Origin of the sequence: Pseudomonas sp. DCB_AW (assembly GCF_026240895.1) — a bacterium.
In the GTDB taxonomy this organism is placed as follows: Bacteria; Pseudomonadota; Gammaproteobacteria; order Pseudomonadales; family Pseudomonadaceae; genus Aquipseudomonas; species Aquipseudomonas kermanshahensis.
Window position 1 is genome coordinate 1 of sequence record NZ_JAPFCE010000036.1, and the last position, 50,732, is coordinate 50,732.

Consider the following 50,732-nt stretch of genomic DNA (forward strand, 5'->3'; position numbering starts at 1 on the left):
GGCAAGCCCGCTCCTACAGGGATTTGCGCGCCCTTCCTGTGGGAGCGGGCTTGCCCGCGAAGAGGCCAGCAAAGCCAACACCCCTTCCATTGCCTACACTGTCCCTGATTGCCTCCGAATACCCAGGAGCCCCCATGGACGACTCAAGCCAAGGCAAGCCCCCCACCTTCTGGCAAATGCTGCACAGCATCCTCGCCGCCGCCTTCGGTGTGCAGAGCGGCAAGAACCGCGCACGCGATTTCACCCACGGCAAAGCCAGCCATTTCATTGCGATGGGTACCGTGTTCACCCTGCTGTTCATTCTGATACTGATCGGCCTGGTGCAATTGGCCATGCACATGACTGCGCGTTGAGCCTATGAAAACGCCTGCGGGAATCCCTCCCGCAGGCGCCTTGGCTGCATCACGGTCTGAATGGCAGTCTACTGGTGGCTGACCCAATACACGGCGGTGACCACCACCAGGACGATCAAGCAAAGAATCGCCCAGGCATCGACACTGCTGTCAGCTTTGCGGACCTTGGTTGAGTTTCCCATTGCATTGCCTCTTGTTGTGGTTATGGGAATGCACTTCACCTCCAGCAGTTAAGACGAGCAATGCCCTTTCCTCAAGCAAGGTCTTTTGTCTGGCGACGGGCGACGCTCAGGCGTTGGCAAGCCCGCATCCCTCGCCAACGCCGCCAAGTGGCAATGCATTCAGTAATCCATCGGTGCGGTCAGAAACGGGTACGTGTAGTCAGCCGGGCGCCCCTCGGCGCTGTAGGGCTGAAAATCGACACCATGATCAGCCTGCTCGAGCAACTTGAGCCAGCGTCGCGCCTTTGCCTGGTCAATCGACTGCAGCGCGGGCACGCTGTGCTCACGCAGGCCATCGCGATTGACCACCAGCCCGCGCGCATCGTCGTGCAGCATGACCATGGCCCAGCCACCCAAGGTGAAGTGCCCACCCATCAACACCCCAAGGCGCCCGTCGACCCGCGCCCGCAACGCCTCGGGCGAACTGTTGACGGCGCTGAACACGGCATCGCGCCCTGGCATGCGCCCAGCCGCCTCGAATGCCTGCATGGCGCCGAAGGCCATCTCATCGTTGGCCGACCACACAAGCGTGGTGTTCGGGTAACGCTGCAGCAGCACACGCGCCTGCTCGAAGGCGCGCTCACGGCTCCAGCCGCCATACACCACCTGGCGCAGGCGCACCTGCGGGAAGTCGGCCAAGGCACGGCGCATGCCCGCTTCGCGCTGTTGCGAGGCCGGCGTGGTTTTGACCCCGGCGAAAGCCACCAGGTCCACCGGCCCGTCAGTGCGCGGGAGCAAGGCAACCATCTGGTGCAGCATCTGGTAACCGGCCTGCTCGTCGTTGGTGGTCAGCGTGCCCAGCACCTGAGGGTACTTCTCGGGCTGCGCCTCGATGCTTTGTGCCTGGCTGGCCGTCAGCCCGTTGTTGACCAGAAACAGCTTGACCCCGGTCCCCTTCGACAGGCGGATGATTTCCGGCGCCACATACTGTTCGTTGACCAGCACCAGGTAGTCCGGCCGCTGCGGGCCCTTGAGCAGCGCCCGTGCTTGGCTCAGGGTTCGCTCGGCATTGCGCTCGCTGTATTCGACCCGCAGCGTCATGCCCAGGTCGTCAGCCGCTGCCTGCATGAAGCGCGCATAGCTGACCCAAAATGTCTCGGTGGACAAGCCTGGGTTAAGGAACACGACGGAAGCAGCCTGCGCATTGGCTGCCAACGGCAGGCTCAGGCACAAGCTTTGGCAAAGCGCCTTGAGCATGCGGTTACACCCCTTGCAACAAACCCGCGAGTATAAACCCACGGCACAGGCGGACGAACAAATGCCAGTCAGTCTCACTTAGTTCGTTTGGTTCTTTTCATATGCAAAAACATCACTTTAGCGCATAAACACACTCTGATATCGTTCCCCAGCTCCGAACCGGAGTGCGCGGCCGTGCGCGCGAATAGCTGCATGCAGCCTGAGACAGGACTTTTATGTACGTATACGACGAGTACGATCAGCGGATCATCGAGGACCGCGTCAAGCAGTTCCGTGATCAGACCCGCCGCTACCTGGCCGGGGAGCTGAGCGAAGAAGAATTCCGCCCTCTGCGCCTGCAGAACGGCCTTTATATCCAACGTTTCGCCCCGATGCTGCGTGTCGCCGTGCCTTATGGCCAGCTGAACGCGCGCCAGGTCCGCACACTGGCCAAGATCGCTCGCGACTACGACAAGGGCTATGCCCACATTTCCACCCGCCAGAACGTGCAGTACAACTGGCCGGCGCTGGAAGACATCCCAGACATCCTCGCCGAGCTGGCCACCGTGCAGATGCACGCGATCCAGACCAGCGGCAACTGCCTGCGCAACACCACCACCGACCAGTTCGCCGGTGTTGCCGCGGATGAAATCATCGACCCGCGCCCTTGGTGCGAGATCGTCCGCCAGTGGACCACCTTCCACCCGGAATTCGCCTACCTGCCGCGCAAGTTCAAGATCGCCATCAACGGCTCGAAAGAAGACCGCGCGGCCATCGAAGTGCACGATATCGGCCTGGAGCCAGTGCGCAACGCAGCGGGCGAGCTGGGCTTCCGTGTGCTGGTTGGCGGCGGCCTGGGGCGTACCCCGGTGGTCGGCGCGTTCATCAACGAGTTCCTGCCTTGGCAGGACCTGATCAGCTACCTCGACGCCATCCTGCGCGTGTACAACCGTTACGGTCGCCGTGACAACAAGTACAAGGCGCGGATCAAGATCCTGGTCAAGGCACTGACGCCTGAAGTGTTCGCCGAAAAGGTCGAGGCCGAAATGGTCCACCTGCGCGGCGGCAACAGCACCCTGACCGAAGATGAAGTACAGCGTGTTTCGCGCCACTTTGTCGACCCGGACTACCTGGCCCTGGACAACGTCGACTACAGCGCCCAAGACGCCGAAGCCCCCGGTTTCGCCCGCTGGCGCTCGCGCAACACCCGCGCCCACAAGCGCCCTGGCTACGTGGCCGTGACCTTGTCGCTCAAGCCCACCGGCGTTGCCCCTGGCGACCTGACCGACAAGCAGCTGGACGCCGTGGCGGACCTCGCCGAGCGCTACAGCTTCGGCTTCCTGCGCACCTCGCACGAGCAGAACATCATCCTCGCCGACGTTGAGCAGCGCCAGCTGCACGCCCTGTGGCTGGAGCTGCGCGAAGGTGGCTTTGCCACGCCGAACATCGGCCTGCTGACCGACATCATCTGCTGCCCGGGCGGTGACTACTGCTCGCTGGCCAACGCCAAGTCGATCCCGATCGCCGAATCCATCCAGCGCCGTTTCGACGACCTGGACTACCTGTTCGACATCGGCGAGATCGACCTGAACATCTCCGGTTGCATGAACGCCTGCGGCCACCACCACGTGGGCCACATCGGCATCCTCGGCGTGGACAAGAAAGGCGAGGAGTTCTACCAGGTGTCCCTCGGCGGCAACGCTGCGCGTGACGCGAGCCTGGGCAAGATCCTCGGCCCATCCTTCGCCCAGGACGCCATGGCCGATGTGATTGAAAAGCTGATCGCCGTGTACGTAGAGCAGCGTACCGAGGAAGAGCGTTTCATCGACACCTACCAGCGTATCGGCATCGACCCCTTCAAGGAACGCGTCTATGCAGCGAATCATTAAAAACAACCAGATCGTCGACGAAACCTGGCACCTGCTGCCCAAGGAAACGTCGTTCGACGAGTTGACCAACTGCGACGACTACATCGTCCCGCTGCAACTGTGGCGCGACCATGCCCACGTGCTCAAGGCCCGCGACGGCGGCCTGGGTATCTGGCTGGACAGCGACGAAGAAGCGGAAGAGATCGGCGAAGACGTGCAGCACTTCCAGGTCATCGCCTTGAACTTCCCGGCTTTCACCGACGGGCGCAGCTACTCCAACGCGCGCCTGCTGCGTGACCGCTACAAGTTCACCGGTGAGCTGCGCGCCATTGGCGACGTGCTGCGCGACCAGCTGTTCTTCATGGCCCGTTGTGGCTTCGATGCGTTTGCCATCCGTGCCGACAAGGACCCGGAAGACGCACTGCAAAGCCTGAAGGACTTCTCGGTGACCTACCAGGCCGCCGCCGACCAGCCGCTGCCGCTGTTCCGCCGCCGCTGATCTTCATCGCCCCCGGCCCGCGCTCTGGCGGGTCAGGGGCGTTGTTACACACCCCTCTTCAACCGCCGCCCGTCAGCCCCTGCGCCCCGGTGGCTTCCTGGTCACGCTCACCTCCCCCGCTTCTGCCGCGCGCGCCCATTCTGCTTGCAGACGCGCCAGCGCATTGCGCACCCGCGCCATGACCGCCTCGCTCAAGTGATTGTGCTCAAGGTTTACGGTCTCCGGATGCGCCTCTATCCAGCCGAGTGCCTCCTCGCTCAATGCCGCGATACGGTTGCCACGCAAGTCCACGACCATGTCGGGATGACGCCGCATCAACGCCAGGGGCACACTGCGCAAGCCGGTCGCCCGTAATGACAGGTAGCGCAGTTGCACGTTGTAGTGCAGCCTCGGCGCCATGCCCAACGGGTTACCTTCCAGGCTCAGGACTTGCAACCGGGAGAACCATTCCAGTCGTAACTCGCTTTGGGCGTCCAACACAATGGCGTTGTTGTTCAGGTACAGCCGGGTCAACCGGCCGAGGCCATTCAAATGCTCCGGCACGCGGGCCAACTGATTGGCACTGAGGTTGAGGATGCTTAGCCGGGCGAGGTTGCCAAGGCTGCGTGGCACATCGTTCAGCAGGTTGCCACCCAGCTGCAGGTTTTCAAGGTTCGGCAGCTGCCCTGCGCGGTCATCCAGCTCAGCGATTTGATTGAAGGAAAGGTCGAGGCTGGCCAGGTGCTCCAATTGCTCGATACCGGCCGGTAGCGTGCCAAACTGATTGCCACTGAGGTCCAGGTCCGTCAGTTGCCTGGCATTGCCCAAGCCGTCCAAGGTCTCGAGCAGATTACCGCCCAGATTCAACCTGCGCAGGCGCGGCAGATGCTCAAGCCCCTCGAAGGCCGAGAGCTGATTGCCTGAAAGGTCGACGTCCTCCAGGTTGGGGAAGCGCCGCAGGAAGTCGCCGCTCAGTGTGGCAATCTGCTGGTTACGCAGCGACAACGCGCGCAGGCGTTCAAACAGGATGCCGGCCGGTAGATCGGGAAGCGAACTGACCGCCAGCCCATCGACGGATGAGCCCAGGGACGGCAGTTCATCTCGGTAATTTGACTGCCAGGCTTCGCGCAACACACCGGCGAGGTAAGACCGCGCAGCATATTCCGGCTCACTCGGCTGCCCTCGCCAGGCCTCGAAGCTGTGTTCAAGCTGCCGCGACAAATGCGCATAGGCAAGGGTACCGAGCCCATGCGGGGGTTCAAGCCGATACCAGGTCCACGGGTTGCCACGCGCAAGGGTGAGCGTGAGTACCTGCTCCTCTTCCCTGCGCTGGGCAACGATTGCATTGACCGGCCCACTTGGCGCATGGTCCTGGCCCGGCTCTGGCACCAGCGCGGCCAAACGCGCACCATACCTGCGGCGTATGGCTGCAAACTGCGCGCTGTATTCGACCCGCACGTGGTCCTGCCAGAACGCCTGCTGCACCAGGAACTGGCTGAGCGCCTCTGGCGTCTCGGCCCGGTGCACGGCAGCCTCGGCCTCGGCCAGGTCGCCCAGCGTTACGGTATCGACGTGCTGAAGGTCCAGGTAGGTCGGTTGGCCATAGAGGCTCAACGGCTCTGCAAGCCCCACCCGGAATGCCAAGCAGATTTCGTCCTGATCAAGTTGGCCTGGCCGCCCTTGCAAGCGTTCGATGTGCCGCGCGGCAAAGCGGTCGACCTGATCGAGCCGAAACAGCTCACGGCCGAGGTTGCGTAACTCACGCTCGACCCGCCGGCCTCGCAGGCCATCGGTGCGCAGCGCGACCTGCAGCCTCACGATCAGCACATCCAGGTCAGCCCGCCCGCGCGGCATGGCGGCCTGCTCGAACACTGCACGCCGCACATGGGTATGGTGAAACATGGCATTGAGCAATTCACCGACACGACGCCGCATACCCTGCGCTTGCCGGGTAAAGTCTTCTGAATGCAGCAGTTCTGCGAGGTACCCAAAGAACGCAGCGCTGTCGGCTTCGGCGCTTAGCGCTTCCCATTGCCCGCGACGACGGGCGGCTTCCGCCTCGCTCAGCCCCTCGAACCACTGTTCATGCTCATTTACCCTTTCCACGACTGGCGCGGGCGGGGCAGCATTCACACGCTCAAGCGCAACCGGTGACAGCGGGTTGCCGTGTAAACGCACGCTGTCGGGGTTGGCCCGCAGCAAGGCGGCCTGCGCCTCACTGACGTCAACGATGCGATTGTGACTGAGATCGACCCATTCAAGGTTCGCCATGTGCGAGGTATCGGGCATGGCTGTCAGCCGGTTTCGCGACAGGTCCAGTTGGTTCAGCCGCGGGAAGCGGGCGAGAAAATCGGCGTTGACCGCCGTCAGCTCAAGGTTGCGCAGTGTCAACGCGGTCACATGATCAAAATTCACCGCCGGCGGAAGGTCGGGCAGGCTGCCCAACCGTGTGCCTTCGAGGACCAGTATGGGGTTGCCACTGGCATCACGAACGCGTCGCTGCCAGGCATGCCGAATGCGCCGTGCCATGCGCGTGCGCCTGATCAACTGGATCGGCCCGGACGATTGCCTGCGCCAGCGCCCTAACGCCTGATCCAGTGCACGCAGCGCTTCGCACAGTTGCAGGTAGTAGTTCCAGGGCGTCAGCCCCTGCTCGCGGGCGGTATTCGTGAAGGCTTCGAGGGCGCTGTCATCGTAATCAGGGAACAGCCGCTGAATACCCCGGCGCAGTGCGCGATTGCTGCTTTCGCCACGCCCACTCAGGGGGTAGCCCAGGCGACCATCGCCCAGCCGCACCGGTGGCCGAAAACCCAGCCCGACCGGCGCCATGCCCAGCAGGGTGGCGGCCTTGTCGCGCTGCTCGCTGGCCCACTTCGACAAGGCATCGGCCAGTGCCTGCGGGGACTCGCTGGCTTCACCCAGCGCCCGACGCTGCCACGGGTCGAGCTGCAGCAACAGCGCCTGGAACAGGCTGTCTTCGGCCTGGGCCGCAGTCAAGGGGCGCCCGTAGGCATCCAAGGCCTGATAGCCCTTGGCAGTTCTGAGCACGCTGCGCACTTCAGTGGCGGCCTGGGCACCCGCCCAGGCGGTGCGCTCGCCGGTCAGCGTGCCGCTGCGCAGCTCTATGCGTACAGCTCGCCAGGGCGCCCGGTCGGCAATCAAGGCCAAGGCCAGTTGCTCGCTGTCGCGATTGAGCGCTGCCGCTTGCAGCAGGCCTGCACAGGCGCGGTCCAGGCGCGCATCTCGCAGGTACCAGCGCGCCTGCTCGGCCCAGGCCAGCGGTACGCGCTGGCGTGCTTGCAGGTGCTCGACCTGCGCCTCGGTAGCGTGCTCGATGATTTCCCGCGCCCCGCTTACCGTGAGCCCGGGAAAGTCACGCTGCAACAGGGCTTCGTCCGCCGTGGGGGGCGCTTGCTGCGCCTGCAGATGACGCTCGAAGCCTTCGTCCCGCAACCAAGGCAACTGGTCATGCAGTTGATGACGCTGCACGGCATCCAGCAGCCGCGCAGGGGGCGGTGCGTGTTCTACATGCAGCCGGCGCAGTCGGTCCTCGTCGAGCCCGGTTGCACGCAACACTTCATGGGCCACCTGGTCATCGAGTTGCGCCAGGTCATGGCCCAGGTCACGCAACAACTGAGCACTCCCCTGCCACTCGTGGGGGCGTTCGAGTTCATGCTGCCAGCCGCCGGCATCATTGCCCTCAAGCAAGGGCGCATAGGCATTGACGCGGACAGGGTGGCGGACGCGCCGTTGCTGCGATTCAGCGTCCAGGTCGGTCAAGTGCCTTGCTACCGGTGTACGCAGGTACTCTCGCCCCTCTGCCACGGTAAGTTGCCCCACAGCGCCTGGCCCCTCGACGGCATAGCCGGGGAGCTCAGGGTCGCACAGTTTCAACCCGTGCTGACTGGCCTGCACGGGGACTAATTCATCGACCACGGCTGCACGGGCCAAGCGATGCGAGGCAGCACCCGCGCCGACATTGGCTGCTGTCATGATCACCGTCTCGGCCACGGCATAGGCATGCTCCAGTGCGCCCTGTCGGTCACCCAACTGCCAATCGGCATACCCCTCGTACACCTCGTCCGCCACCTGCAGCGCTGTGATGCCCAACAACGGCAACGCCAGCACCGGTAAGGCGAAACTCGCCAAGCCCAGTGCGTCGAGGGCAAAGCTCAGGTAGAAGTGCAAACGCCGGTCCCGCTCTTGGGCATCCACAGCGGCGGTGGGCACGGCATGCACTTTGGCGTTGTCCAGCAGGGTATCGATCTGCTGCTTGCGCAAGTGCTCGAACAACGGCAGCTCGATCGCCTCGTGGCGGCCGTCGAGCTGAACAGGGGCATTTTGGCCCGCACGTTTCAACGCGTTGTCCAGGGCTCGCGTGTAGGCTTCTCGGTCTCGCTCACCGATGAACCGCTGGAAGAACTCGACGTACTTCGGCAAGCGGAACTGTTTGCCCAACGTTAGGAACAGCGAGTCCCAGGAGGCGAACCAGGTCAAAGGGCCGTGAGGGTCATCGGGGATCCAGCAGAGCACGCCTTCTTGGCCAGCATGACGGACCTGGAAGGCCACGGCCCCTCGCACCCGCTGGCCAAACACCCTGATCTGCCGCGGTTCGAACCCGGCGATCGCTGACTTGGTCGCGACCATGGCCACCAGCGGCGCACATTGCTCACAGGCATGCGCCACGATCTCTCCATTGACCAGCGACTGTCGCAGAGCGGCCTCCAGGCTTGCGCGAAAGCCCTCCTCCATCAACGCTTCGATTTGCCGGCCAGCCTCCCCGCCTGGGGTCAACCGCCCCCGCAGGTAAGCCTGGTATTGGCCGCCCAGGTCGAGCGAGCGGCACAGCAAGGTGAATGCCTTGGGCGACAGACCGAGAATTTGCCCCTCGCTGTCCAACACCGCACTCCCCTGCATGAGCCCAGTGGCGAGGGTTTCGCCCTCGGTGAAGTTGTGCAGTGCCGACTGCAACAGGCTGTGCTGGTAGACCTGCGTTTTGACCCCATCTGGGATCTGGGCAACGAACGATGGAAAGCGCTGCAAGGTTCTGCGCCGCAGCGTGGCCTGGCGTACATCGAGTGTCAGTGAGTGTTGTTCCTGCAATGCGTGTTGCAGCAACGGCGCGGCAAACGCATCCAATGGCGTGATCCGCGCCAGCAAACCGTGCAGCTCATGCTGCACCTGCTGCTGCCAGCGCTGGCTTTCGTGCAGGGCGTAGAGGGTCTCCAGTGAGGCCGCTGTGAGCCAAGCAGGCAAGCGGCTGGCGATCAGGGCGTTGGTGGAATCGCTGGCAAAGGGTAGATCTGGCATCGCAGGCTCCTTGGGCCGGAGCTGCGATTGCACCAGTGCAGGGCGAGGCGTTTGCGGTAACTATGCAAAGCACCCCGCCCGCAGCGGCGTCAGCCGCGTTGGCTGAGCGTATCAAACTGCGCCCACACAGCCCGCCAACGCGCCAGGCCCTGCTCATCGAGGGGATTGTTGTTCAAGTTGAGCCGGTTAGGGTGTTGCCGAATCCACGCCAATACTCGCTCGCTCAGCTCGACGATCAGGTTGTCGGCAAGGTCCACGTACACCTGTGTATGACGTTCCAGAAACACCAGTGGGATCTCACTCAGGCCGGTCGCGCGAAGCGACAGATGGCGCAAGTGGTCGAGGTTGCGCAGTGGCGGGATCATGCCTATGGGGTTGCCCTTCAAACTGAACGTTCGCAGCTCGCTGAACGCTTCCAGCCGTCGGCCGCCTGCCACGTCGATGACGATCTGGTTGTCCGCCAGGTACAGCTCGGTCAACTGCCGCAGCCGCTCCAAACCCTCGGGTATCGCCTCAAGCTGGTTGCCGCGTAAATTGAGGATTCTCAAGCTGGGCATATTGCCAATCACCGCAGGTACGCTGCGCAACCTGTTCTCGGCCAGGTGCAGTTGCAACAGCCTGGTCAGCCCGCTCAGTGTGCCCGGTAGCTCGCCAAGGCGATTACCTGAAAGATTCAACTGGGTCAGGCCGACCATGCGCTCAATACCCCCTGGCAGCGACGTGAACTGGTTGTTGCTCAGGTTCAGGTACTGCAGCCGGATCAACCGGTGAATCTGCTCCGGAAGCGCTGACAGCAGGTTGTCACTGAGGTCCAGTTGGGTCAGCAGTGTCAGGCCCTGTACACCGTCAAGCGCGGCCAGCTGGTTGCCCCGTAGGTCAATGCGCGTGAGCCGGGTCAGGGTGGCCAACCCGGGCACCTCCGTGAGCGCGTTATCATTCGCGATCAGTTGGGTCAATGACGACAGGTGCTGCACCCCCTCGAGGGCAGTCAACCGGTTGTGCTGCACATCCAGGCTGACCAAGCGACGCAGGTTGCCTAGCCCGGGCAGCGCCATCAGCCTGTTGCCACTCAACTGCAAGCTTCGCAATTGAGGGAAGCGGCCGAGGAAATCTCCCTCCAGCGCGCTCATCCCGACATTGCTCAAGCTCAGGCGATGCAAATGCCCAAAGTGAAGATCTGCCGGGAGTACAGGCAGGTTGCCCACAGGCTCGTTGCGTACAATCAACTCATCGACCCCGCCAGGGCCATAGAAATCGGGCTCCCAGGCCTCGCGAATCATTTGCCCAACGCGCTGACGTCGATGGTAATTTACGGCCGTGGCCTGCCCCCGCCAAGCGCGCAAGCTCACGTCGAGCCGTTCAACCTGCCTGGCCAATTCACTGAAAGCGACCCAAACCGTGCGCCCTGGCCTTTGCGCCAGTTGCAGCGCCAGCCACATCACATCCTGTGCTGGGCGGTGCGGGAACAACTGGTGCAGCCCGGCCCGAATGGACTGGCGAGCGCGCATGCCTGCCGTGGTGAGCACCTGACCGCGCGGTGGGCGCAGAGCATCGCCACCACTCAGTGGGTAGCCCAGGCGACCATCGCCGAAGCGCACAGGCGGACGAGCGACCCCCTCTTTTGGCGCCATGCCAAGCAATGTTGCTGCGCGCTCGCGTTGCTCACCGGCCCACACCGCCAAGGCATGCCCAAGCCTCTCGCCGGTCTGGCCACCCTCACCCAACGCCTGCTTTTGCGCCTCATCGAGGTGCCACCACAGTGCCTGGAACAGGCTGTCATTTTCGCTGGTTGCAGGCAACGCCTGGTAACCCTGGCCACGCCTGATGACGTAACGCACGTCAGCGGCCCCTTCTGCCCCGACGTGGGCGAGCAGGTCCCCGCTCAGGCTGTCGTTGCGCAGCTCGACCCGGACGGTTTGTGCCCATGGCGCCGCCTCGGCGAGCACGCCCAATGCTAACCGCTCGGTGTCGGCGTTCACCGCCGCCGCTTGATAGAAGCCTGCGCAGGCACGGTCCAGGCGGCTGTCACGCAACAGCCAGCGCGCTTCGCTGGCCAAGGCAAGCGGCACGCGCTGGGTGCCGATCATGCGCTCGACCTCTTCAGGGCCGGCACGCTGGGCGATCTCCCGCGCAGCGCGCGGGGTAAGTCCGGGGAAGTCACGCTTCAACAGCTGCTCTGCCGCCTCCAGCGGGCGTTGCAGCCCATTCAGGTGCAGCTCAAACGCATCGCCGTGCAATTCAGGGTACTGCGCATGCAACTGATAGCGCTGCAAGGCATCATGCAGCCGCGCCGGTGCTGGCGCATGCTCAAGGTGCAGGCGCCGCAGGCGCGCCTCATCAAAGCCGGTCGTGTGCATGACACGCTCGGCCGTCAGGGGGTCAAGCGCCGCCCATGCGCTGTTCAAGCGCTGCATCAACTGCGTCGCCCCTTGCCAGTGCTGGGGGGTTTCCAACTGATGGCTCCAACCGCCCTCGCCGTTGCTGTCGAGCCAGGGCGAGTAGGCGCTCGGTCTGCTGGGGTGCTGAATACGCAAGCCCGCGCCTTGCGCATCCTCGGCTATCTGGTAGGTTGCCAGGTGGGTGCGCAGCCGTGTCTGCCCGGCCACGCGGGTACGCTCGCCAACGGCCAACCCCAACTGCGGCACCGCGTAGCCGGGTAGTTCGGCATCGATCAGGCGAACCTCGTCGTGTGCCTTCAACACCGGCACCAGCGCATCAACGTACGCCGAACGCTCGATCAATCGTCCCGCTACGAGCCCAATCGATGCCACGGCAACGCCGGCAATCACGTTTTCGGCAACGCCCCAAAGGTGGTTCAACGCGCCCTCACGGTCACCTAGCTTCCAATCTGCATACCCTTCATAGACTTCGTCAGCGATCTGCAAGGCAGCGATGCCCAACAGCGGCAGGCCAAGAACAGGGACAAACAGGCTGGCCAACCCCAAGAGATCGAACCCTGCGCTGGCATAGTCGCCCATGCGTCGTTCGCGCTCAGCCTGGTCTGCCTCGGCAGTTGGCGTGGCCAGTACACGTGCATCGTCCAGCAGCGTATCGAGGCGGACTTTTCGCAGATGCGGGAACAACGGCCGATCAATCGCTTGGCTGCGACCGTCTAGCTGAATCGGCAGCGCGCCCGCTCTGGCCTGTAGCAATCGACGCAGTGTGCGGCTGAAGGCACAGCGGTCACGCTCGCCGATGAACCGCTGGATGAAGGCTGGGTAGCCCTTCGCCTGGCATCGTCGGCCCAGGCCGTGCCACAACTCATCCCACGTCGCAAAACGCTGCAGCGGACCGTGGGGGTCATCGGGAACCCATAGCACCACACCCTCCAGAGGCGCACTCGTCAGCCCCCCTCGCCGCGCCTCGAAAGCCAACACGCCGCGCAGTTGCTTGCCCAGCACACGCAGATCGAATGGCAACAGGCGCGTAGTGTCGGAGTCCACCACGGCCACCGTTGAAAGCACAGGGAGGAACTGCAGGTACAGGCGCTCATCAATTTCGCCCTTGAGCACAGCCAGACGTACGTCAGCCTCCAGGTTGGCACGCGCGCTGTCTTCAAGCAGGGTCTCCACCTGCTTGCCCTTTACACCCGGCACTAACAGAATTGACTCAAGATGGCGCTGATAGCGCCCTCCCACGTCCACACTTCGGCAAAGCGCTACATAGGCCTGCGGGCTCAGTGACTGCGGTTCACCTTGCGCATCGACGATGACGCGGGTTTGAAAAGCACCAGAGGGTGGTGTCTCATGCTCGCTGAAATTGTGCAGCGCGGCCGTCAGCAAACTCACTTCAGCGATCTCGCTCACCGACTTACCCAGCCCGCCAGGGCCCACCGATGCAACCGGTAGGGTGGTGGTGGTGCGAAACTTCACCTGACGCACATCCAGCGCCGGCGACTGGCGATCACTCAGTGCCTGGTCAATCAGCGTCTTGGCAAAAGCGTCCAGTGGCGTGACACGGGAAAACAGCTCAGCCAGGCGGTGCTGGCTACGTTGCTGGCGCTGCAGACTAACCCGCAGTTTGCCCAGGTGATCCTCGGATGCGCTGGCAAGCCAGGCCGGCAAGCGGCTGGCGATCAGGGTATCCACTGCGTTGGGTTGAGGCTGTGGTGAGGGCATTGGCGGCTTCTCTGGTTGGTCAAAGCCAGAGATAAACAGCCTTCTCCCTCACCACTGCGGTACTTAATGCTCCTGCGCAGGATGACGCATGCACGCTTCAACGGTGAGTTCACGAATCAACGTATGGAAAACAGCGTTTCGCTCAGCCGCCAGCACTGCGATACGTTGCATGTATTCATTTGGATTGATCGCCAGGGCATCCAACGCATCCACGCGCGCAGTGAAATCCAGTAGCCGAGCATCAAACCGTTCGGTAAAGCGCTGATGGAGATAATCCTGCCAGTACCTGCTGCCTGCAAGCGCTTCGATAAGTGCTTCAGGCCTGCCTTCCTGCAAAAGGGACAACTGTTCGCGAGCCAACTGCACATAGGCACGCTCAAGATCATCACCCAGCAGGCCTTCAGTGCGCAGCGCACGAACCCGGGCGAACTCAAGCCGATCGAGCTGGGCGAGATAGCTCTCGGCCATGCCGTCTCGTTGCGCTTCATCGAAAATGGCCCCTCGAACGCGTGCGTTCAATTCACAGGCGTCGATCAGGCTCCACACTCGCGCCTGTATGGCTTCAACATCCTGTTGAAAATCTGCAGTTCGACTCAAACCTTCCAGGAACGTCAACCAATCTTCGACACCTGGCTCTGCCGTGAGACGCGCCCATTGCGCTTGCCGTTGCTGCTGAAGTGGCGAGGGCAGGCCTTGCAGCCACCGATCACGCGAGGCGTCGACGCCATGATGCTGAGCCTGCGGGTTCGCCATCCTTACCACTACACGTTCCGGCGCACGGGCAGCCTGAGCTTGCAACTGTGGTTCCGGCTGAGGCGGTTGCGCGGGTTCCAACGCTGGCTGGACAGCCGCCAACCGACGCGCGCTGTCTTCAGACAGTGGATTAAGCTGGAGGTTGACGCCCTGAGGGTTCGCTCGGATCAAGCGGACTGCTTCCTCACTCAACTCACTGATACGATTACCATCGAGCCTGAGCGTCACGTTGGGGTGTTCACGCATAAACGCCAATGGGAACTCGCTCAGTTGGCAATTGGCGACGGCCACTCTCTCCAGTGAAGTGCTTTGTGGTAGCGTCGGCAGGCTACCGAGCGGGTTATTGTTCAGGTCCAGCATCCTCAGTGCTGACAATGCGTTCAGTCGAGCGGCGCCACCGACATCCACGACAATCTGGTTGTTCGCCAGGCCCAACTGTTGAAGCCGGCCAAGTCCGCGCAAAGCGTCGGGCACCTGGGTGAGGCGGTTGTCATTCAGAAACAGGGTCGTCAATTCAGTCAATCGCTCCAAGCCTTCAGGCAGCGACACCAACTGGTTATTGGACAATGACAGATCATCCAGCCTGCGCAGGTCACAGACCCATGCCGGTATTTCGCTGAGGTGGCAGTTGTTGATCCGCAACTGAATCAGATTAGTGAAGCGGCTGAAGTAGTCAGGCGCAACGCTGGAAAAATCGATGTTTACCAGCCGCAGCCATCGCAGCCGCCCCCAGCTGATCGTGTCAGGGAACTGCGGCAATGCACCAATCTGCGCACCGTCAATGCGCAGGGCAAAATGTCGCTCGTGGGGGGGCGATACGCTTCCCGGCACCTCCGGCAGCCAGCTGGCAAGCAGACGCCGAGCAAAGGCCAGCCGGTTAGGGTCGTCGCCGCACCATTGCTCCAGGCTTTCTCGCAACGTACTGGCCTGCTCAAGCACATTGAGATGTGCAGCCAGCACCTCCTGCTGTGGCAGACGCGCACTGGCATTGGTCACCTGGTTGCCAATCCTTATCAAGATGGCGCGAAGTGCCTGCACGCGCTGAGGGTCATCTGCAAGCATCTGATCCCCCTCTTGAGGTGCAAACGGATCCATCGGTTCCAAGCGATCATTGGCGTCCAGTCGCTGAACAGACGCCTGGGACAAGGGGTTGTAATCGAGGCAAATACGCGCCCTGTCGCGAGCGATCAATCGCAAAGACTCCTCATCCAGCTCAACGATCCTGTTGCCCTCGAGCGCTAGGCTCATACCCGGATGCTGGCCAAGCAGCTCGGTTGGAAACGCCTGCAGTTGAGTGTTGCGCAGCGTAACCCGTCTCAACTCGATGCTTCTGACCAAAGAAGGCATGCTCGCCAGCGGGTTACCGTCGAGTATCAGCACCTCCAGCTGTTGCATGCTTTCGAGCCGAGCGGCGTTTTGTGCATCGATGACGATACCGTTGCTTTCCAGATTCAAGGTCCGCAGTTCGCCCAGTTGGCCAAGCACTTGCGGGATCACCGTCAAGCGATTGTGCCCCAGGTCCAGGCTCGACAAACGCGCCATGCGCGAAAGTTGAGCCGGCAGTGCCGCCAAGCGGTTGCCTCGCACGCTCACGTGGGTGAGGTGTTCAAGGTTTAACAGCCACTGAGGCAATGCCTCCAAGGCGGTATTAATCAATCTCAAACTACGCAGGCCGGCAAAGTGTTGCGCAGTGAAGGGCGGCAGCTCTGTTGCGCTGGTGTTGCGCAACGTCAAGCCGCTCAGTCGGCCCCAGCCAACGGTGTGCGGGAACGGTGGCACCCCGCCGGTCAGCGCGCCGTCAAGATCAAGTTGGAAGGTTGGCGTTTCACCTGGCAACTGTGGATGCCAAGCCTGCAGAATCTCTTGCGCCATGATCGCTCGCGACGCACTCCAATGCAGTCGCACACCACGGTCCGCACCTGCAGCGCGTTGCGCCGCATCCCCGGCCAGGCTCCAGGTATCCAGGCGGGTGCGCAACGTACTGACCTGCCGGGCCAAGTCAGCATAATGATTCCAGACATCCCGCCTTGGCGTACTGGCAATAGCTTGCGCGTACTGGCGCAGAGTTTGCTCTTCGCGGTCCGGGAACAGGCGCCGCAGGCCTTCGAGAAGGGGCCGAACCTGCGCCTCGTCGATCCCCAACGAAGGTTGTTCTTCTGGCAGCCGCATACCCGGCCTGCCACTTAACGGATAGCCCAAACGCCCGCCGCTCACGCGTGCGAGTGGCCTCAAGCCCAATGACGCGGGGGTCAGCCCAATCAATTGTCCCACCTGCTCGTGGCGCGCGTTTACGCGCTGTCTCAAGCCATCACTCAACTGCGTGGCGGACTGCCCTGCCTCCCCCAGCACACTGCGCTGCGCTGCATCCAGCTGCTTCAGCAACGCTTCGAAGAGGCTCTCACCCTGTATAACGTTAGTCAGCTGTGTGCCAGTGCCGCTGTAAGCCAGGTATTGGTCGTTACCTCGGACAATAATACGCACCTGATCGGCGTTGTTTGCCCCTGCCCAGGCGATCAACTCACCCTCTCTAGTCGCATGGCGTATCTCCACCCTTTCGCCCTCAGGCCAAGGCGCCCAGCCTTCGATCAGCCCAAGGGCCAGCCGCTCGGTATCGGCATTGATCGCCGGTGCTTGCCACAAGCCCGCGCAGGCGCGGTCCACGCGCGCATCGCGCAGGTACCAGCGGGCAGTGCCAGCCAGCGCCATGGGCACTTTCCGCTGAGTGATCATGCGCTGCACCAGGCTTGGCTCGGCATTGGCGACGATCTCCTGCGCACCACGCACACTCAGCCCGGGGAAAGCACCCCGAAGAATACTTGCTTCAGGGGAGGCCAAAGGCTGCTCCGCCTGTAACCGTTGCTCGAATGCTGCGCCCTGCAGCCCGGGCTCACGTTGATGCAGCTGATAGCGTTGCAGGGCATCGAGCAGTTGCGCGGGGGCTGGCGCATTCTGCGCATGCAGGCGGCGTACGCGTGCTTGATCAAAGCCGGTGATGTGCAGCACATCGTTTGCCGTGGCATCGGATACCTCACTCAGCGTGCTACCCAAACGCCTGAACATCTGCGCTGCATCCTGCCACTGCTGCGGAACTTCAAGCGCATGGCGCCAGCCGCCGGCACCATTGTGCTCCAGCAACGGCGCGTAGGCTTGCAGGCGCGTTGGGTGCAAAATGCACAGCTGTCGTGTCAACGGATCCTCAGCGACCCTGTAGGTGCCAGTGTGGGTGCGAAGTCGCTCCTGCCCTGCCTCGCCGCCTCGCTCACCCACCGCCAACGTGTCGTCCAGCACTTCGTAACCCGGCAGTTCGGGGTGTACCAGGCTTACCTGCCCCTCAGTCAACCGCACGGGCACCAACCGGCGCACCAGGCCGGCGCTTTTGAGCACACGCCCAGCAATTACGCCGACGCCGACACCTACCCCGACCAGAGCGATGTTCTCGGCAACGCCCAACAGGTGCTCGAGCGCTCCCTGCCGGTCGCCCAGTTGCCAATCGGCATAGCCCTCGTACACCCCCGAGACCACCTCGACCGCCGCAATGGCCAGTAGGGGCAAGCCCAACCAAGGCACGAACAGGCTCGCTACCCCAAGCACGGACAAGCCTACATCCAGGTAGAAGTGCAGGCGCGCGTTGCGCTCATTACTGTCCTGATCTGCCGTGGGTACCGCCAAGACCCTGGCATCATCAAGCAACGTGTCGAGCTGCACCTTACGCATGTGCTCGAACAGCGGCAGCTCGATAGCTTCATAACGGCCGTCGAGTTCGGCAGGCAGGTGGGCAGCACGCGCTGCTTTTGCTTTGCTCAACGCCTGGGTGAAGGCCATTCGGTCGCGCTGGCCGATGAAGCGCTGGAAAAACGCCTCATAGCCGGGCAGCCGGAACAGCTCACCCAGGCTACTGAACAACGTGTCCCAGTTGCCATACCAGGTAAGTGCCCCCTGCTCGTCACCTGGGATCCAGCAAAGTACGCCTTCCAGAGGTGCAGTTGCCTGCCCGCCTTGCCGCACTTCAAAGGCCATAGCCCCACGAATTTGCTTGCCGAGCAGCCGCAGGGCTTTGGGGATCAACACCGCTGAATCACTGCCCTCGGTGGGCACAGATGACATGAGCGGTAGAAACAGCTGATAGCTTCGCTCATTGATCTCACCCTTCAAGGTCGACAGCCGCACTGCCGCCTCCAATGCTGCCCGGTGGCCCTCTTCGATTATCCGGTTGACACGGTGCCCCTCCTCTAACGGGGCTTGATAGCGGGCCTTGAGGTAGTCCTGATACTGCTTGCCCACATCGAGCGTGCGACAAAGCTCAGCGAATGCCACGGGCGCAAATGCAAGGGGGCTGGCGTTTTCATCGAGCAATGTCGCGCCGTCCTGAGAGGCCGCCTCACCCGCACTGAAGTTGTGCAGTGCGGCCTCAAGCAACGAATGCTTGAAAAACCGCACTTGCGGCTTGCCCAGCAGTTTTGCCAAGGGTGCAGGGAGCACGACTTTCAACTGAATCTGCGCCTTGCTCACGTCCAGCTGCAACTGCTGATCGTGCAGGGCCTGTTGTAACAGGGGGGCGGCAAAGTCATCGAGCCCAGTAGTCCCTTGGTAAAGACCCTGTAGCTGCTGCTGAACGTCCATTTGCTGGCTCAGGCACAGGTTCAGTGCCCTCAGACGCTCCGGTGTGGCACTGGCCAGCCAGTTGGGAAGGCGGCTGGCGATCAACTCGTCCAGCAGGTTGTCGCTATGGGTTGCCATCGGCATGATCGAACGCTCCGCTTAAATTGGGGCTCAATCACATCAGCTGCGCTGCAGGCGGCGGTGGTAGATGAATACCTGCTTGCCATTGAAAAGCGATTACGCAGAGCGCGCATCGCGACGCCATTACCTCTCGGTGCGTTTATCCTCAAGCGCCAATTCTTGCTCCAGACGCAAAGTACTTTGGAGTGACGACGGCTTTATCACCTTCTGGAGAAGCCGCACACTGCTCCCTCACCTGAACAACCACATCAAGCATCGTTCGGTTCACGTAGCCTCATCAGGAGCAAGATCATGAGCATTCCCTCTTTCGGCCTGGGCACCTTCCGCCTCACCGGCCAAGCGGTCATCGATTCGGTCAAGTCGGCCCTGGCGCTGGGCTACCGCGTCATCGACACCGCACAGATCTACAAAAACGAAGCCGAAGTGGGCCAAGCCATCGCCGAAAGCGGTGTGCCGCGCAGCGAGCTGTTCATCACCACCAAGATCTGGGTCGACAACTACGCCGCCGACAAGCTGGTCCCCAGCCTGCGCGAGAGCCTGGCCAAACTGCGTACCGACCATGTCGACCTGTTGCTGATCCACTGGCCGGCACCGGGCAATGGCGTCGAGCTGCGCGAGTACATGGCGGCCCTGGCTGAGGCCAAGGCGCAAGGCCTGACCCGCCAGATCGGTGTGTCCAACTTCAACATCGACCTGACCAAGCAGGCCATCGCGGTGGTTGGCGGGGGCGAAATCGCCACCAACCAGATCGAGCTCAGCCCTTACCTGCAGAATGCCAAGCTGGCCGCGTTCCTCCAGGATCAGGGCATCACCGTCACCTCCTACATGACCCTGGCCTATGGCAAGGTCCTGAAAGACCCGGTGCTGGCCGAGATCGCCGCCAAGCACAAAGCCACCGTCGCGCAAGTGGCCCTGGCCTGGGCCCTGCAATTGGGCTATGCGGTGATTCCGTCGTCGACCAAACGCGAAAACCTGGCCAGCAACCTGCTCGCCCGCGACCTGCGCCTGGACGCCGACGACATGGCGCGCATCGCCACGCTCGAACGCAACGGGCGTGAAGTCAGCCCAGATAGCCTGGCGCCAGCCTGGGACTGATCACCCCGCCGCTGCAGCTTGCACTGTAGGAGCAGCCTTGTGCTGCGAAGAGGCCGGTGAACACAGCATGAATCTTCGCTGTGTTTACGGGCCTCTTCGCAGCACAAGGCTGCTCCTACCCCCCCTTCATCCCATCCGGAGCGCTCGATGAGCACGCTTTCTCCCAAACGGGTCCTGTTCGCCCTGGCCATCGGCGCCTTCGGCATCGGCACTACCGAATTCACCCCCATGGGCCTGTTGCCCGTGATCGCCCAAGGCGTCGATGCAAGCATCCCCAGCGCGGGCATGCTGATCACCGCCTACGCCATCGGCGTGATGGTCGGCGCACCGATCATGACCTTACTGTTCAGCCGCTTCGGCAAGCGCGCCGCGCTGATGTCGCTGATGGCCATCTTCACCCTGGGCAACCTGTTGTCGGCACTTTCGCCGGACTACTACACGCTGCTGGCCTCCCGACTGGTCACCAGCCTCAACCACGGTGCCTTCTTCGGCCTGGGCGCCGTGGTTGCTGCCAGCGTGGTGGCCAAGGACAAACAGGCCAGCGCCGTGGCGACCATGTTCATGGGCCTGACCATCGCCAACATCGGCGGCGTGCCTGCCGCCACCTGGGTCGGCCAGCAGGTCGGCTGGCGCATGGCGTTTGCCGGCACGGCGGTACTCGGCCTGCTGGCCATGGCCGCGCTGTGGTACGCCCTGCCCAAGGGCGAACGCGGCAGCGTGCCCCATGTACGCAAGGAACTGGCCGTGATTGCCCGCCCCAGCGTGCTGCTGGCCATGGCCACCACCGTGCTGGGTGCCGGCGCCATGTTCACCCTGTACACCTACGTGGCGCCGGTGCTGGCCGAGCTGACCGGTGCCTCGGACAGCTTCGTCACCCTCGGGCTGGTCCTGATCGGCGTGGGCTTCACCTTGGGCAACAGCCTCGGCGGCCGCCTGGCCGATTGGTCACTGGACAGCGCGGCACGGATCTTCCTGGGTGCCTTGGCGGTGCTCATGCTGCTGATGCCACTGGTGCTGGGCAGTCACCTGGGCGCCGCACTCGCGCTGCTGGTGTGGGGTGTCTTCACTTTCGCCGTGGTGCCGCCACTGCAGATGCGCGTCATGACCGCCGCCGCCGAGGCCCCAGGGCTGGCCTCTTCGATCAACGTCGGCGCGTTCAACCTTGGCAATGCCGTGGGCGCTGCGCTCGGGGGTGGGGTGATCAGCCTGAACCTGGGCTACGCGGCGGTACCGATGGCAGGTGGGCTGCTGGCGGCTGCGGGGCTGCTTTTGGTATGGCTCGGCGGGCGCGCCAAGGCGCCACAGAAATGCGAACCGGAAACGGACTACATCTCGTAGCGAAAATATGCAAACGGCTTTGTGCGAGACTCTGTGGCGAACGTTTTGCAGGATTGTCCAATGCACCCTACTGATGTCTTTCCACCGAGTCGGCGCTATCATGCCTCCAGTGTATGCAATCTGTTACAGGTTGCCTGGAGGTATTCGTCCATGCCTGAAAAGGTCAACAACCGCGCTGAAAGCGACCTTGATGCGCTGGAGCAACAGGTCCCTCGCCTGGCCAGCGAAGCGACACACTCCGCCTATCAGCGGGCACTGACGCTAAGCCCGCAGGGGGTGCTGCGCATTGACAATGGTGATCTTGTTCGCGAGGCCCCCGACGGTATGAAAACCGTCATCTGCAAAGCAAAGCCTCGGCGTCGGGTCAACGTTGGCGAGGTCGTTATCGTACGCAAGATAAACGAGAAGTCTGCGGATGACGGCGCCTAGGCTTCGCGTATTCGCAGGCCCGAATGGTTCCGGCAAAAGTACGATCAAAGCTGAGCTGCCCCCCGCCCTTACGCGCATTTTCGTGAATGCCGATGAATTGGAGAAAGAAGCGAAAACAACAGGTTTCATCGACCTTTCACCCTTTGCTATCGATATCACCCTGCCAGAACTGATCACTTTTCACCTCGAGCATTACCTAGTCCACCAGAAGCACCTAGCAGGGCAAGCCAAGCACATCGGGCTGCTGGGCACTAGAATCGACTACAGAAACGTTGAGGTCGACTCTTACTTCGCCTCTGTCATCTCGGATTTCATTCGCCAGCAGTTGCTGAAAAGAGGAGTGAGCTTCAGTTTCGAGACGGTGATGTCGCACCCGAGCAAAGTCGAATTCATGCAGCACGCCCAGGCCCGTGGATACCGCACCTACCTCTACTTCGTTTCGACAGAAAACCCTGAAATCAACATCGATCGCGTAGCAATTCGCGTCCAAGAGGGAGGCCACCCTGTCAGATCCGACCTGGTGCGGAAGCGCTATGCCAAAGCATTGGACCTGTTGCCGAATGCAATTGCTTTCAGCAACCGCGCATACATTTTCGACAACTCAGACCGTGCTGCGCTCTGGTTGGCCGAAGTTACCGAAGGGATTCGTCTTGAATATCGCACAGAAGATATTCCTGACTGGTTCTTCGAATCGTATGTAGACCAGTTGGAGCTATGATTACGGCCATTGCCGCTTAGCTCCACCAACCCGTAAATCCCTGCCTCCGCACATCAGCAACATTATTCCGCCGCCCGCAATTATGAAGTGCCGGGCACGCCGATACCCTGTACCGCCCTCGATGACTACGCTCCTAGCTATAAACCACCTGAGGAGTGCCTACGATGCCCCGCCCACCGCTGCCCCCTTTCACCCGCGAAACCGCCATCGAAAAGGTCCGTCTTGCCGAAGACGGCTGGAACAGCCGCGACGCCGCCAAGGTGGCGTTGGCGTACACGCCCGATACCGTGTGGCGTAACCGTGTCGAGTTCCCCCGTGGTCGGGCCGAGGTGGAGGCCTTTCTGACACGCAAGTGGAACCATGAACTGGAGTATCGCCTGATCAAGGAGCTGTGGGCCTTCACCGGCAACCGCATTGCCGTGCGCTACGCCTACGAGTACCACGATGACAGCGGCCAGTGGTTCCGTGCCTATGGCAATGAGAACTGGGAATTTGCCGAGGATGGCCTGATGCAGAACCGCCATTCGAGTATCAACGAGCAACCTATCGCCGAGGCGGATCGCAAGTTCCATTGGCCCCTGGGGCGGCGCCCGGACGATCACCCCGGGCTCAGTGACCTGGGGCTCTGATCGCCACAGGTGGGTCAGCCGACAGGCAGCGTGACCGTGACCTTGAGCCCACCGCCCTGGCGGTTGCTCAGGGTCACGCTACCGCCCTGTTCAAGGACAATAGCGCGCGCCGCCGGCAAGCCCAGGCCGACCCCGCCGGTGTCCTTGTTGCGTGAGCCTTCGATGCGGTAGAAGGGCTCGAAAACGCATGCTTGCAAGTGCTCTGGGATGCCCGGGCCTCGGTCAAGAACGCGGATGATGATCTGCTCGTCAGTGATCGCCAACTGCACCGTCGGCTCGGTGCCGTACTTCACCGCATTTTCGATCAGGTTGACCATCACCCGCTTGATACCAATGGGGCGGCCCACATAGACCCACCGGCGCGGCCCGCTGAGGTCGATGTCCACCCCCGCATCCTTGAAGTCGTCGACCACGGTCGACAACAATTCGCCCAGGTCGAACGCCGTGGCCGGCTCCAGCCGTGCATCATCGCGGAAAAACTGAAGCGCGGCGTCGACCATCGCCTGCATCTCGTCCACGTCCTTGAACAACTTGGCCTGCAGTTCGCCCTCTTCGATGAACTCGGCGCGCAGGCGCATGCGTGTCAACGGGGCGCGCAGGTCATGGGAAATCGCCGCGAGCATCTGCGTGCGGTCGTCGAGAAAATGCTTGAGCTGGGCCTGGGTAGCGTTGAAAGCCAGAATGGCCTGGCGCAGGTCGTAAGGGCCGACCACTGGGATCGGTGGGGCGTTGAAGTCTTTGCCAAAGCGCCGCGCACCTTCGGCGAAGCGCTCCAGAGGGCGGGCCAGGTAGCGTGTGGCAAATAGCGCGAGCGCCAGGCTGGAGACGATCATCAGCGCCACAATGATCAGGTTGCGCGGCAGTTCATCCAGCCCCCAGCTGCGATCGGTGGCGCGATAGAGCAGCCATGACTTGTCTGACAGTTCGATCAGAAGCGCATAGCCACGCGGTTGCGCCTGCGCGGGCAAGTCGGACGGCCCGTAGACTTCGATCTGCGCGTCCGGGCGCGCCAGAAGTGCGCGCAATGTCGGCGCACCTTGGTGAAATTCGTTATCTACCAGGGCTGGCAAACCGGCCTCGTCACGCTGCAGTAGCCATTGCACGCTATACGACACATCACCTGCGGCGCTGGCCAAGGTCGGCCGCTGCGCCACAGGTGCGGCGTCGACCATGCGGGCGACGGTAGCAACCTTCTCAATCAAGCCGCTTTCCAGCAACGGCGGCTGCGCCCAGACGCTGAGCAGCACACCGAACAGCCACTTGAGCAGCAGCAGGCTGAGCATGGCCGCCAGGGTAGTGAGCGCGATCCAGCGGGCAATGGTGACGCGTGGCCGTGGCAGGGCCCTGCGCGCCCAGGCCAACAGCCTCATCGTTTGGTCACGCAGGCGGTGAACAGGTAGCCGACGTTGCGCAAGGTGCGGATCAACGGTTCGCTGTCGCCGTCGCTTTCAAGCTTGCGCCGCAGCCGGCTCACCTGCACGTCGATGCTGCGGTCATAGGCCTCGTGCGCTTCGCCACGCGCCAGGTCCAGCAGTTGCTGGCGGCTGAGCACGCGCCTGGGGTGCTCGGCGAACACCAGCAGCAGCTCGAATTCGCCGTTGGACAAGGGGATCATGACCCCCTCCGGCGAGCGCAACTCACGTCGCAGCACGTCCAGCTGCCAGCCAGAGAATTCGAGTACGGCACGCGACGAGGCAGGCACTGGGCTGCCCGGACTCTCGCCTGCCCGGCGCAGCACCGCCCGCACCCGGGCCAGCAACTCGCGAGCGGCGAACGGCTTGGTCAGGTAGTCGTCCGCGCCCAGCTCCAAGCCCACCACACGGTCGCTCAGTTCGCCCATGGCGGTGAGCATGATCACCGCTACCTTGTACTCGGCCTGCAAGCGCTGGCACAGCACCAGGCCACTGTCGCCCGGTAGCATGACATCCAAAATGACCAAGTCCGGCACGCGCCGTTCGAGTGCCTGCCAAAGGCCTTGGCCATCACTGGCCACATCGACCTCGTAGCCGTGCTGGCGGAGAAACTTCTGCAGCAGGTCGAGTACTTCGACATCATCGTCGACAATCAGCAAATGGCTCACACCGGGGCACCGCGAACAGAGGGAGTAAAAGCTAATGCCCGTCAGTTAGGGCCAAGGGGGCCGCTGCGCGGCCCATCGCAGGCAAGCCAGCTCCTACAGGTGAGCGAAATTCACAAGAAAGACGCTATTCCTGTAGGAGCTGGCTTGTCGGGTCGCCGAACCGCTGCGATGGGCTGCACAGCAGCCCCAATGACAGCCGATGACGCTTAACTGAGTGGCACTAGAGTAAAGGCTTACTTTACGGCCATCCCAGGGCTGCCGTCATATATTTCAACCCGGAAACAAAGTGTCAGCCGGGCAATAATCCAGACATTCCCAGGCAATCAACCGGCCACACCATCGGCGCCAGTTCTTGTCTGGAATGTGCCCATGCCCACCGCTACCCCCACTGCCTGGTTTTCAGCCCGCCATGCGCTACTGGCCTTGTCATTGCTCGCTGCCGGCGGCTGCAGCCAGCGGCCACCTGCCAGTGCCTGTGGCCCTGTGGCCTATCAGCTCAGCGACCCCGCCGAGCCCGCCAACCGCGCCGTGTTCGCCTTCAACCGCAGTGTCGACGATTACCTGCTGGCACCGGTCGCCCGTGGCTATAGCGCATTGCCTGATTTCACCCGGCAGGGCGTCCACAACTTCGCCGCCAACTTCGGCGAACCCAAGGTCTTGGTCAACGACCTGTTGCAAGGCAACGGCGAACGGGCGATGACCAGCCTCACGCGCTTCATGTTCAACACGACCCTGGGCGTCGCCGGCTTGATCGATGTGTCCGGGAAGATGGGGCTACCCCGACACACGTCGGACTTTGGCCAAACCTTCGGCGTGTGGAACATCGCCGATGGCCCGATCGTCGAGCTACCGCTGCTGGGCACCCACAACCTGCGCGATGCGACCGGCAGCGTGCTGAGCTTGGCGGTCGACCCGTTCGGCGACAACAGCGACACGGTCGACACCCTGGGCAATGTGGCCATGGCAGGCAGTGTGGTGGATGGCCGCGCCGAAGCGCTGCCGGTTACCGACACGTTGCGGATCCTGCCTGATTACTACCTGGCCGTGCGTGACTACACCGCCCAACAGCGTGCCGAGCGGGTGGCCGAAGGCAAGGCAGGCGCGCCTGGCAAACGGCCCGCGAGCTGTACCGGGGTACCCTTCGATGAATGATGCCCAGCCGGTGGTGCTGTTCAGGCGCCTGCAGCGCGACACTCGCCAGCAGGTGCTGCACGAGCTCGAGGCGCGGGTCTCCGAGGATGGCCAGCATCTGATTCTGAGCCGCTATCGCGAACGCATGGGCGACGGCGCTGCTGCACAGCAGCGTCACGAAGTGCACCGCCGCGTGCCCATCGCAACGCTGCTGAAGTGGATGGCCCGGCAAAGCCTGGAGCGCGAGCCATCCTGATCAGGACATTCAAAGCGTCATCTTGCTGACTGCGGCAAGCAGCAAGGGCGCCATCTGTTTGTCGGTGATCGCCTTCGACTTCGGAGAAACCCTGTAACTGCCGTGGCCGCTTGCAGGCAAGCCCGCCACAGGGTCAATGTTGAGCGGCCAGTGCATCGGCTGCGGGCACGCTGAAGCCGCTGGCGAAGGTCGGTGACACATCCAGCCGTTGGCTCATCAGGCCGTGGGCTTTATAGAAGTCGGCGGTTTCCTGTTGTTCGGCAATGGTGGTGGCATCGATGGCCTGCCAGCGCAATTGGCGGCGTTCGAACTGCAGGCGCGCGGCCTCTTCAGGGAAGCCGATGATCGCCGCGAGGGTTTTCGAATAACTGTCCAGGTGCTGATACGCCCAGACCTGGGCGCCGGCCAGGCGTGCCAGGTAGTCCTGCAGTGCGGCCCGGCGTGGCGCATCCTCCAGCGCGCTGTCGGTGGCTGCGAGGAAGCTGTTGCCGCTGGACAGGCCACGGCCATTGACCAGCACCCTGCCCTGCCCGCTCAACTCGGACAGCGCGGTGTAGGGCTCCCAGGTCGACCAGGCGTCCACCGCGCCATTGGCCAAGGCAATCTTGGCATCGACCGGGCCGAGAAAGCGAAACTCCACGTCCTTTTCCGACAGGCCAGCCTGGTCCAGGGCCTTGAGCGCCAGGTGATGGCCAATCGACCCGCGGCCCGTGGCGATGCGCTTGCCCTTGAGGTCGGCGGCGCTGTTGAAGGGCGCGTCGGGGTTCACCAACAATGCCGTGCCGTAAGGGTCGGACTTGTCGACGGCGATCGCCTTGACCGGCGCCCCTGAGGCGAGCACGAACAGCAACGGTGCATCGCCGATGATGCCGGCATCGATCGCCCCAGCATTCAGCGCCTCGGCCAAGGGCGCAGCGGCGGGGAACTCGGCCCATTGAATGTCGTAGGGCAAGTCGCGCAAGGCACCGGCGGCCTCCAGCTGCGCACGCATGTTGCCTTTCTGGTCACCAATGCGCAGGGTCAGGCGTTCGGTTGCGAAGGCTTGGGTCGCCAGCAATGCGCTGGCGGCAATCATCAGAAGGTGGGATCGGATGGACATCCGCGGCTCCTTGCAGGTAGGGAACCTGGACTCTAGCGGCAGCCAGTTAATAAATGAAATTAATTTTAGCGATAACCTAATATGCAAAACAACGCACAAACCAGTGACTATCGAACCCTCGACACCTGAAGCAACAGGCCACCTGCATCACTCAAGCGCGCAACCGGTGTACAGTAACCCCACAACAAAGCCCGTCAAGGAGCCCGGCGATGACCGTGACGCTGTCCCCCCTGCAGATCGACTGCGATTTCGATTCCGGCAACATCCAGGTACTGGATGCCAGCAACCCTGCCAAGGTCCACCTGAACATCCGGCCGGACACCCACAGCGGCCACTTCCAGTGGTTTCACTTCAAGGTCAGCGGGTTGACGCCGGGCCAGGTCCATCGCTTCAGCCTGGATAACGCCTCCGCATCCTCCTACAAGAATGCCTGGGCCGGGTACAACGCCGTGGCCTCCTACGACCAGCAGACCTGGTTCCGCGTACCCAGCCAGTTCGATGGCAAGGCATTGTCATTCGAAGTGACTGCCGAGCAGGAACAAATCTGGTTCGCCTATTTCGAGCCCTACCCGCGCGCGCGCCACAATCAACTGATCGAGCGCGCCAAGCAGATCCCCGGTGTCGAACTGCTGGCCAGCGGCCGCAGCGTGCAAGGGCGCGATATCCCCTTGCTGCGTGCAGGCGACGGCGCAACCGGCAAGCGCAAGCTGTGGCTGATTGCCCAGCAACACCCGGGCGAGCACATGGCCGAGTGGTTCATGGAGGGCGTGATCGACCGCCTGCAAGCCAACGATGGCCAGGTGCAGCAACTGCTGGCAAAGGCTGACCTGTACCTGATCCCCAACATGAACCCGGACGGCGCCTTCCTCGGGCATCTGCGCACCAACTTCAAGGGCAAGGACCTCAACCGTGCCTGGCAGGACGCCAGCGTCGAGTTCAGCCCTGAGGTGTTCTTTGCCCAGGCGCAGATGAAGCAGTACGGGGTGGATGCGTTCATCGATGTGCACGGGGATGAAGAAATCCCCCATGTGTTCACTGCGGCGTGCGAGGGCAACCCCGGTTACACACCACGCCTGGCTAAGCTGGAGGAGCAGTTCCGGAGCACGCTGTGCAGCGTGACCCCGGACTTCCAGACCGTGCATGGCTATACACGTGATGAGCCTGGGCAAGCCAATACCACGCTGGCGTGCAATGCGGTGGGCATGGCTCATGACTGCCTGTCACTGACGCTGGAAATGCCCTTCAAGGACCATGACGATGCACCCAATGCCGTTACCGGGTGGTCTGGGGCGCGGTCGAAGGCGCTGGCAGGGGCAGTGTTGGAGACATTGCTGAAGATGGCTGACGACCTGCGTTGACCTTCAAGGCCCCTTCGCGGGGCAAGCCCGCTCCCACAATTTGAGGCTACACAGTTCGGGTGGGAGCGGCGGTGCGGCGGTCCGACTTGCCCGCGAAGAGGCAGGTTCAGTAGAACGCTAAAACTGCACATCCAACGTCACACTGTCGGTGTAGCTCGCCGCCGGCGGTGTGGCCTGGTCGGTGTACACCTTGGCGTTGTAGTTGAACACCTGGCTGCCTGTCCCCGTACCCACCCCTGGATTGATATCGGCATCACTGCTCGAACGCCGGGCACCGGTGACCGAGCCCCAGCGCACTGCACTGGCGCTCTTGAAGATATCGTAGGCCAGGTAATTGTTGGCCGCCGACTTCATCCTGCGCCGCCCACCCGACACGTTCTGCCCGTCATCCAGCCCCACCGTGTAGCTGGTGCCCTTGGTACATGACAGGCTCACGCCTTGGTTCACCGTGGCAAACCCCGACACCACCGGCGCACTGCCGAAACTGATGGTGGGTGTGGTGATCTGGCAGTCGTTGCTGACCGTCAGGCTGACCGTGAGAAACTGGGTGCCGGAACTGTTATCTCGGCCGATGCACAAACCGCCAATGCCTATCCCATCGCAGTAGTTCCAGGCCCAGTTGACGCTCAGCGTCTCCTGGTAAAGCCCTGCCGCGACGTTACTGTTGAGCTGCGTGCGCATGTAGATCGGCACCGCCTTGGGTGTACCGTTGAGCAACCCGAGCAGGTCAAGAATGCCGTTGCGGGCAAAATCGAAGGCCACACCACGGGTGATCGGGTAGTTGGTGCTGCTGTCGGCATACAGCGTGTAGGGGATGACGTCACCGGTGGGGCCGACCAAACCTCCGGTAGCCGGCAGAATGGTCGCTTTAAAGGTATCGCCACTGCCGAGCACACTGAGCACCGAGCCGTTGCACTGCAACCCCGAATTGCTGCTGAAAGCGGTCTGTACTGTGCTGCGGACCAGGGTCGAACTGATGGTGCCAAACGCTGCGGGCGAGGTTGGCACCGACAAACACTTGCCCCACGCCGCACCTGCCGGCAGCAGCAGCAGCAGCGCGCACGCCCACAACCCTCGCTGCCAGGCCTTCATCGGCACACCAATGGGCCGATCAAGGGAACAGAACCTGCGCCTTCAGGCAGGTCGAATTCGACTTGGCACTGCCCTCCGCCCTCCAGCGCCACCTGCAGCCGGTTGTGCGGCGAGAGGTTCTCCAGGTAGACCAACCCATCCCAGCCAACCACCGCCTGGCTGCCACTTTCCTCGTGGGTCACTCGGCTGCCGAGCTTGATCACCTGCTGGCTAGCGTCCACCAACTCGATACTCGCCGCCAGCACGCGCCTGAGCGGGAACTCCAGCAAGTAGCCGCTGCCACGACGCACCGCCACACGCTGCTCCACTTCGGGTGCCAGGATGTCGGGCGGCAGGTCCATCGGGTCGATCTCATACTTGCCCCGGTAGTAACCGCTGCTGTACGGCACCAGCAAATGGCCGCTGCTGTCGGTGCGGCCGATCTGCTGGTTCTCGTAGCGCACCGGCACATCGGCGTAGCCGTTGGTGCTGACCACCACGAAGGCGTCGTCGATGCGGTTGGCGGCGAACACCCCGGCGTCCATCCAGACCAGCGAGCCGCTGGCGTCTGCCCAACGGGTCATCTCGCCACTGCTGCCGTATACACCGGCCTGCAACTGCACCGACTGCAGGCGCCAGGTGACATCGGCCTGGCGATAGGCATCGCGGTTGCCACCGGTGGCATACCCCAGGTTGTACCCGACGCCGCCACCCACCGGCACCGCCCTGCTGTAGTTGACCCGCTGCAAGTCCTCGCCTTCCTTGCTGCGTTCTGCGCTTAACGCCAGGGTACCGTTAAGGTCGAACGGCATGACCAATTGCGCCTGCACAGCCCACTGGCTGTCACCGATTTCGCGGTTGGCCGACAGGTAGATGCTGCTGTTGCCCCACAGCGGCTTGCTCCAGCTCAGGTTGATCAGGCGCGTGCGCGAAGCGTCTGCGGCGCGTACGTCGAAATAGCCAGCGCCGAGGCTGCCGTATTCATTGAGGTTGAGGCTGACGGTGACCTGCTCGCTACGTTGGCTCAACTGCATGTCCGGGCTGTCGACCCGAGACAGGTCGGCGTAGTCGCCATGGCGCTGCAGGCGCTGGTAGCTGAAGCCGATGCGCTGGCTGTTGTACTGGTAGCCGAGGGCGACCTGATGGCCCTTCTCGCCGTCGAACTGGCTCTGTGCCAAGGCCGCATTCAGCACCCCGAAGTTGCCCAGGCGCATGTTGCCACCCAAGCCGCCCAGTACCAGTGACTCGGCGGTTTCGAGGTGGCTCTCCAGGGTAAAGCTGTCGCTGAGGCCATAGCGCAAGCTCCCCGAGGCGACTCCTGGGCCATAACTGAAATCGCGCACTGCATAATCGCGGCGCAGGCTACCGGCAGCTACCGAGAAGTCCGACAGGCCCTTTTGCAGCAGGCTGCTGGTGACATAGAACGGCAGCGTGGTCGACACCTGCCGGCCGAGGGCGTCGGTGGTTACCACCACCGCCTCGCCAGCACCGTTGATGAACGGCACGTTGGTCAGGGTGTACGGGCCAGGTTGCAGCTCGGTACTGCTGGACTTGTAGCCGTTGATGAACAGGTCCAGCGAGGTCGGTACCGCCGCCTCTCCGGCGAATGCGGGCAGCGGGTAGGTCACCAGGTCCGGACGAGCCGCGAAATCGCGCGACAGTTGCAGGCCGCCGACCCGCACCGCGCTGGTCCAGGGCAAGGCACCGGTGACGAAATCACCGGCTTCGTAGCTGAGCAGCCGTTGTTCATCAGTGAAGCGCCAGGTGCTGTCGTAACGCAGGAAGCCCTGGCGCGACTGATCGGCCTGGGCGCCATTGAACGACTGGCGCCACTGGCCGGTACTGGAGAACGTCCCCCAGCTGTCGAACAGGCGCAGTTCGTTCCAGGCTGCCAGGTAGGTGCCACCCTCATCGGTGTCATTCAGGTACAGGTCGTAGTTGAACAAGGCGCCGAAACTGCTGCGCGCATCGCTGGCCGGGTACAGGTTGCGATCGCCCACCTGTTGGTCCGGCAGCCAGGCCGGCGGCACCTGCAGTAGCAGGCGCTGGTTCTGGCTGTCGTAGTCGGCGTGCAGGCCTGGCACGGCATCCAGTGCCACCTCGCCCTGGGGATCGTTCGGCAGGCTGATGCCGGCCGCGCGCAGCACATCACTGCCCAGAAACAGTTGCCCGGCCCGTTGCTGCACGGGCACCAGTTCAGCCCTGGGCATCTGGTTCACCAGCAGGTCGAGGTACAGCGTGGCGTCGGCGATGGCGGACATCTCCGTGGGCGGTGGCGGCAGGTCGTCGGCCAGCGCCAGGCAGGGGCCGAACAGGGCCAGCCCCAGGCACCAGCGGCGCGGCGTCGCCGACAGCCATTTCACACACGGTTTCCGACCATTGCCGGGTCCTCCCTGGCCCCTGCCCTTCATTCAGCCGCAGGCTCATTGACCTTGGCGGATGGCATCCGCCACGTTCTGGCCATTGACCCGCCCTTTCAGCACACTGCCGGCGCTCGGCGCCATCGGCGCCGGCCAACGCATGCTGGCACCGGGCAATACATAGCCCAGCAGGCCTTCGGCCAGCGGTTTGCTCTGGCTGCCTTGCTGCACCACCACATCGGTCAGGCGCGCATGCACCGGGCCGGTGTTGCGCAGCTCGACGTAGGGTTTGCCCTGCACGGTCACTGCGTGCCAGCTCAGTTGCGGCTTGCCCACTCCTTCGGCATTACGTTTGCCTTCAGGGTCGGCCTTGCCCCACAACCCTTCGCCGTAGACGAACAGCGGCACCGAATAACGCATCTGCAGGCGGATCGCGGCCGTAGCGCCCTGGCTGGCGTTGTCTGCCGGGACTGCTGGGGGGATTTCGTCGATGATGATGCGATAGGCCTGCTCTTGGCCGGCGGGCGAACTGCCGGTGCGGGTCAGGCGGATCAACTGCTTTTGCCCCGGGGCGATATTGGCCACGGGCGGGCTGCCAATGATGTCGCGCTGTGCCTGAAACTGCTCTTGGTAATCACCCTGGCGCCAAGCGAACACCCGCACCTGCAGGTTCGCCGGCGCAGAGCCGCGGTTTTCCAGCCACAGTGCGCCGGCCTTCTGGTCAGCCTCCAGCACCGGGTCAATCGGCCAGATCAGCACCGAGGTGGCTGCCCCCGCCGGCAGGCTTGCCAGCAGCGATAACCCGATCAAACCACGCGCCCACTTCGCGCCTGCCCACATGCCACTCTCCTTAGACTGCTGTCATGGGTGCTGGCCGTTTCACCAGGTCACCGTCACTTGCACTACATCGGTGTAGGTCCCTGCCGGCAGCGTGCCGGTCAACTGGGTTCTGCCGTACACCGGCAATTTGATGGACGTGGGGTCGGTGTAACTGACCGCCACGCTCTGGCCAATGCCTAAGGCTTGGCTGTACGCCGCGTCGCGGTACAACTGGTAGGCCAACACTTGCGTGCCGCCCGTACGCTTGAGGTTGCGTGTGCCACTGGCGTTGTTCTGGCCGCCGTCCAGGCTCATGTTCAGGGTTACCCCGGGTGTGCACTGAAACGTCACACTGGCGCCCCCCAGTGAGGTGCTCAGGGTGCCGCTGGCCAGCGCCGACTGGGTGCCGAAGTCGAGCGTGCCGTAGTTGCTCACGCCACCGACCACCAGGCAACCGGCGACGATCTGCGCATTCACCTGGAACGTGCTGGTGGGCACCGCCCCCAGGGGCGTGGCCAGCAGCACACCGATACCCGTGATGCCACTTGCCAGCCAACCGCGCATGGCTCAGAAGGTCAGCTCGACGGCCACCGTGTCGGTGTACACCCCCGCTGGCAGGCCCGCCTTGCCGCGCGCCTGGCCATACAGGTTGACGGTCTGGGCCACACCGGTACTGGTCGGCAAGGTGATGGTGGCGTCAATGACCAGAACCTGGGTGCGCCCGGTATCGGTGTAGAAGTCGTAGGGCACGAAGTTGCCGGCGCCATCGGCGAGTGCACGCGTGCCGCCGCTGGACTGACCATCGTGGCTACCGGCCCGCACGCGGATCGCCGGGATGCTGCCCGCCGAACACAGGATGCTCAGGGCGCTACCCGTGCCGCCAAGCACCTGGGCATTGGCAGTACCGAACAGGGCATCCTGGGTGCCGAAGTTGAGGGTACCGAAGTTCAACCCTGAGCTCGCGGAACTGCCATTGACCTGGCAGGCCGCGATCAGTGTCAGCGTCGAGGTGATGTTACCGGTCACCGTGGCGGCCTGGGCCTGGGAAGCCAAGGCCAAACCGAGGCCGGCGAGGATGCAGTGGGTGAGGTTCGTGCGCATCGAAGTCTCCTTGCGTGGTTACCAGTCCAGGGTCACTCTCAGGGTGTCGCGGTACAGCCCGGCAGGCAGCGCGCGCGGTTGCGCCACTACCACGCCGTAGATCGGAATCGGTATCTGCTGGGTGCTGCTGATGGTGAAGGCGCGGGCCTGGCCGATGCCGTAGCGGCTGTTGCCACCCGGGTCCACCGCCAGTTGATAAGGGATCAGTTCACGGCCGTTGCTCAGGCGCCGTACGCCGTCATTGCCATTCAGGCCGCCGTTGATCCGCACGTTGAAGGCCCTGACCTCGGGCGTGCAACTGATCTGCAAGCTGCCCTCGCCGGCCACTTCGTCGACCCGGCTGCGCAGTGGCTGGTCCCAATTCGGGCCACGTTCACCGAAGTCCATCAGGCCAGGGTTGCCCAGGGTTGCAGGCTGGTCGGTGCCGCTGCTGATCTGGCAGGCCGCACTGATCACCAGCCGCGCCTGGATGAACCCGGTGGTGGTGCCATGGGCCGCACCACCGGGCAACAGCAGCGGGCCGAGGGTAAGCAGCAGGATCGAGGTGCGGTTCATGGCGTCGCGTCCTTGTGCATGGTGGCATCCTTACCAGGTGACCGTGATCTTGAGCAGGTCGCCATACAGGCCTGCCTGTGGTACCCAGGCCAGTTTGTCGATGCGGGCATAGAGTGGCAGTTCGATCGAACCGCTGCTCGGCACCCGCGCCGAGTGCGCGACATCGACCGCCAACGGCTCGCGCCAGGCGGGGTCGCGGTACAAGCGATAAGGAATAGGCCGGACCTTGCCGTCGTCGTTGGCCAGAAAGCGCAGTTCACCTGCGCCACCGTGCTGGCCGCCATCGACCCGCACCTGATAGGGCGTGTCGGGGTTGCATTCCAAGCGTGGCGGCCGCTGGCTGTGCAGTACACCGCTCAAGGGCGCGCCTGGGCCATCGAGCCGCGCGGCACTGCCCAGGTCGATCAGGCCCAGCGCTTGTGCCCCGGCATCTCGCGTCTGGTTGACCAGCATGCAACCCCGCTGCACCAGGACCCGCACTTCAACGAGAAAGTCCGTCGCTACGGCACTGCCGCTCAACAACAGGCCAAACAACGCGGCCAAAAAGCGTTCCGTCACTTTATAATCCTTATCGCTGTGTGCTGACGCTTTGCATTGAAGCTGTGTACCCACTGGAGCGTAGCAGCGGGGTGGAATAGCAGTGATGGCTTCAAGCCATTTTTTTGTATTAGCGATAAAGCGATAGCGGGCGTTCGCGGCCACCGCGAAAAAATCTTCGATGCCACCGAACCCCTCGTCGCACAGTGCCTCCAATGGCCATGAGCCGGCAAATCAGCCGACATTCTGGTACGGTGCATGTCAACCATCGTCCTGCACCAGACACGTGACCGCTGCATGGGCGGGCATGACAGGAGCGTTTTCATTGTTAACTGCAGACAACCCCCTCGCCGAGGCCGTAGAGCGCTGTGCCCAGGAGCCGATCCAGGTGCCGGGCAGCATCCAGCCCCACGGGTTTCTGCTGGTGCTGGACGAGACCGACCTGCACATCCTCCAGGCCAGCGAAAACGCCGAGCACTGGCTAGGCTTGCCCGCCAGGGAGCTGCTGGGCTGCCCTTTGGCCGAGCTGGTCGGTGACGGCTTCGATATGCGCGCGCACCTTGCACGCCTGCCCGACGACGAGGCCTTTCCGTTCCATATCGGCGACGTGTGCCTGCGCCCAGGTGCGCTCTGGCGCGACAAGCTGCGCGTGCTGGCCCACCGTCACGACCAGGTGCTGATCGTCGAGTTCGAGCCTGTGCGCTTGCCGGCCGACCTGGCTGAGCAAGGTGATTACTACCCACTGGTGCGCAGCTTCGTCGGCAACCTGCACCTGGCCGCCAGCCTTGAAGACCTGCTGCAGCAGTCGGTGGAACAGCTCAAGCGCATCACCGGGTTCGGCCGGGTCAAGGCGTACCGGTTCGACAGCGAAGGCAATGGCCAGGTGCTGGCCGAGGTGGCCGACCCCGGCTACCCCAGCTATCTGGGCCTGTGCTTCCCCGCCTCGGACATCCCGCGCCAGGCGCGCGAACTGTATCGGGTCAACCGCATTCGCGTGATCGAAGACGCCAACTACCAGCCCTCCAAGCTGGTACCCGCCGCCAACCCCCGCACCGGCAAGGCGCTGGACATGAGTTTCGCCGCGCTGCGCAGCGTGTCGCCGGTGCACCTGCAGTACATGCGCAACATGGGCACGCTGGCCTCGATGTCGCTGTCGATCGTGGTCGACGGGCAACTGTGGGGGCTGGTGTCCTGCCACCATGACCAGCCACGCCCGGTGGACCTGCGTACCCGTACCGCCTGTGAGCTGCTGGCCAGCGTGTTGTCGCTGCAGATCGAGTCGCGTGAATCCCACGCCAGCACGCGTACCCTGCTCGACCTGCGCCAGCACATCGTGCGGATGATCTCGTCAATGGCCGATCACGACAGCGTCAGTGAGGGCCTGCGCGACCTGCCCGATGTGCTGCTGGAGTTCGCCGGAGCCAGCGGCGCTGCAGTGATCTCCGCCGACCGCTGCGACCTGATCGGCAAGACGCCACCGCAGGCGCAAGTCACGGCGCTGGTGCACTGGTTGGCCCAGCGCGGTGAGGGCACGGTCTTTCACAGCGACAACGTACGCCGCGACATCGACGAGCTGCCTGAACTGGCAGACCATGTCGGCGGTGTGCTGGCAGTGGCCATCTCTCAAATCCACTCGCACTACCTGCTGTGGTTCCGCCCCGAGCAGGTGCGCACGGTCAACTGGGCCGGGCAGCCAAGCAAACAGGTCGGGCCGCAAGGCCAGCTCGACCCGCGGCACAGCTTTGAACGCTGGCAGGAAGAGGTACGCGGCTTTTGCCAAGCCTGGGACCCGTTGATCGTCGAAGGCGTGGTGGAGCTGCGCACTGCCGTGCTGGGCATCGTCCTGCGCAAGGCCGAAGAGCTGGCACAACTGGCCGGCGAACTGCGCCGCTCGAACAAAGAACTCGAAGCCTTTTCCTATAGCGTGTCCCACGACCTGCGTGCGCCCTTGCGGCACATTGCCGGGTACACCGAGTTGCTCGGCGAAATCGAAGGCCAAGGCCTGAGCGAGCGCGGCCGGCGTTTCTTGCAGCACATAGGCGAAGCCGCGCAGTTCGCTGGCAGCCTGGTGGACAACCTGCTGAATTTCTCGCAAATGGGCCGCTCGGCCCTGCGCCTGTCGGATGTCGACCTCAATGCCCTGGTCGACGCCATACGCGCCGAGCTGGCACCGGACTACCAGGGCCGCGAAATTGTCTGGGACATCGCCCCCCTGCCCAAGGTGATCGCTGACCCGGCGTTCATCAACCTGGCGCTGCAAAACCTGATTGGCAACGCCATCAAATACACCCGCGGTCGCGACCCTGCGCGCATCGAGATCCGCGCCCAGGAGCACCCAGACGAGGTCGAGGTGTGCATCCGCGATAACGGCGTAGGCTTCGACATGGCCTACGCCAACAAGCTGTTCGGCGTGTTCCAGCGCCTGCACCGCATGGAAGACTTCGAAGGCACCGGGATAGGCCTGGCAAGCGTACGCCGCATCATTGAGCGCCATGACGGCCGTGTCTGGGCCGAAGGCCAGATCGACCAGGGCGCCAGTTTCCATTTCACCCTCCCGCGCCCCGCCGCGACTACATGAGGCCCCTGTACCATCATGCTCAAACCTATCCTGCTGGTAGAAGACAACCCCCGGGACCTGGAGCTGACGCTGCTGGCGCTGGAGCGCAGCCAGTTGGCCAACGAAGTCATCGTGCTGCGTGACGGCGCCGATGCGCTCGACTACCTGTTGCGCCGCAATGCCTATGCCGAACGCGACGGTGGCAACCCCGCCGTGCTGCTGCTGGACCTGAAACTGCCCAAAGTCGATGGCCTGGAAGTGCTCAAGGAAGTTCGCACCACCCCTGACCTGCGCAGCATCCCGACCGTGATGCTGACCTCGTCGCGGGAGGAGCCCGACCTGTTGCGCGCCTACGAACTGGGGGTCAATGCCTATGTGGTCAAGCCCGTGGAATTCAAGGAATTCGTCGCCGCCATCTCCGACCTCGGGGTGTTCTGGGCCGTGCTCAACGAACCGCCACCCGGCTCGCTGCGCCTAAACCGCCGCGGCAGCAACTGAGGCCACCGCGAAGATGCTGCCAACGCCGCTGAAACTCTTGATGGTCGAAGACAGCTCGATGGACGCCGAGCTGACCCTGCTGCGCCTGGAGCGCAGCGGGCTGCACGTTCAGTCGCAGTTGGTGTTCGATCATGTCGGCGTCGAACACGCCCTGCGTGAGAGCCACTACGACCTGATCCTTTGCGACTGTGTGCTGCCCGGCTCGTCCGGTACCGACGTGCTGGCCATCGCCCAGCGCCTGGCGCCAGACACCCCGTTCATCTTCCTCTCCGGCATCTACGGTGAAGAGCACGCGGTGGAGATGATCCGCCTGGGTGCCACCGACTATGTACTGAAAAAAAACCTGCCGCTGCTGCCAAAGGCCGTGCGCCGGGCGTTGACCGAAGTGCAGGAACGCCAGCGTCGGCGCCGCGCCGAAGAAGCGCTGGCGGATGTCGAGGCGCGCGCCCGCATCGCCATCGACGCCGCCGGCATGGGCACCTGGGACCTGCGCCCACAGGAAGGCCTGTTGCTGTGGGACGACCGCTGCAAGACCTTGTTCGGGCTGCCAACCAGCACCGAAATGACCCTGGACGTGTTCTTCGCCGGCATCTACCCCGAAGACCTGGCCATGGTCCGCGACGCCGTGCAGCATGCCATGCGCCCCGAGAGCGGCGGCCACTACCGGGTCGAGTTCCGCATCGCGCAACCCCACGGCCTGGAACCCCGCTGGCTGCTCAGCAGCGGCCAGAGCCAGTTCGTCGATGACCAGTGCGTGCGCTTTTCTGGCGTGCTGCAGGACATTCACACCCAACGCCAGGCTACCCTCGCCCTCAAGCAACTGAACGAGATGCTTGGCGAACGGGTCGAGCGCCGTACCCGTGAACGCGACCGCGCCTGGGAGCTGTCGCAAGACTTGTTGGCGGTGCTGAACAAAGACCTCACACCGGTCGCCCTCAACCCGGCCTGGGAAGCCAGCCTGGGCCTTTCGCGCGAGCGCCTGAGCCAGACGTCACTGTTGCACCTGCTGCCCGAGCCCGATCAGGAGCTTTTCCTCACGGAGCTGGCCGCCCTCGCCCACGGCCGCACCAGCGCGCGCTTTGTCGGCCGCATCCTGCATGCCGGCGGCCAGCAGCGCTGGCTATCTTGGGTGGTGGTACCCGAAGACACCCTGCTGTACGTGGTGGCCCGCGACATCACCAGCGAGCGCGAGTCCGCCCTGGGGCTGGCCGAGGCCAACACCCGCCTGCGTGAACAAATCACTGAACGCGAGCGTATCGAGGCTGCGCTGCAACAGATGCAGCGCCTGGAAGCGGTCGGCCAGTTGACCGCGGGTGTGGCGCACGACTTCAACAACCTGCTGACGGTGATCCTCACCGGTGCCAGCTTCCTTGAACGGGACCTCAACAAGGCCGACCTGGACAAAGCGCGCACCCGCCTCACACACATCCGTGAAGCAGGCGAACGCGGTGCCAAGCTGACCTCGCAGTTGCTGGCCTTCTCCCGGCGCCAGCGCCTGGAGCCCGTGCCGCTGAACCTGAACCGGACACTGGCCGGCCTTGAAGAACTGCTGCGCCGCACCCTGGGCGGTAACGTGTCGGTGCGCCTGGACCTGGACCCGCACCTGTGGCAGGCACTGACCGACCCGACCCAGACCGAGATGATCATCCTCAACCTGGCGATCAATGCCCGCGACGCCATGCCCGACGGCGGCCAACTGACCCTCTACACCCGCAACACCCACATCGAGGCCCGCCCCCAGCGCCCGGAAGACCCGGACCCTGGCGAGTACGTGATGCTGAGCATCCGCGATACCGGCTGCGGCATGAGCGAAGACGTGCTGGCCAAAGTGTTCGAGCCGTTTTTCACCACCAAGGACATCGGCAAGGGTTCGGGGCTTGGCCTGGCCCAGGTGTTTGGCTTCGCCAAGCAGTCGGGCGGCGGCGTGCGCATCGACACCGTGCCCGGGCGCGGCACCCAGGTAGCGGTGTACCTGCCGGCGGTCAAGGGTGAAGCGCAGAGCGAGCCCGTGGTGCCAGAGGTTTCCCAGCCGATCGGTGACAGTGGCCAAAACCACACTGTCTTGCTGGTAGATGACGACCACCTGGTACGCGACATGCTCGGCGATGTGCTGCGCCAGTACGGCTATCAGGTGCGCCAGGCACACAGCGGCGAACAGGCATTGGCATTGCTCGACGACGGCATCGACCTGTTGCTGACCGATTTCGCCATGCCCGAATTCAATGGCGCGCAGTTGGCCCTGGCAGCGCGCGAGCGACACCCACGTTTACCGGTGGTGTTTCTGACGGGGTATGCGGAACTGGAAGGGTTGGAACTGCCCGGCAGCCTGGTGATTCAAAAACCAGTGCAGGCCGAAGAATTGGCGCGGGTGCTGAGTGAATTGCTGCGGGTCTCGGCGTAGCTTTACAGCACCTGTTGTATGCACGACAACTGTACCTTCTGTATGCACGCTAACTGTAGGAGCAGCCTTGTGCTGCGAAGAGGCCGGCAGCCGCAGCGGACATTCCCTGACTGTCACTGGCCTCTTCGCAGCACAAGGCTGCTCCTACAGTTTGGCGGGCATGCCAGGACTAAAAACCGGAAACGACGAACCCAGCGCTTATCTGGCTAAGCACCGGGAAGAAATATTGATTTGAATCAGAAAATGGCAGGGGCGGCTGGATTCGAACCAACGCATGGCAGGATCAAAACCTGCTGCCTTACCGCTTGGCGACGCCCCTGTATCGAGATGCAGCAAACGCTGCTCTGACAATTCCAACTGAGTGACAACTGGGTTGTTGTCTTGGAATGCGCGGCACTTTAACAACATTCTTTCGGCCTGTGAACCCCCTGATGTAAAAAAAATGCTTTAAAACAGCAAGTTAGTCCCTTCCCTCTGCCAATACCCCATCTTGGCAACCATCCGTCGCTTTCCGCCTGCATGGCTTCAACACAATCGCATTTCGCCTTTCCAATCAGATAGGCGCATTCATTGACCAAGGAGGTATCCATGCCTGTCTCACACGACCTTTACCAAGACCTGCACTACCCGCGGGAAATCGTCCAGCAACGTCGCCAGCAAGACAAAGCCCTCGACCGCCTGCTGGACGAGTACATGGACATCGACAACCAGGTGCTGGCCGCCGAATCGATCTCGGCCGGCAACTTCGCCGACGAAGACCTGCGCCACCTCAAGGAGCGCAGGTTGACGGTGAAGTACATGATCGAGCGCCAGCTGGAGCGCAAAGCCTAAGCGGGCGCACGACCTATCTCGTCAGGCGATCATTGCCCACTGCTTTCTCTATTGGTCAAAATGGCGACCGTCGCGCAAGCTGCGCCCTGCACCGCCATCGACCAAGGAGCTATCGATTTGCCTGCCTGGATCCCTACCCCGTTGCGTCAGCTCGGCCAGCGCCTGCGCGCCAACACTGCCCCTGAAAGCGAACTGCTGGCCTGGTTCGAAGACAAGGCGTGCAGCCGTGGCTACCAGCTCAGCGACGGCCAACGCCGGGTCATCCACAGCATGGCCGAGCAACTGGCGCAGCTGGAACACGGGCAACCGTGCAGCCTGTACCTGCACGGCTCGGTCGGCCGCGGCAAAAGCTGGCTGCTCGACGGGTTTTTCCAGGCTGTGCCGGTAGAGGCCAAACGACGCCTGCACTTCCATGATTTTTTTGCCCGCCTGCACCAGGGCATGCACCGCCACCGCGCGCTGGACGATGCACTGGGCGCTACCTTGGACGAGCTGATTGGCCAGTGCCGGGTGTTGTGCTTCGACGAGTTCCATGTGCATGACATCGGCGATGCCATGCTGCTCACTCGGCTGTTCACCGCGCTGTTCGAGCGTGAGGTTTTCCTGCTGGTGACGTCGAACTACGCACCTGAAGGCCTGCTGCCCAATCCGCTGTACCACGAACGCTTCCTGCCGGTGATCCGCCTGATCAACGGGCGCATGCGGGTGCTGGAAGTCGGTGGCGACACTGACTTTCGCAGCCTGCCGGCCAACCGCGAGCATCAGCGTTTTACCCAGGGGCACTATGTGTGGCCCGGCACTGCCGAGCAACGCCAGGCGGTGAACGTACCGGACGCGCAGCCGGCCACATTGGACATCAATAAACGCAGCCTGCGCGTGCTGGCCAATAACGACCGGCAGGTGATGTTCGCCTTCGACGACCTGTGCGAACAGCCCACCGCGGTGATCGATTACCTGGCACTGGCGGCGCAGTACGATGCGTGGGTGATCGATGGGCTGGACGACCTGTCGGAATGTTCGCTGGCAGCGCAGCAGCGGTTCGTCAACCTGGTGGATGTGCTGTATGACCAGGACAAGCAGGTGACAGTGATCGGGCGGCGGCCGCTGGACGAAAGCCTGGGCGGAGCGATTGCCGACCTGATGCGCACCCGCAGCCGCTTGGGGCAGTTGCATCAGGTGGGGCCTGAGTACTTTGTTGGCTGAACTGGCGCATTCGCGGGGCAAGACCGCTCCCACCGGCATGTCACCGAACCTGAAAGCCGGGGGCTTCCTGTGGGAGCGGGCTTGCCCCGCGAATGGGCCATCAATACCACCGAATCAACCCGCCCGTGGCAGGTCCGCCAACACCGCCTCGATCTCCCCTAGCACCGCCGGATCATCCAAGGTCGACGGCGGCACATAGTCCTGCCCATCGGCAATCTTGCGCAGCACCGCCCGCAAAATTTTCCCCGACCGGGTCTTGGGCAGCCGCTTGACCAACCGCACCCGGTTGAAACACGCCAGCGCACCGATTTCTTCGCGCACATTGCCGACCAGGTCCACCAGCAACTGCGACTCGGCAATGCCCTCGCCATCTTTTAGCACCACCAGCGCCAGCGGCACCTGACCCTTGATATCGTCATGCACGCCGATCACCGCGCACTCGGCCACGGCCGGGTGACGCGCCACCAGGTCCTCCATTTCACCGGTGGACAGGCGATGCCCAGAGACGTTGATCACGTCGTCCGTGCGCCCCATGATGTAGACGAAGCCGTCATCGTCCAGGTAGCCGCCATCGCCCGTGTGGTAGTAGCCCGGGTAAGTGCGCAGGTACGCTTGCAGGTAGCGCTCGTGATCGCCCCACAGGGTCTGGCTGCAGCCGGGCGGCAACGGCAGCGCGATCACAATCGACCCCTGGTGGTTCGGCCCCAACACATGGCCGTCATCGTCCAGCACACGCACGTGGTAACCCGGCACTGCGCGGTTGCTGGACCCTGCACGCGCCGCGCTGCCCTCCAGCCCAACGCAGGGCGCGGTAACCGGCCAGCCGGTCTCGGTTTGCCACCAATGGTCGTGCACAGGTTTGCCAGTGACCCGTTCCAGCCATTCGTGGGTGCTTGAATCAAGTTTTTCCCCGGCCAGGAACAACTGGCGCAGCGAGCTCAGATCGTGCCCTTTGATCCGCTCACCGTCCGGGTCTTCCTTGCGGATGGCGCGCATGGCGGTCGGCGCACAGAACAACGCGTTGACCTTATATTGCTCGACCACGCGCCAGTAGGCGGAGGCGTCCGGGGTGCGGATCGGCTTGCCTTCGTAGAACACCGTGGTGCAGCCGCTCATCAACGGCCCGTAGACGATCAGCGAATGGCCCACCACCCAACCCACGTCAGAAATACCCCACCACACATCGCCCGCCTGCATGCCGTAGATGTGGCGCATGGCATAGCACAGCGCAACCGCGTTGCCGCCGTTTTCACGCACGATGCCCTTGGGCTTTCCGGTGGTGCCGGAGGTGTACATGATGTACAGCGGGTCACCGGCGTCCAGCTCGACAGGGGCCACCGGCTCGGCCGTTGCCAACGCCTGCTGCCAGTCCAGGTCGCGGCCTGGCTGCAATTGGGCGGTGGCCTGGGGGCGTTGCAGGACCAGCACGTGGCGCGGCTGGTGACGGGCCAACTGCAGGGCACGATCGACCAGCGGCTTGTATTCGATTACCCGGTCGAACTCCAGGCCACAGGACGCCGTCAGCAGCAACGTGGGCCGGGCATCATCGATGCGCAAGGCCAGCTCGTTGGCGGCAAAACCGCCGAACACCACCGAATGCACCGCGCCTATCCGCGCGCACGCCAGCATGGCCATGGCCGCCTGCGGCACCATGGGCATGTAGATGATCACCCCATCGCCCTTGCCGACCCCCAACTGGCGCAGCAAACCGGCCAGGCGTGCCACCTCGTCGCGTAGCTGGTGGTAGGTGTACGTCTGCTGAGTACCGGTCACCGGCGAGTCGTAGATCAGCGCCAACTGCTCGCCACGGCCTTGTTCGATCTGATGGTCGAGTGCCAGGTGGCAGCTGTTCAGGCGGCCGTCAGCAAACCAGCGGTGGGTGCCGTCTGGGTTTTCCTGCAGGGTCAGGGAAGGCGTGCGGTGCCAGGCCAGGTGCGCGGCTTGCTCGGCCCAGAAAGCGGCAGGGTCGGCGATGGAGTGGGCGTAGCTGTGCTGATAGCTCATGTCGAAGGGAACCCGGTACTTGTTGTTATTGAAGGGCGAAACTTGAGTATGGACCGCCACGCCGGGCGCGCCATGGGACTAAAGTCACAACCGACCTGCAAATTTGCAGACAACACGAATACGCCCCATAACGGTGCAAAGCCTCTAGAATAGACCGCCCCTTTTAGCCACCGAGCAGCCCATGGACATCGATCAGGCCCGTACCTTTCTGGAAATCGTGCGCTGCGGCAGCCTGGTCGCCGCCGCCGAACGCCTGTTCGTGTCACAAACGGCGATCACGGCGCGGGTCCAGCGCCTTGAGCAGCAACTGGGCTGCCAGTTGTTCGTGCGCAGCCGCAACGGCGCCAGCCTGACCAGCGATGGTGAGGCCTTTGTCAGCTATGCCAACCAGCTGGTGCAGACCTGGGAAGCGGCGCGCCGCGACCTGCCGCTGCCCGAAGGTTGCCAGCAAGTACTGCATGTGGGTGGCGAAGTGAGCCTGGGCAACCCGATGATGCTCGATTGGGTCAGTGCGCTGCACCGCGAACTGCCCAGCCATGCCATCCGCAGCGAAGTGAGCGACGGCGAATCGCTGCTGCGCAAGGTCGAAATGGGCCTGCTGGACGCCGCGCTGGTCTATCAGCCGACCTACGGGCCAGGCCTGCAAGTCGAGCAATTGATGGAAGAGAAGCTGATCCGCGTGCGCCGGGTCGATCAGCCTGACCCGTACATTTACATCGACTGGGGCGAGGCGTTCCGCCGCCAGCACGACGCCGCCCTGCCCGACTGCGCGCGCCCGGCACTGAGTTTCAACCTCGGGCCGCTGGCCCTGCAGTTCATCCTCGACCAGGGCGGCAGTGGCTACTTCCGTACCCGCGTGGTGCAGGCTTACCTGGACAGCGGCGTGTTCGAGCGCGTGCCGCAGGCGCCAGAGTTCACCTACCCGACGTTTCTGGTGTACCCGCGCAAGCGCGACAGCGAAGCGCTGCAACAGGCCTTCGCGATACTCCGCCAACTGGTGGCTGCCGGCGCCAGCGATTGGTCACAGCGCTGGGACCCGGTTATCTGAGGCACTGCTGGCGGCGCTCAGCAATTGCCGCTTGAGGCCGGCGATCAGGTCAGTCTGGGTGACCACACCGACCAGCTGGCCATTGTCGAGCACCGGCAGGCAGTGCAGCCCTTGCTCGCACAACAAGGGCAGCAGGCGTTCCAGCGGGTGCTGGCTGCTGACACTGACCACCCGCCGGCTCATCACCTGCTCCATGCGCACTGCCTTGCGCCCGAACAGGCCACGCCAGCGGAACCGCCCGCGCTGCATGGCCGGCCCTACCAGGTCACTTAAGCTGACGATGCCGACCAGCTTGCCGTGCTGCAGCACCGGCAGGGTTTTCAGGTGGTGGCTGGCCAGCAGCTTCCACGCCTGCTCCAGGGTGGTGTCCGGTGACGCGAACTGCACATCGCGCGACATCACGGAGGCTGCTGTGATACCGCCCAGGCTGCGCTGCAAGGCATGCTGTTCGGTGGCGAGGATGATGCGCTCCAGTTCGTCCCGGGTGACATCGACGAACTCGCCCAGCTCTTCAAGGGCCTGGTCCAGGTCGGCGCCGCTGACCCCAACACGCTCGCTGGGCAGTGGGTCGTGGGTGTGATGCAGCTCTTTGCGTGGGGCCGTGCCTTTGGGGTAGCGCACGCCAGTCAGGCGGTTGTAGACCACCGCCACTGCCACCAGAATCAGCGCGTTGAGCAGCACCGGCTCCAGCAGGTGATCCCCCAGACCGGCCAGGCCGGGATCGGCCAGCACCGCACTGACCGCCACACCGCCGCCCGGCGGGTGCAGGCAGCGCAACAGGCACATCACCAGTACCGAGAGCGCCAGGGCAGCAGCCGCCACCCAAAGTTCGGGCCCGAAACCCTGGCGCATGGCCAGGCCGACGGCGCCCGCCAGGGCGTAACTGCCCAGCACGGGCCAGGGCTGCGCCAAAGGCCCGGAATGCACGGCAAATACCAACACTGCCGAGGCGGCCAAAGGGCCCAGAAGGTGCAAAGCGATGCCAGGGCCATAGGCCATGCTTGTCAGCCAGCCGGCCAGGAACAGGCCAAGCAAGGCGCCGATACCAGCGCGCAGCCATTCTTTGGGGGGGATATTCAGGGGTGCGGGCAACAGCCGCTGCAGACGACTTTCGGAACGCGAAGCAGGCATGTGAATAATCGAAATCGTAGTTTTTCTGGTTAAAAAGAAAGCCCAGCCAAGCTGGCCTGGGCCCTGTATTGCCAGAGCAATAGCGCAAGGGGCTCCGTCCGTGGAGAGATGGAAACTGGGAAGTTTCGTGCGGGGATTGTGCCGGGTGGGATTGGCGAGGGCCAATTCAAAAAAATGCGCCTGTACTGCAATTTTTTTGCAGTGGTGATCTGCTCACAGGCCCGCTGCGGCAATGCTGTGGGAGCGGCCTTGCGTCGCGAAAGGGGCGCGAAGCGGCCCCGGCATTATCTAGCCCTGCGCGGCAAGTCGATGCTGACCCGCAACCCGCCCAACGGGCTCTGAAGCAGCGCCAGCTGCCCGCCCCAGGCCTCGACGATATCGCGCACGATGCCCAGCCCAAGGCCATGCCCATCGACCTGCTCATCCAGCCGCGAGCCCCGCTCCAGCACCTGCAGGCGCTGGCTTTCTGGAATACCTGGGCCATCATCGTCGACCCACAGCCGGTAACCGCCGTCGCTCGGTGCAATGCCCAGGCGTACTTCGCAGTCTGCCCATTTGCAAGCGTTGTCCAGCAGGTTGCCCAGCAACTCCAGAACGTCCTCGCGGTCCCACGGCAACAGCAGACCCGGCGGTACGTCCCGCTCAAGCAACAGGCCTTCGCCGTGGATCATGCCCAAGGTGCCCAACAGCCCCGGCAATTCGGCATCGCAGTCGAACTGGGCACCGGGCAAGGCGTCGCCCGCCAGGCGAGCGCGGTTGAGTTCGCGTGCCAGGCGCTGCTGAATGTGCTCAAGCTGCGCGCGCATTTGCTCGCGCACGTCCGGCAGGCCCTCCAAACGCGCGCTGGACGCCAGGCTCAGCAAGACCGCCAACGGCGTCTTCAGCGCATGGCCAAGGTTGCCCAGTGCATTGCGCGAGCGCCGCAGGCTGTCTTCGGTGTGGCTCAGCAAGTGGTTGATCTGCCCCACCAGCGGCGCCAGCTCGACAGGCACTTCGGCATCCAGTTGCGAGCGCTGCCCTTGTTGCAGCTGGGCGATCTGCTGGCGGGCACGCTCCAGCGGGCGCAATGAGCGCTTAACCGTGACGCGTTGGAGCACCAGCACCAGTATCAACGCCACCAGCCCCATGCCCAGGCCGATCTGCTGCATGCGCCGGAAGCCTTCACGCACCGGTGAGTAATCCTGCGCCACGCTGATCGAGATGTCCTGGCCTAGGCGGCGATAGTCAGCACGCAGCGCCAGCAATTGCTGCCCCTCTGGGCCCAGCTCGTGGCTATCGGAAAGCCCAGGAGCGGCGGGCTTGGGCATGTCCAGGTCCCACAGCGAACGCGAGCGCCAGGTGCCTTGGTCAAAATCGATGCGAAAGTAATACCCGGAAAACGGCCGCTGATAGGCCGCAGAAATGCGCCGCTCATCCAACTGCAAACCTGAAGGCCCCCGCACCAGGGCCACCAGCAGGTTCTCGCTTTCCTTGCGCAAGCCGTTTTCCAGGTAGCGCTGCAGGCCCGCCTCGAACAGCCACAGGGTGAGTTGCGCCAGCACCACACCCACCACCACCAGCACGGCCACCAGACCCAGGCTCAGCCGCGCCTGAATCGACTTCACGCGACGCTCCCGGCGTAGATATAGCCTTGCCCGCGGCGCGTCTCGATCACACTGCGGCCCAACTTGCGGCGCAGGTGGTTGACGTGCACTTCAAGGACATTGGAATCGCGCTCCGTCTCGCCATCGTAAAGGTGCTCGGCCAGGTGGCTCTTGGACAGGATCTGCTGCGGGTGCAGCATGAAATAACGCAGCAGCCGAAACTCGGCAGCGGTCAGCTGGATATCGACACCGTCACGGCTCACGCACTGCCGGCTTTCATCCAGGTGCAGGCCGGCGGCTTCCAAGGTGGGCTGGTTGGCCAGGCCACGGGCACGGCGCAGTAACGCCTGAATGCGCAACTGCAACTCTTCGGGGTGGAAGGGTTTGCTCAGGTAGTCGTCGGCACCGGCCTTGAGGCCTTCGATGCGCTCGGCCCAGGAGCCGCGGGCGGTCAGCACCAGCACTGGCGTGGCCAGGCCAGCGGCACGCCACTGGGCGAGCACGTCGAGCCCCGGCAAGCCTGGCAAGCCGAGGTCCAGGATAATCAGGTCGTACGGTTCGCTCTGGCCCTGGTACACCGCATCGCGGCCATCGGCCAGCCAGTCCACGGCGTAGCCCTGGCGCTGCAGGCCGGCGATCAGTTCATCGGCCAGCGGGACATTGTCCTCGACAAGCAACAGGCGCATTCAGTCGTCTTCCTCGTCTTTGAGCAGGGCACCGGTACTGGCGTCTAGCTTGATTTCGCGGACCACACCTTCGGCAGTCAGCAACTCGACTTCGTATTCGTAGCGATCGTCGTCTTCTTCCAGCTCGGCCTCCAACAAACGCGCCCCGGGGTGACGCCCCAGGGCGGTTTCCAGCAGCTGCTCGAGCGGCAGGATGACGCCCTTCTGGCGCAACGCCAGGGCCTCGTCCTGATCCAGGTCACGGGCAGCCGCTAGGGAGCAGACAGCCAGCAGCGAAAGCGCGAGGTATCGCGCTGGCCGCGGTAAGTGGATCATCAGTTGTCTCGTGCGTCCTTGAGTACTTCACCGGTCTTGGCATCCAGGTCGACGTCCCACTCGACGTTCTGTGCGTCGCGCAGCTCGACCTTGTAGATGTAGCGGCCGTATTCGTCTTCAAGTTCCGAGTCTTTGACCGTGGCGCCTGGGTGCTTGGCCATGGCGGTGGCTTTCAGCTCATCCAGCGACTTGATGGTCTTGGCGTTGACCAGTTTGACCACTTCGTCAGGCTGAACGTCCTTGGCGAAAGCGGCATTGGCGCCCAGGGTAAGGGCGGCGGCGGTGAACAGGGCAGTCAAGGTTTTCATCGTGTCTTCTCTCCTGAGAGATGTTCAAGTTGTCTACGGGGTTAAGATTACCCAGCGGTCCTTAATTCAACCTGAAAACAGCTGGCGCCATGATAAACTGCGCGCATTCTTGATTCATACAGAGTTCTGACAGCGTGGAAATTTTCAAAGAGTTCACATTCGAATCGGCCCACCGCCTGCCGCACGTTCCTGCCGGGCACAAGTGTGGTCGCCTGCACGGTCACTCGTTCAAGGTCGGCCTGCACCTGACCGGCCCGCTTGACCCGCACACCGGGTGGATTCGTGATTTTTCCGAGATCAAGGCGATCTTCAAGCCGATCTACGAACAGCTGGACCACAACTACCTGAATGACATTCCAGGCCTTGAAAACCCCACCAGCGAAGTGATCGCCAAGTGGATCTGGGAGCAGGTCAAGCCGTTGCTGCCAGAGCTGTCGAAGGTGCGCATTCACGAGACCTGCACCAGCGGGTGCGAATATACCGGCGACTGAGCCGAGAAGTTTTCCGGCCTCTTCGCGGGGCAAGCCCGCTCCCACACGTGCCCCGCAAATTCTGAATAGTGTGGGGCACTTGT

At 63.3% G+C, this 50,732-nt stretch carries 38 protein-coding genes and 1 tRNA gene; 18 read left to right on the forward strand and 21 right to left on the reverse strand.

What is annotated here, in order from left to right; genetic code table 11:
- Positions 1 to 134 precede the first annotated feature (134 nt).
- Positions 135 to 353 carry a DUF2970 domain-containing protein gene (locus OO306_RS18455; RefSeq protein WP_099453514.1) on the forward strand — a complete coding sequence of 73 codons (219 nt, stop codon included), beginning with the start codon at positions 135 to 137 and terminating at the stop codon, positions 351 to 353.
- A gap of 341 nt (positions 354 to 694) precedes the next feature.
- Here the strand turns inward: OO306_RS18455 and OO306_RS18460 are convergent, their stop codons facing one another.
- On the reverse strand, positions 695 to 1,771 hold the full coding sequence (locus OO306_RS18460) for an ABC transporter substrate-binding protein (RefSeq protein ID WP_186678854.1): 1,077 nt from the start codon (positions 1,769 to 1,771) through the stop codon (positions 695 to 697).
- Positions 1,772 to 1,986: 215 nt separating this feature from the next.
- Between OO306_RS18460 and OO306_RS18465 the strand changes: the two genes are divergently transcribed.
- Positions 1,987 to 3,639, forward strand: a complete 1,653-nt coding sequence (locus tag OO306_RS18465; RefSeq protein WP_099429897.1) for a nitrite/sulfite reductase — start codon at positions 1,987 to 1,989, stop codon at positions 3,637 to 3,639.
- On the forward strand, positions 3,623 to 4,117 hold the full coding sequence (locus OO306_RS18470; protein ID WP_099453512.1) for a DUF934 domain-containing protein: 495 nt from the start codon (positions 3,623 to 3,625) through the stop codon (positions 4,115 to 4,117). The genes OO306_RS18465 and OO306_RS18470 overlap by 17 nt, the downstream gene beginning before the upstream one ends.
- A gap of 72 nt (positions 4,118 to 4,189) precedes the next feature.
- Here OO306_RS18470 and OO306_RS18475 read toward each other — a convergent pair whose 3' ends face one another.
- From OO306_RS18475 to OO306_RS18485, 3 genes are all read right to left on the reverse strand, one after another.
- A complete protein-coding gene (locus OO306_RS18475) occupies positions 4,190 to 9,406 on the reverse strand; it encodes an NEL-type E3 ubiquitin ligase domain-containing protein (RefSeq protein WP_265969555.1) in 5,217 nt (1,738 codons plus the stop codon).
- An 89-nt stretch (positions 9,407 to 9,495) separates the two neighbouring features.
- On the reverse strand, positions 9,496 to 13,524 hold the full coding sequence (locus OO306_RS18480) for a leucine-rich repeat domain-containing protein (RefSeq protein WP_265969556.1): 4,029 nt from the start codon (positions 13,522 to 13,524) through the stop codon (positions 9,496 to 9,498).
- 63 nt (positions 13,525 to 13,587) lie between these two features.
- Complete coding sequence (locus OO306_RS18485; protein WP_323055834.1) at positions 13,588 to 19,020, reverse strand: DUF6543 domain-containing protein; 5,433 nt, start codon at positions 19,018 to 19,020, stop codon at positions 13,588 to 13,590.
- A gap of 288 nt (positions 19,021 to 19,308) precedes the next feature.
- Here OO306_RS18485 and dkgB point away from each other — a divergent pair, with 288 nt between their 5' ends.
- From dkgB to OO306_RS18510, 5 genes are all read left to right on the forward strand, one after another.
- Complete coding sequence (gene dkgB, locus OO306_RS18490) at positions 19,309 to 20,112, forward strand: 2,5-didehydrogluconate reductase DkgB (RefSeq protein WP_265969558.1); 804 nt, start codon at positions 19,309 to 19,311, stop codon at positions 20,110 to 20,112.
- A 147-nt stretch (positions 20,113 to 20,259) separates the two neighbouring features.
- On the forward strand, positions 20,260 to 21,450 hold the full coding sequence (locus OO306_RS18495) for an MFS transporter (protein ID WP_265969559.1): 1,191 nt from the start codon (positions 20,260 to 20,262) through the stop codon (positions 21,448 to 21,450).
- Positions 21,451 to 21,600: 150 nt separating this feature from the next.
- Positions 21,601 to 21,879 (forward strand): hypothetical protein, encoded by a 279-nt coding sequence (locus OO306_RS18500; RefSeq protein ID WP_265969560.1) that lies wholly within the window; start codon positions 21,601 to 21,603, stop codon positions 21,877 to 21,879.
- The gene (locus OO306_RS18505; RefSeq protein WP_265969561.1) at positions 21,866 to 22,597 is read left to right on the forward strand and encodes a zeta toxin family protein; all 732 of its coding nucleotides are present in this window, start codon (positions 21,866 to 21,868) and stop codon (positions 22,595 to 22,597) included. Before OO306_RS18500 ends, OO306_RS18505 begins: the two co-directional genes overlap by 14 nt.
- A 164-nt stretch (positions 22,598 to 22,761) precedes the next feature.
- On the forward strand, positions 22,762 to 23,226 hold the full coding sequence (locus OO306_RS18510) for a nuclear transport factor 2 family protein (protein WP_027593888.1): 465 nt from the start codon (positions 22,762 to 22,764) through the stop codon (positions 23,224 to 23,226).
- 14 nt (positions 23,227 to 23,240) lie between these two features.
- On the opposite strand, the gene OO306_RS18515 is transcribed toward OO306_RS18510, so the two are convergent.
- Both OO306_RS18515 and OO306_RS18520 read right to left on the reverse strand, forming a co-directional pair.
- Positions 23,241 to 24,596, reverse strand: coding sequence for an ATP-binding protein (locus OO306_RS18515; protein WP_265969562.1), 1,356 nt, complete (start codon positions 24,594 to 24,596; stop codon positions 23,241 to 23,243).
- Positions 24,593 to 25,306, reverse strand: coding sequence for a response regulator (locus OO306_RS18520; protein WP_265969563.1), 714 nt, complete (start codon positions 25,304 to 25,306; stop codon positions 24,593 to 24,595). Before OO306_RS18520 ends, OO306_RS18515 begins: the two co-directional genes overlap by 4 nt.
- A 369-nt stretch (positions 25,307 to 25,675) precedes the next feature.
- Here OO306_RS18520 and OO306_RS18525 point away from each other — a divergent pair, with 369 nt between their 5' ends.
- Together OO306_RS18525 and OO306_RS18530 are read left to right on the forward strand one after the other, a co-directional pair.
- Positions 25,676 to 26,458 carry a VacJ family lipoprotein gene (locus tag OO306_RS18525; protein WP_265969564.1) on the forward strand — a complete coding sequence of 261 codons (783 nt, stop codon included), beginning with the start codon at positions 25,676 to 25,678 and terminating at the stop codon, positions 26,456 to 26,458.
- Positions 26,451 to 26,693 (forward strand): hypothetical protein, encoded by a 243-nt coding sequence (locus OO306_RS18530; RefSeq protein ID WP_265969565.1) that lies wholly within the window; start codon positions 26,451 to 26,453, stop codon positions 26,691 to 26,693. Before OO306_RS18525 ends, OO306_RS18530 begins: the two co-directional genes overlap by 8 nt.
- 133 nt (positions 26,694 to 26,826) lie before the next feature.
- Here OO306_RS18530 and OO306_RS18535 read toward each other — a convergent pair whose 3' ends face one another.
- Entirely contained in the window at positions 26,827 to 27,792 is a 966-nt protein-coding gene (locus OO306_RS18535) for an ABC transporter substrate-binding protein (RefSeq protein ID WP_265969566.1), read from the reverse strand.
- A 209-nt stretch (positions 27,793 to 28,001) separates the two neighbouring features.
- Between OO306_RS18535 and OO306_RS18540 the strand changes: the two genes are divergently transcribed.
- A complete protein-coding gene (locus OO306_RS18540; protein WP_265969567.1) occupies positions 28,002 to 29,150 on the forward strand; it encodes a M14-type cytosolic carboxypeptidase in 1,149 nt (382 codons plus the stop codon).
- A 117-nt stretch (positions 29,151 to 29,267) separates the two neighbouring features.
- Here the strand turns inward: OO306_RS18540 and OO306_RS18545 are convergent, their stop codons facing one another.
- From OO306_RS18545 to OO306_RS18575, 7 genes are read right to left on the reverse strand one after another with little or no spacing between them, the layout of a single operon-like run.
- Entirely contained in the window at positions 29,268 to 30,242 is a 975-nt protein-coding gene (locus tag OO306_RS18545) for a spore coat U domain-containing protein (RefSeq protein ID WP_265969568.1), read from the reverse strand.
- On the reverse strand, positions 30,239 to 32,584 hold the full coding sequence (locus tag OO306_RS18550) for a fimbria/pilus outer membrane usher protein (protein ID WP_265969569.1): 2,346 nt from the start codon (positions 32,582 to 32,584) through the stop codon (positions 30,239 to 30,241). The genes OO306_RS18545 and OO306_RS18550 overlap by 4 nt, the downstream gene beginning before the upstream one ends.
- A 60-nt stretch (positions 32,585 to 32,644) precedes the next feature.
- Positions 32,645 to 33,421 (reverse strand): molecular chaperone, encoded by a 777-nt coding sequence (locus tag OO306_RS18555; protein WP_265969570.1) that lies wholly within the window; start codon positions 33,419 to 33,421, stop codon positions 32,645 to 32,647.
- Between the two features lie 39 nt (positions 33,422 to 33,460).
- On the reverse strand, positions 33,461 to 33,964 hold the full coding sequence (locus OO306_RS18560; protein WP_265969571.1) for a spore coat U domain-containing protein: 504 nt from the start codon (positions 33,962 to 33,964) through the stop codon (positions 33,461 to 33,463).
- Between the two features lie 3 nt (positions 33,965 to 33,967).
- Positions 33,968 to 34,501, reverse strand: a complete 534-nt coding sequence (locus OO306_RS18565; RefSeq protein ID WP_027593899.1) for a spore coat protein U domain-containing protein — start codon at positions 34,499 to 34,501, stop codon at positions 33,968 to 33,970.
- 18 nt (positions 34,502 to 34,519) lie between these two features.
- A complete protein-coding gene (locus OO306_RS18570; RefSeq protein WP_099429911.1) occupies positions 34,520 to 35,056 on the reverse strand; it encodes a spore coat U domain-containing protein in 537 nt (178 codons plus the stop codon).
- Between the two features lie 30 nt (positions 35,057 to 35,086).
- On the reverse strand, positions 35,087 to 35,614 hold the full coding sequence (locus tag OO306_RS18575; protein ID WP_265969572.1) for a spore coat U domain-containing protein: 528 nt from the start codon (positions 35,612 to 35,614) through the stop codon (positions 35,087 to 35,089).
- A 286-nt stretch (positions 35,615 to 35,900) separates the two neighbouring features.
- Between OO306_RS18575 and OO306_RS18580 the strand changes: the two genes are divergently transcribed.
- The 3 genes from OO306_RS18580 to OO306_RS18590 are packed head-to-tail and all read left to right on the forward strand — an operon-like array spanning position 35,901 to position 41,049.
- Entirely contained in the window at positions 35,901 to 38,171 is a 2,271-nt protein-coding gene (locus OO306_RS18580; RefSeq protein ID WP_265969573.1) for an ATP-binding protein, read from the forward strand.
- A 15-nt stretch (positions 38,172 to 38,186) separates the two neighbouring features.
- Positions 38,187 to 38,648 (forward strand): response regulator, encoded by a 462-nt coding sequence (locus tag OO306_RS18585; protein ID WP_027593903.1) that lies wholly within the window; start codon positions 38,187 to 38,189, stop codon positions 38,646 to 38,648.
- 13 nt (positions 38,649 to 38,661) lie between these two features.
- Positions 38,662 to 41,049 carry a hybrid sensor histidine kinase/response regulator gene (locus tag OO306_RS18590; RefSeq protein ID WP_099429913.1) on the forward strand — a complete coding sequence of 796 codons (2,388 nt, stop codon included), beginning with the start codon at positions 38,662 to 38,664 and terminating at the stop codon, positions 41,047 to 41,049.
- A gap of 244 nt (positions 41,050 to 41,293) precedes the next feature.
- On the opposite strand, the gene OO306_RS18595 is transcribed toward OO306_RS18590, so the two are convergent.
- Positions 41,294 to 41,368: transfer RNA gene (locus OO306_RS18595), tRNA-Gln, on the reverse strand.
- 269 nt (positions 41,369 to 41,637) lie between these two features.
- On the opposite strand from OO306_RS18595, the gene OO306_RS18600 reads away from it, so the two are divergent.
- Both OO306_RS18600 and zapE read left to right on the forward strand, forming a co-directional pair.
- Entirely contained in the window at positions 41,638 to 41,880 is a 243-nt protein-coding gene (locus tag OO306_RS18600) for a hypothetical protein (RefSeq protein ID WP_265969574.1), read from the forward strand.
- A 117-nt stretch (positions 41,881 to 41,997) separates the two neighbouring features.
- Positions 41,998 to 43,083 carry a cell division protein ZapE gene (zapE, locus tag OO306_RS18605; protein ID WP_265969575.1) on the forward strand — a complete coding sequence of 362 codons (1,086 nt, stop codon included), beginning with the start codon at positions 41,998 to 42,000 and terminating at the stop codon, positions 43,081 to 43,083.
- Between the two features lie 114 nt (positions 43,084 to 43,197).
- Here zapE and OO306_RS18610 read toward each other — a convergent pair whose 3' ends face one another.
- Positions 43,198 to 45,087 (reverse strand): propionyl-CoA synthetase, encoded by a 1,890-nt coding sequence (locus OO306_RS18610; RefSeq protein ID WP_265969576.1) that lies wholly within the window; start codon positions 45,085 to 45,087, stop codon positions 43,198 to 43,200.
- 181 nt (positions 45,088 to 45,268) lie between these two features.
- On the opposite strand from OO306_RS18610, the gene OO306_RS18615 reads away from it, so the two are divergent.
- Positions 45,269 to 46,135 carry a LysR family transcriptional regulator gene (locus OO306_RS18615; RefSeq protein WP_085273236.1) on the forward strand — a complete coding sequence of 289 codons (867 nt, stop codon included), beginning with the start codon at positions 45,269 to 45,271 and terminating at the stop codon, positions 46,133 to 46,135.
- Here OO306_RS18615 and OO306_RS18620 read toward each other — a convergent pair.
- The 5 genes from OO306_RS18620 to OO306_RS18640 all read right to left on the reverse strand — a co-directional run bounded on the left by OO306_RS18620 (position 46,109) and on the right by OO306_RS18640 (position 50,158).
- Positions 46,109 to 47,266, reverse strand: a complete 1,158-nt coding sequence (locus OO306_RS18620) for an HPP family protein (protein ID WP_265969577.1) — start codon at positions 47,264 to 47,266, stop codon at positions 46,109 to 46,111. The genes OO306_RS18615 and OO306_RS18620 overlap by 27 nt on opposite strands.
- 284 nt (positions 47,267 to 47,550) lie before the next feature.
- Positions 47,551 to 48,870, reverse strand: a complete 1,320-nt coding sequence (locus OO306_RS18625; protein WP_265969578.1) for a sensor histidine kinase — start codon at positions 48,868 to 48,870, stop codon at positions 47,551 to 47,553.
- Positions 48,867 to 49,535, reverse strand: a complete 669-nt coding sequence (locus OO306_RS18630; protein ID WP_027593911.1) for a response regulator transcription factor — start codon at positions 49,533 to 49,535, stop codon at positions 48,867 to 48,869. Before OO306_RS18630 ends, OO306_RS18625 begins: the two co-directional genes overlap by 4 nt.
- Positions 49,536 to 49,850 (reverse strand): PepSY domain-containing protein, encoded by a 315-nt coding sequence (locus OO306_RS18635; RefSeq protein WP_027593912.1) that lies wholly within the window; start codon positions 49,848 to 49,850, stop codon positions 49,536 to 49,538.
- Positions 49,850 to 50,158, reverse strand: a complete 309-nt coding sequence (locus OO306_RS18640; RefSeq protein ID WP_099429918.1) for a PepSY domain-containing protein — start codon at positions 50,156 to 50,158, stop codon at positions 49,850 to 49,852. The genes OO306_RS18635 and OO306_RS18640 overlap by 1 nt, the downstream gene beginning before the upstream one ends.
- A 134-nt stretch (positions 50,159 to 50,292) precedes the next feature.
- Here OO306_RS18640 and queD point away from each other — a divergent pair, with 134 nt between their 5' ends.
- A complete protein-coding gene (queD, locus tag OO306_RS18645; protein WP_033699061.1) occupies positions 50,293 to 50,649 on the forward strand; it encodes a 6-carboxytetrahydropterin synthase QueD in 357 nt (118 codons plus the stop codon).
- Positions 50,650 to 50,732 lie beyond the last annotated feature (83 nt).

Excerpts from the sequence above, each read along its gene's own strand:
- OO306_RS18455 (WP_099453514.1), top strand. The coding sequence starts at position 135 with ATGGACGACTCAAGCCAAGGCAAGCCCCCCACCTTCTGGCAAATGCTG.
- OO306_RS18460 (WP_186678854.1), bottom strand. The coding sequence starts at position 1,771 with ATGCTCAAGGCGCTTTGCCAAAGCTTGTGCCTGAGCCTGCCGTTGGCA.
- OO306_RS18465 (WP_099429897.1), top strand. The coding sequence starts at position 1,987 with ATGTACGTATACGACGAGTACGATCAGCGGATCATCGAGGACCGCGTC.
- OO306_RS18470 (WP_099453512.1), top strand. The coding sequence starts at position 3,623 with ATGCAGCGAATCATTAAAAACAACCAGATCGTCGACGAAACCTGGCAC.
- OO306_RS18475 (WP_265969555.1), bottom strand. The coding sequence starts at position 9,406 with ATGCCAGATCTACCCTTTGCCAGCGATTCCACCAACGCCCTGATCGCC.
- OO306_RS18480 (WP_265969556.1), bottom strand. The coding sequence starts at position 13,524 with ATGCCCTCACCACAGCCTCAACCCAACGCAGTGGATACCCTGATCGCC.
- OO306_RS18485 (WP_323055834.1), bottom strand. The coding sequence starts at position 19,020 with ATGCCGATGGCAACCCATAGCGACAACCTGCTGGACGAGTTGATCGCC.
- dkgB (WP_265969558.1), top strand. The coding sequence starts at position 19,309 with ATGAGCATTCCCTCTTTCGGCCTGGGCACCTTCCGCCTCACCGGCCAA.
- OO306_RS18495 (WP_265969559.1), top strand. The coding sequence starts at position 20,260 with ATGAGCACGCTTTCTCCCAAACGGGTCCTGTTCGCCCTGGCCATCGGC.
- OO306_RS18500 (WP_265969560.1), top strand. The coding sequence starts at position 21,601 with ATGCCTGAAAAGGTCAACAACCGCGCTGAAAGCGACCTTGATGCGCTG.
- OO306_RS18505 (WP_265969561.1), top strand. The coding sequence starts at position 21,866 with ATGACGGCGCCTAGGCTTCGCGTATTCGCAGGCCCGAATGGTTCCGGC.
- OO306_RS18510 (WP_027593888.1), top strand. The coding sequence starts at position 22,762 with ATGCCCCGCCCACCGCTGCCCCCTTTCACCCGCGAAACCGCCATCGAA.
- OO306_RS18515 (WP_265969562.1), bottom strand. The coding sequence starts at position 24,596 with ATGAGGCTGTTGGCCTGGGCGCGCAGGGCCCTGCCACGGCCACGCGTC.
- OO306_RS18525 (WP_265969564.1), top strand. The coding sequence starts at position 25,676 with ATGCCCACCGCTACCCCCACTGCCTGGTTTTCAGCCCGCCATGCGCTA.
- OO306_RS18530 (WP_265969565.1), top strand. The coding sequence starts at position 26,451 with ATGAATGATGCCCAGCCGGTGGTGCTGTTCAGGCGCCTGCAGCGCGAC.
- OO306_RS18535 (WP_265969566.1), bottom strand. The coding sequence starts at position 27,792 with ATGTCCATCCGATCCCACCTTCTGATGATTGCCGCCAGCGCATTGCTG.
- OO306_RS18540 (WP_265969567.1), top strand. The coding sequence starts at position 28,002 with ATGACCGTGACGCTGTCCCCCCTGCAGATCGACTGCGATTTCGATTCC.
- OO306_RS18545 (WP_265969568.1), bottom strand. The coding sequence starts at position 30,242 with ATGAAGGCCTGGCAGCGAGGGTTGTGGGCGTGCGCGCTGCTGCTGCTG.
- OO306_RS18555 (WP_265969570.1), bottom strand. The coding sequence starts at position 33,421 with ATGTGGGCAGGCGCGAAGTGGGCGCGTGGTTTGATCGGGTTATCGCTG.
- OO306_RS18560 (WP_265969571.1), bottom strand. The coding sequence starts at position 33,964 with ATGCGCGGTTGGCTGGCAAGTGGCATCACGGGTATCGGTGTGCTGCTG.
- OO306_RS18565 (WP_027593899.1), bottom strand. The coding sequence starts at position 34,501 with ATGCGCACGAACCTCACCCACTGCATCCTCGCCGGCCTCGGTTTGGCC.
- OO306_RS18570 (WP_099429911.1), bottom strand. The coding sequence starts at position 35,056 with ATGAACCGCACCTCGATCCTGCTGCTTACCCTCGGCCCGCTGCTGTTG.
- OO306_RS18580 (WP_265969573.1), top strand. The coding sequence starts at position 35,901 with ATGACAGGAGCGTTTTCATTGTTAACTGCAGACAACCCCCTCGCCGAG.
- OO306_RS18585 (WP_027593903.1), top strand. The coding sequence starts at position 38,187 with ATGCTCAAACCTATCCTGCTGGTAGAAGACAACCCCCGGGACCTGGAG.
- OO306_RS18590 (WP_099429913.1), top strand. The coding sequence starts at position 38,662 with ATGCTGCCAACGCCGCTGAAACTCTTGATGGTCGAAGACAGCTCGATG.
- OO306_RS18600 (WP_265969574.1), top strand. The coding sequence starts at position 41,638 with ATGCCTGTCTCACACGACCTTTACCAAGACCTGCACTACCCGCGGGAA.
- OO306_RS18610 (WP_265969576.1), bottom strand. The coding sequence starts at position 45,087 with ATGAGCTATCAGCACAGCTACGCCCACTCCATCGCCGACCCTGCCGCT.
- OO306_RS18615 (WP_085273236.1), top strand. The coding sequence starts at position 45,269 with ATGGACATCGATCAGGCCCGTACCTTTCTGGAAATCGTGCGCTGCGGC.
- OO306_RS18620 (WP_265969577.1), bottom strand. The coding sequence starts at position 47,266 with ATGCCTGCTTCGCGTTCCGAAAGTCGTCTGCAGCGGCTGTTGCCCGCA.
- OO306_RS18630 (WP_027593911.1), bottom strand. The coding sequence starts at position 49,535 with ATGCGCCTGTTGCTTGTCGAGGACAATGTCCCGCTGGCCGATGAACTG.
- OO306_RS18635 (WP_027593912.1), bottom strand. The coding sequence starts at position 49,850 with ATGATCCACTTACCGCGGCCAGCGCGATACCTCGCGCTTTCGCTGCTG.
- OO306_RS18640 (WP_099429918.1), bottom strand. The coding sequence starts at position 50,158 with ATGAAAACCTTGACTGCCCTGTTCACCGCCGCCGCCCTTACCCTGGGC.